Below are 57,671 nucleotides of genomic sequence, written 5' to 3' on the forward strand. Positions count from 1 at the left end.
TTGGTTTACGGATGCAATATGATCTTCAAATTCAGGATGCGAAATATCAACTACGTGCAATAACAAATCCGCTTCGCGAACCTCATCCAGCGTGCTTTTGAAAGAATCGACTAATTGTGTTGGCAATTTTCTGATAAATCCTACCGTATCCGAAAGCAAGAAAGGCAGGTTTTTAATAACTACTTTTCGGACGGTGGTGTCCAGCGTAGCAAAAAGTTTATTCTCTACAAAAACATCACTTTTACCAACGGCATTCATCAAGGTTGATTTCCCCACATTAGTATATCCCACCAAAGCCACACGAACCATAGCGCCACGATTGCCGCGCTGCACACCCATTTGCTTGTCGATGGTTTTTATTTTTTCTTTCAATAACGCGATTCGGTCACGAACAATACGTCTGTCGGTTTCAATCTCCGTTTCTCCAGGTCCACGCATTCCAATTCCCCCTTTTTGGCGTTCAAGGTGCGTCCACATTCCGGAAAGCCTTGGTAATAAATATTGACATTGCGCTAATTCTACTTGCGTTCTGGCGTACGAAGTTTCAGCACGTTGCGCAAAAATATCCAAGATAAGGTGCGTTCTGTCCAGAATTTTACATTCCGTTATGATTTTAGATATATTTTTTTGTTGTGAAGGTGATAATTCATCATCAAATACCAAAGTCGAGATATCATTTTCTTTTACAAAAAGATGAATCTCTTCAATTTTTCCGGTACCAACAAAAGTCTTGGGATTAGGACGTTCCATTTTTTGCGAAAAACGTTTCACCACTTGCCCTCCTGCGGTAAAAGTCAAAAACTCTAATTCGTCAAGATATTCGCGCAGCTTCTCTTCACTTTGGTTTTGAGTTACAATACCAACTATAGCCGTCTTTTCGAAATTTATTACTTCTTTTTCTAACATATTTTTGAATAAGTTACAAATTTAATGATTTGTCAGGGACTTATTGAGTTCTGGGTTTATAAAAAATTAGAAGCTGTAAATAATGATAGTTTTTTGGTCGATCCGAAAATTATACTGCTGAAATGTTTTCCTGCGAATAAAATAAATTCAGCCCTGTATTTCTCCAGATGAAACTGCTATTTAACTCCAGAACGAGAAAAATTTTGCCACAGATTAGCACAGATTAAACGGATTTTTTCTCTTGGCGATAAATAATCTGTGAGTATCTGCCAAATCTGTTTTATCAGCGGGCCATAATGATTATTTCCAAAGAAAAATTTTGCCACAAATTACCATTTGATTTCAAAAAAATCAGTGAAAATTAGGATAATTCGTAGCGACAAAAATTTGCCGAATTTGCAGTTATTTTTAAAATTTTTATTCTTGCCTCGCACACATTAAATGTTAGTTCTATTTTAATAAAGTGCATCATTTGAAAACAGTTTCGGCGCTAATTTTGACTTACTATCAATTAAATTGAACAAAACAGTACATCATTCCAAATTTTATTCCACTGGAAAGAGTGTGAAATAAACAATAAAGAGTTTACTTTTACTTTTTAAGAAATTGCAGCGATAACTACAATTTTGTTACTGTTTTAAATAAAACGATTTCGTAAAAATCAAGCCGAATTATAAAACCAAAAATCAACTAGTAATTTATATTCAATAAAAATGAAGCATTATCTTTTTTCACTACTATTCACTTTAACGTTCTTGAGTAACGTTGCGGCACAACAATTAAAATCACCCAACCAAAAATTCACAATGGATTTTTCATTGTTAAGTGACGGCACGCCAAGTTACACTTTGAGCTACAAAAATAACGTCGTTATAAAACCTAGTAAACTGGGTCTTGAACTAAAAAGCGACAAAAAAACAATGTTGTTTGATTTGACATATAGTACTAATCCCGCTGAAAAAAAATTGCTATTTGATAAAAATTCGTTGTTAAATAATTTCACGATAACAGATACCCAAACAGCTACTTTTGATGAAAACTGGAAACCCGTTTGGGGAGAAGTAGCTTCCATTCGCAATCATTATAACGAATTGGCAGTAACCTTAAATCAAAAAGAAACAGACAGAAAGATTGTGATTCGTTTCCGTTTGTTTGACGATGGTTTAGGATTTCGTTATGAATTTCCTTCGCAAAAAAACCTTACTTATTTTGTAATTAAAGAAGAAAGAACTCAGTTTGCCATGACAGGAGATCATACTGCATTTTGGATTCCGGGTGATTATGACACTCAAGAATACGATTACACCACATCAAAATTATCGGAAATCCGAGGCTTATCAGAAAAAGCAACTACCGCAAATGTTTCTCAAAAGTCTTTTTCTACAACAGGAGTACAGACTTCACTAATGCTAAAAACAGCAGATGGATTGTATATCAATCTACATGAAGCAGCATTAATCAATTATTCGTGCATGCATTTGAATCTAGATGATAAAAATATGGTATTCGAATCTTGGTTAACACCAGATGCCAAAGGAGACAAAGGATACATGCAGGCCCCAAATCATTCGCCTTGGCGTACAATAATTGTTAGTGATGACGCAAGAGAAATTCTGGCTTCAAAAATGACATTGAACTTGAATGACCCAAGCAAAATTGAAGATACATCATGGATAAAACCCGTTAAATATGTAGGTGTTTGGTGGGAAATGATCACCGGAAAAAGTTCTTGGGCGTATACGGATGAATTTCCAACGGTACAACTTGGCGTTTCTGATTTTTCAAAAGCGAAACCAAATGGAAAACACGGTGCCAACAACACTAATGTAAAAAAATACATTGATTTTGCCGCTAAACACGGTTTTGATGCCGTTTTAGTAGAAGGCTGGAATGAAGGTTGGGAAGACTGGTTTGGTCATTCCAAAGATTATGTTTTTGATTTTCTGACTGCGTATCCGGATTTTGACGTCAAAGGATTGCATGAATATGCCAAATCAAAAGGTATTAAAATGATGATGCACCATGAAACTTCAGGATCTGTGCGTAACTATGAGCGCCACATGGATAAAGCGTATCAGTTTATGAAAGACAATGGATACGATGCTGTAAAAAGTGGTTATGTAGGTGATATTATGCCAAGAGGCGAAAACCACTACAGCCAATGGATTGTAAATCACTTTCAATATGCTTTGGAAAAAGCAGCCGAATATAAAATTATGTTGAATGCTCACGAAGCGGTTCGTCCAACGGGAATTTCAAGAACCTATCCCAATTTAATTGGTAACGAAGCAGCAAGAGGAACAGAATACCAAGCTTTTGGTGGTTCTAAACCCAATCACGTGACAGTGTTGCCTTTTACCCGTTTAGTAGGCGGACCGATGGATTATACTCCTGGGATTTTTGAAATGGATTTAAGCAAATTGAATCCGGATAATAATTCCCATGTCAACAGTACGATTGCAAATCAATTGGCATTGTACGTAACGATGTACAGCCCGTTGCAAATGGCAGCCGATACACCGGAAAATTACGATCGCTTTCCTGATGCTTTTCAGTTCATCAAAGATGTAGCCGTAGATTGGTCTGACAGCAAATACCTTGAAGCAGAACCTGGTCAATATGTTACTGTTGCGCGTAAAGCAAAAGTGACGAACAATTGGTTTATTGGTAATGTAAATGGCGATACTTCTCGTACATCAACCATCAAATTTGATTTTTTGGAAAAAGGAAAAAAATATGTTGCCACTATTTATGCTGATGCAAAAGAGGCACATTATAAAACCAATCCACAAGCCTATACGATTCGTAAAATGACGGTGACTAACAAATCAAAACTGGCACAACTCAGTGCGCCCGGTGGAGGTTATGCGATAAGCATCGTTGAAATTAAATAATAATAATAAGCCGTTGGGTGTAATTCAATTTGTTTAATTTTTTAACCACATAGAAATATAGATTTTAAAATTCCGTAATGCGTTTCACTTTTTCCTAGAAAACCATAGCTATGTGAACCCAAGAATTAGGCTATCTTACTCTTTTTTTCTATGTCTCTATGCGGTTCAAATTTTTTATTAAAGATTAATTGAAATTTTCTTTAATTACACCCAACGAGTTCATAATAATAATCCGTGTATTGTAATTCATTCTACCACATAAATTCATAAAACAGAAAAGGCTGCCTAGAAAATCTAGACAGCCTTTTTTAGTTTTATCTTTCTCTTTAACTAATTTACTTTGATCAGTTTAACATTGAAAACAAGAACAGATCCTGCTGGAATAGGTCCACTACCGTTGCTTCCATAACCCAGATGAGAAGGAATTAAAAGAACTCCGTTTCCTCCTTCTTTAAAAAAGGGAATACCTTCTGTCCATCCTTTTATCACTTGGTTCAAACCAAATGAAATGCCTGAAGCATCACTTTGATCAAAAACATTTCCATTAGTAAAATATCCTTTGTAGGCTACTGTTACATTAGATGAAGCTGTTGGTTGAGCGCCAGTTCCCGCTTCATTAACCACATAATACAATCCTGAATCGGTTTTTGTGGCAGTCAATTTATTTTTCGCAATGTAATCCACGATTTCTTTTTCGTTTTGAACCGTGTAATCAACAGGTTTAGATGCTTCGTTATCCGATAAACAAGAAACAAATAATAAAGAAATTAGGGCTAATAAAGTAGATTTCATAATTTAATTTAAATGTTAAAGTTGCAAATATAGTAATTCAAGCAAAGCCTTTTATAAAAATTATTTATCACCAAAAATCTGGACGTCATCTACTTGAAAAGCGCCATCCAAAGCCAGGTTTTTTCCGGAGCCTGTATATTTAAAAGCAATGCTGATTTTACCTTGGAATGCAGATAAATCTACTGCGCCACTTCCTACAAATTGATACCAAGGCGTGGCTTGTTTGGGCAAATTAACCATTAAGGGAATCCAAGTGGCAGTTGCAAAATTCAATCCGTCAAAATTACTGGAAGCATACACTTCCAAGGAATTTAACTGGGAATCAACGTCTAAATGATGCTGAGCGCTTCTAAAAGTAAGGACTTCTTTCGTATGAACATCCATGTCAATTTTTGGCGAAATCAACCAAGCCACATTCGAAACAACTTTAGTTCCGCTAATGGCAAACTCGGCATACCCGTTACCGGAATAAACGGTGCCTTTCCAGAAAAGTGTTCCTTTTTGAACCATATTTGCCCAGCCGGGAAGACTCAAATTCGACTTATCGACAACTTTTTCAAAATCTTGGGAGAAAAAAGGAACAGCTCTGCTTCCGGTCATCACCACATCTTTTTCGGAACGCGGCAATAATTGGTAATCCGTTCCGTATTTTGTCAAAATTCCCCTTACTTTTCCGCTTCCTTCGGGAACAACTTTAGTCGAAAAATCAGAAAAACTACTCGTTCTAAAATAGACTTGATTGCCTAATTTATCTACTAATCCCCAATTTGTCGCACCGCCCACATTATTGGTTTCCTCAAAATAATGACGCCCTATGGCCAAAGCTGAAAACTGAACATCAGACAATTCGACCAACGTATTCAAATTAGAATCATTCAGCAGTTCCGCCATGGTTAACGACCGAACCAAAACCTCCTCCTTTACATTCCTACACGACGCATTCAACACTTTTTTATACTCATTTTGTGAAAGTCGCCCCACGCCACCTTCATTATAGGAATTCACAAAAATACTTCCGATACGCATCCCGCCAAATGAAATATCCGTATATTGATCTTTCAATTTTATATATACTTTATTGCCCAATCTATAGTCAATATACAAGTTGGTAGCATCCACAGGAACGCTAAATCCTATGGCTGGCGTTGTGGCTGTTGCCAAAGTCTGAAAGGAAATCGACTTGAAAAAATTTCCCGATTCATCGCTGGAAACCACATACGCCTCGATGACATCCTCGTATTTGTACTGTGTTACAATGGCATTCGCAACAGCATGAACTTCGTTAACTGTTTTATTTACAACTAAATCCGGCTGGGTGCAAATGAGTTTTGGAGCCACAACCTCATCCGTTACGCAACTGCTGAAAGTGATTGTCAACAGTAAAAATAGAACCGGTTTGCAAAATATTGATTTCATGTGCTTTAATTTATAAATTGATATAAAGATTGACAAAATACGTTCTTCCGTATCCGTAAAAATATTTTGGCCCAAAAGAAGGCGTGCCACTGGAAACATCTTGATTAATTTGTCTGAAATTTGCATTTCGGGCTTGTTCATAACCACCCGTTTTATAGGTAACATCGAGCACATTATTGATGCTGGCAAAAATCCCGACATTCTTTCCGTAAATTCTCCATGATTTTCCACCCACAAGGTTGAGCAACATCGTTGGATCAAATTTTTCTTGTTTTATAAGTACTGCTGCCCGTTCCTCCGTTGCCTCTGGAAAATTGAAACCGCTTGCGGGATTTTTATAAAATATTTCGGTTCTGGAAATAGGAGAAATATCAATATAACTGTTGGTGAGGTAATTTACATTGGCGCTAATCCACCAATATTTTGGATCTCGATATTCAATTCCCACGGAACACGCGCGTTGTGGCATTCCCGCTTGCTTATAATTTTTGAGGGAAGCCGTTCCAAAATCAAAAACCGGACTGGTATTTTCTGGAGTTGCTTCAGCATCGTTTGTCAAAGTCACTCTTGGATTACTGTCATACGTATATTCCCCGAAAGCGGCCGAAAAAGTGGTTTTAAATGTTTGGCTTAATTGATATTCCAAACTGAATTCGGCCCCTACATTTTTCTTATTCAATTGTGTTAATGTCTGACTCACAAAAGCATCGGTATTTAAATAACCGGAGCCATCATCAAAAATTCCTTCGGCATAAAAAAAGGAAATTTGAGTCGCATTTTTAATTAAGGAATAATACGCTGTTAATCTGGCTTTGAGTTTTGGGGAACGATAGATGTAACTGGCGTCCAAACTGCTGATGTTCTCACTTTCAATTCCGTCTACAATCGCATTATTCAATCGGGAATTCGCAAACGTATTTTTCAAAGAGGGTGCTTTGGTTAAATGTGCCGCATTAAAAGTCACCAGCTGTTTGCCGGAGGTTTTGAAATTGAATCCGGCTTTGAAGCCAAAATTTTCAAATGCTATTTTTTCGCTTTTCCCGAAGGAATTGGTTTCATAAATTCCGTTTTTGTACAGACCTTCCCTTTGATAATTGGCGGTAGAAAAATACTGAGCCAGATAAAAATCCGCTTTGTTGTAGGTGAATTTGAATTGGGTAAACGCTTCTACAGTATTGGCAAAATAATTATAGTTGTATCCGTACGTATCCCCAACAACTACTTGACGGTCGGGACTATTCAAATCAGACTGGGATTGATTTCCACTATAAAAAGCATCGATATCTTCAAAATAGGAACCGCCAAGCAAGTCCAACAATTTTTGTGAATTATGCGATTTTAGTTTTTTGAAAGATGCTCCTGCATTCAAAAAAATATTTTCCGACAGTTCCGCACTCAAATTTGTTGTGGCCACCGCTGTCTGATCTTCTACTTGATCTTCATACAAAACATACTTGCTTTTTGTGGGTTCGTAGCCCGTAATTGTTCCATTAGCATCCAAAACTGGATTTTGATTGGCTTGGTACAATGCCGTCCAATCGATTTGCGAATTGGCTAAAAATTCCGCTTTACTTTTTTCTGCATTTTCATAATCCGGAGTAAATGCACCCGAGAATTCTCCATTATCAGGCGCATAAAGAGAGCTGTAATAACTGGGCATATTTCGATAATACGTTGGATCAGGACTATTCGCATTTTGATAATCGATGTTGCTGTTGGCAATTGTTCCAAATTGATACGTCACACTCGAATTCAAATTGGTTTTATCATTGATTTTAAAATAATGATTCAGCATTATCATGGGTTCTTCAATGGTTTTGATGCGGGCATTTCTTTTTTCATTCTCTTGAAAACCCCAATACGAATTGTATTTTACGTTTGTCAATTGGGTAACTTCAGCTGTATTAGGGGAATTTTTGGCTCTGGAATTCGGGGTGTACAGTGCCGTGAGATTCAACGAATGCTTCTCGCCTACTTTTTTTTCGAGACTTATAAAAAAGGAATTCGCATCATAACTGCTGCCTTCAAAATACCCTTCTTGCGCCCAGCGCTTTCCTGCCGAAACTACAAAAGCCCAGCCACGGGAATTCATTCCGGAAGCATGCGTAGCCATGGTGCGCCAACTGTAATTGGTATTGGTCCCAGAAAATGAAATTCGAGAACCTGGTCTGTAAATAGAGGCTCGCGTATTGATTTCCTGTGTCCCTAAAATACCCCCAAACGTATAATCCGAAGGGGCAGTTCCCAGGGTAAATTCCTGATTACGTAGCGCGTCATTCAATCCGCCCCATGCACCCCATTGCGGTCTGCCGTCATAAATTTTATTCATGGAAACGCCATTGATCATCATTGTGGAATGTTCGCTGTCTAATCCCCGAACTCTAAAACGAGCTTGTCCCCAGTTGAAAGCGGCAGCTTGCAAAAAAGCATCTCGGGAGGATTGCAAGAGTCCGGAAGTACTTTCGGAACTGCTGTTGTCATCGCCAAAATCACTTTCAATAAGTGTGATGATACTGTTTTGCTGCTCTATGGATTGGTCTTGTTCTAAAGATATGGTTCCCAAATCCAGCATTTGTCCTTCGGTAATTTCAACGGGATACAAGCCATCTTTGAAACCCTGACTGTGTACCAGAAGCAAAATATTTCCTGTGGGAACGGTATCAAAACTGAAATTACCATCCGTTTTAGTGAGTTGCATTAAAGTCGTGTTTTGAACACTGACAACCACAAAACCTAACGAAATTTGCGTTTTTGAATCGATGATTTTTCCAAAAAAGCCTGTGTTATTTTGTGCCGTAATGCATCCCAGTTGAACCATGAAAAAGAAAGCTATGTAAAAATTATTCATATATTCAAACGATGAGGGTTCTATTTAATAAAAATTATAAATTCCAATAAAAAGTTCAACCGTTACAATGAATTGCAACGGTTGAACTAAAACATAGAAAGCGTCATCCGAAAGGGAATAACTTTGAAAACAATTAAAAATGAATTTTGGAAAAAGAGTATAAAACCTTACTACTATAATGCTGAAAAAAGTGGTATTTAAAATTCAGCCTGTTGTCACGAACGAATTATAATGTTAAATGTACAAAAAAAACACTAACATATTGATTTTCAATAAATAAATTACTCTTTAGGTTAAAAATAAAAAACATACAAAAACATCGCGGTTTTAGTTGAAAATTTTCATTCTTTTCAAACGATCCTAAGCTTATTTATTCAAATATTATCTGTTGTTTTTGCTTCCAATACTAGCGATTTTATCGATTTTAAGGCCTGATAAAAGTTAAAGTGTTTTTTTATTCTTCGGAAAAAGCGTCTAAAAACGCACCAATTGTTAGGTAACTTTTAAAATTTGCCCCGAAACTTCGGGATAAAACTTAAAAGTAGTATTTTTGCACTATGGAAACAAATAGACAGAAAAAAATAGGTGGGGTTATCCAAAAAGATTTGGTTGATATTCTGCAAGGTGAAGTGAGAAAAAATGGAGTAGCTAATTTAATTATCTCGGTATCCAAAGTTACTGTAACTACAGATTTATCAGTGGCGACAGTGCATTTAAGCGTTTTTCCTCAGGACAAAGCGAAAGAAATTTTAGAGGCGGTGAAGTCCAATGCTAAAACTATAAAACATGATTTATCACAACGCGTTCGTTTACAATTAAGAAAAGTTCCTAATTTGGTTTTCTTTATTGACGACTCTTTAGATTACATTGAAAAAATTGACAATGCGTTAGCCAACAGAGATAATCCTATTGAAAACAGGGATCTTTTAGACAAACGCAGATTCCAATAAAGTTTGAATTTCTCCCTCTACATAGCCAAACGATACATCCTCAGCAATAGTAAAAACAATGCTATAAACATCATCAATCGCATTGCCAGCATGGGAATTATTGTTGGTGCAATGGCTTTGTTTGTGGTTTTATCCGTTTTTAGCGGGCTAAAAGTATTTAGTCTTTCGTTTACCAATGACATCGATCCGGATTTAAAAATAAGCAGCACTTTAGGAAAATCCTTTTTGATTTCTCCCAATCAGGAAAGCCAAATCAAAAAAATAGACGGTCTTGCTTGGTATACCAAAATCATCGAAGAGCGTGTTTTATTTACTTTTGACGGAAAACAACAAGTTACGTACTTAAAAGGGGTTGATGCTAATTTTAGCAAAGTAAATGCTATTGAATCCAAACTTTTCAATGGGCAATGGTTTAAACCTGACACCTATCAAGTAGTTGTTGGGTATGGAATTGCTCAGAAATTCTCGATGGGATTATTAGATTTTAATAATCATTTGGAAGTAATGGTGCCTAAAGCTGGAAAAGGCACGATTGAAAATCAAGAACAGGCCTTTAACAAAACGGATATAATTCCGGTTGGTATTTACGCCATTAGCGAAGATTTAGATTCTAAATATGTTTTTGCTGATTTGGGTTTGGCGCAGGAACTATTGGAATACAAAACCAATCAGGTTTCCGGGATTGAAATCAAAGCAAAAACTGGTGCTGATGAAACTGCTATTATAAATCAACTTCAAACTATTTTTAAGAATAAAATCACCGTAAAAAATAGGGCTCAACTTAACGACTCGCTCTACAAAATGTTGAATACCGAGAATATCGTTGTTTATTTAATCTTTACTCTGGTAATTGTTGTGGCACTATTCAACTTGATTGGCGCGTTAATTATGATGATTTTAGACAAAAAAGGGAATCTAAAAACCCTTTTTAATTTGGGAACTGAAATCAAAAATTTGCGAAAAATATTCCTGCTTCAAGGGACTTTATTGAGTGTTTTTGGCGGAATTATTGGGCTAACCTTAGGGATTATAATTGTACTACTTCAAGAACATCTTCAGCTTGTAATGATTACTCCTACACTGGCTTATCCTGTGATTTTCTCTCTCGAAAATGTACTTATTGTTATGGGGACGATTATTACGCTTGGCTTTATTGCATCCTTGATTGCAAGTAGTCGCGTGAGTAAGAAGTTATTGGAGTAAGTTTTTTACCGCTAATTCGCTAATTTTTAAAAAAATTACTCTTTAGATTTAGCAAAGATGTTTAATTAATAAGCTATTATAAATTAGCGAATTGGCGGTAGAAGTTGATTAATATATACTGCTTAAACCAACTCATATCCCGCATACGCTTCTTCGATTTCATTTAAAGCAGCGAACAATTCTTCGGGACGATCTAGTGTAACTAATTTTTGCTTGTGGGTTTTAAAAGAATGAATTCCTTTGAAATAATTGGTGTAATGTGGTCTTGTTTCCACAATTCCTAATCTTTCGCCTTTCCATTCCATGGCCCAAGTAAGGTGATTTCGAACTGCTTCGACTCTATCAATAACGGTAGGTTTTGGCAAATGTTCTCCCGTTTTAAAGTAATGTTTGATTTCGTCAAAAATCCAAGGATAACCAATGGCAGCACGACCAATCATAATGCCATCGATACCATATTCATTTTTATATTGCAATGCTTTTTCCGGAGAATCAATGTCGCCATTACCAAAAATAGGCATCGTGATTCTTGGATTATTTTTAACTCGGGCAATATGCGACCAATCGGAATGGCCTTTGTACATTTGGGCACGAGTTCTGGCGTGTATGCTCAAAGCAGCAACACCAATATCTTGCAAACGCTCTGCTACTTCATCAATATTAATGGAGTTATCGTCCCAACCCAAACGGGTTTTTACGGTTACCGGCAAATGGGTACTATCGATAACGGCTTTAGTCAGGCGAATCATTAAATCTACATCTTTAAGAACGCCGGCTCCGGCACCTTTGCAAACGACTTTTTTGACAGGACAACCAAAATTAATATCGATTAAATCCGGGTTTACGGCAGACACAATTTTAGAGGACATGGCCATCGCTTCTTCGTCTCCACCAAAAATCTGAATCCCAACGGGGCGTTCGTAATCGAAGATGTCTAATTTCATGCGGCTTTTGATGGCGTCCCGAATCAATCCTTCAGACGAAATAAATTCTGAATACATCATATCGGCACCGTGCGCTTTACACAATCTGCGAAAAGGCGGATCACTCACATCTTCCATTGGTGCGAGAAGTAAAGGGAATTCGGGTAATATTATGTTGCCAATCTTGATCATCGTCCTTATTTTTTTGCAAAATTACGACATTTAGCTGAAAGGATAAAAGAAGAAAGGAGAAAGACTTCGTATTAAAGGTGTTGGTTTACGAATTCGGGACTTTGAAACTGTTGAATTTAGCTTATATTTGCAGATTAATAGTCGCTGTTTGGCGATTGCGTGAGGGATTGCAGTGAAAATCCTTTTCCTTTTTTCTTTAAAAAAGGAAAAGATTGTAGCGGAAAGCCCGACCCTTGTGGTCACGCCCTGAAAAAAAATCAGGGTAAACCCAAATAAATTTGATATCAACAGAAAATGAAACACATACGGAATTTTTGTATTATTGCACATATTGACCACGGGAAAAGCACGCTTGCTGACCGATTACTTGGCGCTACACAAACCGTTACCGCTCGTGAGGAAAAAGCGCAATTGCTGGACAACATGGATCTAGAACGTGAACGTGGGATTACGATTAAGAGTCACGCGATTCAGATGGAATATACGTATAAAGGACAAGAATACATCTTGAACTTGATTGACACTCCTGGACACGTGGATTTTTCGTACGAAGTTTCTCGGTCGATTGCCGCTTGTGAAGGCGCACTTTTGATTGTAGATGCAGCACAAAGCATTCAGGCACAAACGATTTCGAATTTATATTTGGCTTTAGAAAATGACTTGGAAATTATTCCGGTTTTGAACAAAGTAGATTTACCAAGCGCGAATCCAGAGGAAGTAAGTGACGATATTATTGATTTACTTGGATGTAAATTAGAGGATATTATTCATGCATCGGGTAAAACTGGTTTTGGTGTCGAAAATATTTTAGCAGCGATCATCGATCGAATTCCTCCTCCAAAAGGAAGTGTTGATGAGCCATTACAAGCCTTGATTTTTGACTCGCATTACAATCCATTTCGAGGAATCGAAGTTATTTTCCGTGTAAAAAATGGTCAAATTAAAAAAGGTCAGAAGATAAAATTCATGGCTACCGGAAACGAATATTTTGCAGACGAGATTGGGACTTTAAAATTAAACCAAGTTCCGAAACAAGTGATTTCAGCCGGTGATGTTGGGTATTTAATTTCTGGAATTAAAGAAGCAAAAGAAGTAAAAGTAGGCGATACATTGACAGATGCGAAAACGCCAACAACGAATATAATTAAAGGATTTGAAGAGGTAAAACCAATGGTTTTTGCGGGGATTTATCCCGTGGATACGGAAGATTATGAGGAGTTGCGAAACTCTATGGAAAAATTGCAGTTGAATGATGCTTCATTAGTATTTTTACCGGAAAGTTCAGCTGCTTTGGGATTTGGTTTCCGTTGTGGATTCTTGGGAATGTTGCACATGGAAATTATCCAAGAGCGTTTGGAGCGTGAATTCAACATGACAGTGATTACTACGGTTCCCAACGTTTCGTATTTGGCTTACACCAAAAAGGATCCAACAACTCCACTTATTGTAAACAATCCTTCGGACTTGCCGGAGCCCTCTCGTTTAGACCACGTGGAAGAGCCTTTTATTAAGGCAACTATCATCACCAAATCCGATTATGTTGGAAATGTAATGAGTTTGTGTATTGAAAAACGTGGGTTGATTACGAATCAGACCTATTTGACTACGGAACGTGTAGAGTTGACTTTTGATATGCCATTGGCAGAAATTGTATTTGATTTTTACGACCGTTTGAAAACCGTTTCTAAAGGATATGCTTCCTTTGATTATACGCCAATTGGGTTGCGAACTTCTAATTTAGTGAAAGTAGACATCTTATTGAACGCAACGATTGTGGATGCATTATCCTCCTTGATGCATGCCGACAACGCGTATCAAATAGGAAAAAAAATGTGTGAAAAACTGAAAGAATTGATTCCGCGCCAACAATTTGATATTCCTGTTCAAGCGGCTATTGGGGTAAAAGTTATTTCTCGCGAAACAATAAAAGCATTGCGTAAAGACGTTACCGCTAAGTGTTATGGTGGAGATATTTCCCGTAAACGTAAATTATTGGAAAAACAGAAAAAAGGTAAAAAACGAATGAGATTGGTTGGAAATGTTGAAATTCCGCAAGAAGCGTTCATGGCTGTTTTGAAGTTGAATGATTAATGACCTGACGTTTTTTCTCGTCATTAATTACCCTGACGATAGTACCGGTTTTTTTAGAGGAGTGAACTAGGTATTTCATCCCAGATTTAAATACGAAATTGGTTGTTTACTTTAGTGTTCAGAAACAAAGAGACAAAAGCGTATATTTGAATAACAAAAAAATATAACAATTATGAATTTTAATTCTAAAAATCCATTTTTAAATACTAAAACTTTTTCTACTGCAGTTTCAAAAAATGATCAAGTACATCAAACCACAATTCTTGATTATAATGACGAGATGACCTTGTCAGGAACCATAAATAAAAGTTTGATTTTATTTTTACTACTTACTGCTTCGGCTATAGTAATATGGTGGTTGACCTTTAATGGGATGAACCCAATGGTCCCGGCAATTGGCGGTGCAGTAGTTGGGCTTATTCTAGTCGTAATTTCAGCGTTTAAACCTCAATATTCCCCCTATTTAGCTCCTGGTTACGCACTTTTTGAGGGCTTATTTATTGGTGGAATTTCAGCAATATTTGAAGCAATGTATCCTGGAATTGTCATTCAGGCCGTAGGAGCTACGTTTGTAACCTTCATGATTTGTCTGGGATTATATAAATATAAAATTGTGAAGGTAACAGAACAATTCAAATCGGTAGTTGTGGCTGCAACATTGGCAATTGCTACGTATTATCTTATATCTTGGGTATTTTCAATGTTCACCAGTTTTGTGCCCGTGCATTATGGCGGCTCATGGATGAGTATTGGAATCAGTGTTTTTGTAATTGTGATTGCTGCTTTAAATCTGTTTTTGGATTTTGACCGCATCGAAAAAGGAGCTGAACAAAAAATGCCAAAATACATGGAATGGTATGGTGCCATGGGGTTAATGATTACCCTTGTTTGGCTGTATATTGAATTTTTAAGATTGCTCTCAAAATTAAACAGTAAAAACTAATCGTGCTAATAGCTGTATAAAAAAGAGTGAACCTTTTAAAGTGTAAAAGAGTCACTCTTTTTTATGCTGCTTTCTCAAAAGCAATGTAATGACTTAAAAGCCCTTTATTGTTGAAAATAGGAAACCCTTTTATGAAACAAACATAAATAGCCCCATTTTTTTTATAATTCAACACTGTTTTTTCAAAAGGTTTCTGCTCTACTATTGCCGTACGAATTTCACTTGAAGTACTCTTGCTCGTTGCTTTCCCTTGAAAAATCTTAGGGCTTTTTCCCAAAACTTCGGATTCTGCATAGCCGTTCATTTTTTTCATGTTGTGTGAAGCAAATATAATATTCAATTTTACATCCGTAACAATTACAACCTCTTCTTTCAGGCTACTATTGAGATCCCAATCATTCTTTGACCATTTATTTTGCAAAGCAATTGAGTTTAGCTTGTTTAAATCCAAAAAAACATTCTTGACTGAACTCAAAAATTCATTATGAAAATCCCAAGAACAAACAGGAACTGTTTTAATGTTTAAAGCACTGTGATACATCGCAATAGCGTCTTCATATTCTTTAAAATTGATCATATTACATAATTTAATAAACCAAATGTAATTTTATTTATAAAGATAAAATTACAAATTTCAGATTTTAACCATTGTTGAACTCCTTCATTCTCCATTAAAAATCAAATTTCAGCTGTACCACAACAAATTTTTTCTCCTCTGTATTCAAATTGCTTAGAGAAATCCCCAGCAAACGAACGGAATTTTTCATGCGCTCCTGATACAAAAGTTCTTTCACAACCTCTAGAATCAGTCCTTTGCCAGATATAAAATAAGGCAAGGTTTTACTGCGGGTTTGTTGGGTAAAATCACTGTATTTAATTTTCAAAGTGATTGTTTTTCCTGCTATAGTTTGTTTTTTTAATCTTCTTTCTAAAGTACTAGCAATATGATCCAGTTGCTCCATCATGAAAATTTCTGAAGAAAGGTTGACGTCAAAAGTATGTTCTGCCGCTACTGATTTTGTGATTCGATTGGATTTAACCTCACTATTATGAATTCCCCTAACTACGTTGTAGTAAAAATGTCCTGATTTTCCAAAATGTCTCTCTAGAAACTCCAATGATTTACTTTTTAATTCTACTCCCGTAAAAATCCCTAATTGGTACATTTTCTCGGTGGTTACTTTTCCAACCCCATGAAATTTGTGAATGGCTAATTCTTCCAAAAATGCAATCACTTCATTTGGATCGACTGTTTTCTGCCCGTCGGGTTTATTATAATCACTTGCGATTTTAGCGACAAATTTATTAACTGAAATCCCTGCCGAAGCTGTCAAACCTACTTCATTAAAAATGCGTTGTCTTATTTCCTGTGCCAATAAAGTGGCGCTAGGATTTCCTTTTTTATTTGTAGTGACATCTAAATACGCCTCATCGAGTGAGAGTGGCTCTACTAGATCCGTATATTCATAAAAAATCTTGTGAATTTTTTTTGATATTTCTTTGTACCGATCAAATCTCGGTGTAACAAAAATAAGTTCTGGGCAGTTTTTTTTAGCCATAACGCCACTTATGGCACTCCTTACGCCAAATTTCCTAGCCTCATAACTTGCTGCAGCGACAACTCCTCGATTCTCTGAACCTCCCACTGCAATGGGTTTTCCCCGCAACAATGGATTGTCCAATTGCTCCACAGAGGCGTAGAAAGCATCCATGTCAACGTGAATAATTTTTCTTACTGGAATGAATCCCTGCATAATGTTCTAATTGAATATTCCCTTCGATTTCTTCCAAAGAACCTAGCATTCTGATTAATTCTTACCGTCTGAACTCAAATAATTGACAACTACTTCTGATTTTTTTTTGTTTTCCGTTGGAAAAAAGAAACTAATGGGTCTGGATTTAAAATGATTCCAGATAGAAGCGGCAATAAATCGCAATTCAAACAAAGAAATAGCCCTGGAGCGGAGCGCCAATCCCAACGAAAGGCTAAAACTGACCGTAAAATTCACTAACCCAATAACTCCAATCCCAAAAATGCCCCAAAACAACATAGTATTGCTTACTTGATAATTTGCTCCATACACTCCTAAGGCTAGATTGCCACTTACAAAAGTGATGTGTCTAATATCCAGATTCAACCCTAAAAACAAGCCAATGGAAGCCGTACTTCCCATAAAAACGCCAAACCAAAAATTAGAAATAATTCCGGCCCCTCTTTTTTCGTACAGCTTGGCTAATTTTAAAGTACGTACTTTCCCTAAGCTTCTTTTCAACATGGGGTGTTCCGTTATCCGGAAAAAAACCTGATTATGTTTATCCCTATTGGCAATACTTCCCGAAATAATTCCAGATAAAAACAGAAAAAATCCTGCTATTGCCGCATGAAAAATAGCTAATGAATGAATGGGACTAATGTCTGTAAGTAACGTTTCCCATTTAGTTGCAGCAATATTATAATGGAATAAGTAATCAATAGCCCAAATTCCAAGCAATGAAACTGGAAAAGCCATAATTACATTCCCCAAAAATGCAATAAACTGGGACCTGAAAACACGTGCAAAAAGAATGGCAAAAGCTTCATATTTCTCCGCCTCCTTCCCTTGTTTTGCAACTCCTTTTTCTAGAGCTTTTATCAAGGCAGCAGCAGTCATCGCTGGCTGTTTTGTAGCTAAAGTAAACCCCAGAAGATAAATAGCAATAAATCCAAAAGCATAATTCATACTATAAAGAAAAGCATGCCCAAAAAAACTAGTGTCAGCGCTAGCAAGCAAAACCTTAATGACACATAATATACCTACAATAAACCCTCCACCTAGGGCGGTACGGAACATTTTAAAATATTCTTTGCGACTTTCTGTGATATAATGTTCCCCTGTTTTAGCCGTGTGCTGGGTAATTTCATAGGAGATTAATTGTGTACTTTCGGCTATAAATTTCCTGACATTGTTCTTGTAGCAATTGAATTTTATCAAACGCAAGGCTAAAACAATCCCATTGTTTTTTTTATCACTCTCTTTTTCAACGATCAGCAACGGAATTAAAAATTTAAGCCGCTCTAATTGCTGTCTGATTTTTAGTAAATTCTGGTTTACCCGAAGTGAAATGCCATATTTAGAACTATTATGAAAAGCTCTGTCCACAAATTCTTCGCATTGCTTATGCAAAACCATCAATTGGGAATAAGATAAATCATCTATAGTGATGAAATGATTTTCAGAACTCCGGACTTGATCTTCTATTTGAAACAATTCCTTTTCAAAAGCTGAAAAAGGACTTTCAAAATCATCAAATTCAGGTACCATTTTAATCACATCCGTTTCCATGGCACGACCGCTGATGCGTTGTGTAATAAGATGCATTGCAACAAGTATTTCTGATAAAACGGAGTGAGGTGCTACACTTTCATAAATAGATTTGAATTTTAAAAGGCTGTATAATTCCTCTAATTGCTCCACTGGAATTTTATTTACCCAAATCCCATCATTGGCTAGATAAAAAACCTGATTGAAAATGTATTCTAAAGTGTCTTTTTGAGGTTGATAAGGCAATATCTTAGCAAAGATTCTTTTTTTGACTTCAAAAAGAAAATCTACATCTTGCAAAATAGCTGCGTCTGTGAGGATTTTATTAAACTTAATGTCTTTGAGAATTTCTTTGAGATAAAGGGAAAGTTGTTTCCGACAAGAATAATTTTCTTTCAAAAAAGTAATAATATCCTGCAAATCCACGGTTGCCAATTTTTTTGTTTGCAAAGGCCGAATCAACCGAATTAACTCCACTAAAGGCTCCAGGTTGTCTTCTGTATCACGCCAAGACTCTGCTTCCCCAAAAAATTCAGTTAGCACTCCCACTGGAGTTGGCTTGTGTTTTCTTTTAAAAAATGGTTTTATCAACTTTGTTTAATTTTTGTAAAAATACGAACAGACTGATCATTTTTCATTAATAAATCCTTGAAATTATTGCTCAAGGACGCACAAAAAGACCTATTCGCAAAATTTCCTTCCTATTATCGGTAATCGACACACAGAATTGGAACATAAAAAACAGCAAACTAGCATAAACTCCGCTTTTGTCAAAGAGATAAAAACGGAACAAAAGCAAAATATTTAATACCTTTGGTTGCTGGTATCAGCCCAGATAGCAATGAAAAATCTTCGATTGAAAAAAACTATTTTTCATTTAAAAAAGAGCAACCCAAGACGCTATTTTTTACAAATTGAAAAAAGATTTATGAGTAAAAATTGAAATGAATATCTGGATACGAGCCAAGTGAACTGACAAAATAAATAACTAAAAATAACAAATTTCGCTTGAAATGATAGAAATAGAAAGAAAATTTTTAGTCAAAGATGATTCCTATAAAGAATCTGCTTTTACTCAAAATCATATTGCGCAGGGCTATTTGAGTTCCGCGCCAGCGCGAACGGTACGGGTACGAATAAAAGGAAAAAAGGGGTTTCTGACGATAAAGGGGATTTCTAATACCTCCGGACTGTCCCGTTTTGAGTGGGAAAAAGAAATTTCCATTAGTGACGCTGAAAAATTACTGCTTTTGTGTGAAAAGGGAGCTATTGATAAAACTCGTTTTGAAATAAAAGTGGGCTCTCATATTTTTGAAGTAGATGAATTTCATGGTGAAAATCAAGGACTGGTTGTGGCAGAAATTGAATTAAACTCTGAAGAAGAATTTTTTGAAAAACCAGCTTGGCTGGACAAGGAAGTCACCGGAGACTCCCGCTATTACAATTCTTATTTGAGCACTTCGCCTTTTAGAAACTGGTAATCTAATTACTCATTACGGCTATAGTTACCTGCAGCCCTCCACTGTTTTTATTAGCTGCAATATCCATAAATGCTCGTTTAGAAAGATCAATCTCTCTAGACTTGACAAATGGGCCTCTATCTGTAATTTCTACAATTACGAACTTCCCGTTTTTTTCATTGGTCACTTTGACTTTGGTACCAAATGGCAGTTTTTTGTGGGCGGCGGTATATTTATTATTGTCAAATTTTGTACCGCTGGTCGTTCTTCTGCCATTGAATTTATCTGCGTAATAGGATGCGTGAGCGGCTTTTTTGTAGATTTTAAATTTTCCTAAAGAAGAGATCAATGAGTCTATTTTTTTTTCTTCCAGCTCCATTGCGGTTCGACTTTTTTTGATGCTGTCTTTTTGTATGGTGGCTTTTTGTCTTTCAGAGATGGAACTTTGGCTACTGGCTAAAGTGATTATTGCCAACAAAAAAAATAATGTTATTGATTTTTTCATTTATGTCTTTTTTAGTTAAATCTATTTTACAAAAACCATACCTAGATAAAAAAAGCTCTATTTCTAGAGCTTTCACGGTTTTTTTTAAAACCATATTTTCCATGGGATTCGGCTTAAAATAAGCACTAATCCTAAACCATAAAAAATAGAAAATGTTTTAAATTTAGATTCGCTTGTAGTTGCTTTTTTGTGTTTTGACCACCCAATAGTAATCAAGACAATTGCTATTATATTGATCAAAGGATGTTCTAAAGCCAACAATCGGCTTTCCGTTGTCAGCCCACCCATTCCAACGGCTTTTATCATATTCAAACCATTGGGAGACACAAAGTATAAAAGTACACCTACTACTAATTGAGTGTGTATTGCTATTAAGCCAAACAGCGCTATCTTTCTGTCTTTGGAAGTAAATTCTTTTTTAGAAAACATCCCTATCAAAGAATTAACCACAGCCACCACTAAAACTAAAAGTGCCAGATAAGCCCAGCCAGAATGAAATTTTTGAATAAAATCGTCCATAAATAATATTTTTGTTTTAACAAATATAAGCAAAAAAGGCATAAAAAAACCACGTTTTTCAACGTGGTTTTAAATATTCAAACACTTAAATTACTCCTACTTACCAAAAATGTATCTAAGTGTAAATTGTGCTTGCCAAACATCAAAAGTTGAAGCATTTTTTTGAAAAGTGTCTTTTATTAAAACTCGAGTTCCGTTAGCTTCTACTTGAGTCGCTAATTGATAAAAAGGAACATTCGTAGTCGTTGTTCTGTAGTTCAAAACATTTGTATTTGTAACTCGTTGTGTAACTCCCCAATCTTTATTAATGAAATTAGTAAAGTTCAGGATATCAGCTCTGAATTGAAAATTATTCTTTTTACCCGCAATTGTAATATAAAAATCTTGAGTTGCTGATAAATCTAATCTATGTAGCATAGGTAAAACTCCTCCATTTCTCTCTGCATACTGCCCTCTTCTAGTAGAAAGGTAATCATCTTGATTGATATAGGATTCGTAAGCTTGTTGTTGTTGCGCTTCAGTGTAGACTGTTGTCACAGTCCCATTTGTTACTGAAAGTGATTGAAAACGAATTTCATTTGCATTTTTAGGGACATAAATCAAGTCATTGTTATTTACTCTGTCACCATTCATATCACCCCCGTAAGAATAGGAAAACGGTCCGGATTGTTCTCCAATGTATCCTAAATTGATTGAAGTTGCCGCCCCTACATTTTTACCGTATTCAATTTTGTATCCTAAAATACCAACTAATCTATGTGGTGTATTATTGTTAGACAATGCTAAAGGTAAGTCGTTATTTCCATTTACAGATCTAGCGCCCGTCCACGAACCAGAAGCAATAGAACCCGGAGATAACAAATCATTAGCACTTGAATACGTGTATGCAAACGATCCCCATAGCCCTTTTTTGTATGGATACTCTAATTTAAAGGTTGAAGAATAAAAATATCCTTTGTCCGTGTTTGTTAAAACAACGGCACTGGAAACATTATCATTAACACGAACACCTGCATCGGTACGAGCATATCTTGGTCTGTTATCCGGACCGCTGAAAGTTCCAACTGGCGCATCAAAATTAGCATTATAATAATGTATCGCATTAATATTTCTTTGAAAAATCCCTTCTACTGTACCTACAAAACCAAAAGGAAGTTTTTGATCAACCGCTATATTAGTTTTCCAAACTTGCGGAAACTTAAATTTTTTATCGGTGAAAGCCAATTCAAAAGTAGTAGGAAGCGTTGGGGTATCCGGAATAAAATAATCATTTGGGTTTGGAGTAAAACCATACCCACCAGAAGCCAATGCAGTGCCACTTACATCAACAAAACCTGTAAGCACTCCATTATTACCAATTGCATTAGATAAATAAACTGAAGGTGCTCTTCCTGTAAAAACACCACTACCTCCACGAAGTTGCGTCGTTGCATCGCCATTTAAGTCTAAGTTGAAACCAACTCTTGGCTCAAACAAATACTGTGTATCAGGCATTTCTCCTGTATTAAATTTTTGGCCTTGTCCAAAAGTTAATGCAGTAACTGCAGGATTCTCAAGAGCTGTATCAGCAAACCAAACAGCTGTGGCACGAAGACCTACTGTTAATTTAAATCTATCGCTCAATTTCATTTCATCTTGCGTGTACAAATCTAATTTGTTTGACTTGAAGATTTGTAATGGCTCTTGAGCACCTGGCAATGCAGAATATCTGAATTGAAGACGTGCAGGAAGTGCCGTTGTTGATGGAATGCCACCTGTGTTTGCAGACTGATTAGCTGCTGCATAAAAGTCAGAAAGTGAATTAAAAGTGTAAACACCATTTGAACCAGAGAAAAACAAGTTGCTTGATTTGAAGTACTCAAAGTTAGCACCAAACAATAAAGAATGTTTTCCTATGGTTTTAGTCAAATTATTTGTAAAATGTAATGTAGAATACGAAAGTTTATTTCCTTGAGTGAACGGATCTAAACCTGCCGAAATAAATGTGTTTGAACCGTTTAAGATATCAATTGTTGGAAACAAACCACCACCTTGTAATGCTCTGTCTTCAATTTGCTTATCGTAACCTGCAATAAAGTTATTGTACCAAGAATTGCTTAATTTACTATTCAATTCTAAGACTACTGATCTCGTATTATCCTGAATTACATATCCGCTGTTTTTAAAAGACATTGCTAACGGACTTGTTCTTCTGTTTCCAAAACCTAATGAATTAGAGTTTGAAGTTAACTCATCAGAATTAGAGTTATGAAAAACATAACGAGCGGTCAATTGATGATTATCATTAATATTCCAGTCCAGTCTGGCTAGGAATTTTTTTGAAATTCTTTCAGCATCATAGTTTTCCCATGGTCCTGTGGTATAATTAAATTTATCTTGCAAAAAAGTAGAAAGTGTTTGCATTTGTGCAAAAGTAGGAGCCGAAACCTGTGCACTTGCTTGTGGCGAACCTGTAGATGTCCAAGTAGTAGCCGGGCTAATGTTCTCTATAGTTTCAACATTCCCAAAGAAAAATAATTTATCTTTAATGATTGGTGCTCCAATTCTGGCACCCCAAATTTTTTCTTCAAATTTTCCAGGCACTACTGTTCTTTCTCCTGCTTTACTTCCTATGAAGTCTTTTTTGTTGCTTCGGAATGAATTGTATATTGATCCTTCCACTTCATTGGTTCCACTTTTGGTAACCGCATTGATTCCAGAACCTAAAAATCCGGATTGACGTACGTCATAAGGAGCGATATTTACTTGTAATTGCTCAATAGCATCTAATGAAATAGCTGTAGAACCGGTTCTTCCTCCGGCTTGTGAGTCACTACCTAAACCAAAACCATTATTAAAAACAGATCCGTCAATAGTAAAATTGTTTAATCTTGAATCCTGACCACCAAAAGTACCGTTACTACCTGCATTAGCATTGTACTTAGTAATTGCATTTATGGAACGTGCACCTGTTACTGGCACGGCAGTGATTTCTCTGTTAGAAAATTGTTGAGATGCTCCAGTTCTTCCTTTATTGAAAGTCCCTTTCGATTTTGTAGAAACAATTACTTCATTCAACGCATTTGATTCTTCTTCTACAACAATATTTACAGTTAAATTATTCCCTAAAGGAGCGTTAATGTCCGTGATTTCTGTTGTTTTGTAGCCTACATAAGTCACTCTTACAGTGTAGGGACCGCCTGGTCTAATACCCTGAACTGCATAGCCTCCATTGGCACTTGTAGTTGAAAAATATTTTGTTCCTGTAGGCGTGTGAACGACCTCAACTGACGCTCCTGGAAGAGTCTCTCCAGCATTCGATTTAACAGTACCAGACATAGCAGAACTAGTGACCTGCGAATGACCTACAACTGATAAAAAAATAATCAAAATAAAAATAATTCTTTTCATTTTTGTTTTTTTGTTTAGTTAAAAAAGTTTGGCAAAAATATAACATTTTTACTTAAATAAGTTAACATACTGTTAAGAATACGGTATTTCAAAACAATTTTTTCGCCCTCAACCATTATTTCTTTTTAGATCGAAAACCAAAGTATTTATTTTTTTTATTAAAGATTATTCTTTTTTTAAAAGACTTAAAATGTGGTTTTTAGTTATAAAAAAAAACCCTCATTCCAAATTGAAATGAGGGTTAGATTATTTTAAGCTAAACTAGTTGAATGTATAACGAACACCAGTTTGCATTTGCCATCTTGACGAGTTAAGACCTACATCATCAACTTGGTTAACATTATTTCCTACAGCAGGGTTGTATCTAAACGTTGGTGTGGTACCATTAGCTAAGAATCCAACTTGCTGAAGCAATTGCACTTGGTCAAAGCTTGTAAAATAACGTTTACCCCAATTTTTATTTATAAGATTGGTAAAGTTGAAAATATCAGCTGTAAATTCTAAGGTATGTTTCTTATTCCCTACGTTGATAGTAAACTCTTGTGCAAATTTCAAATCGACAACATGAGTCGTTTTTAAACGATCTCCGTTACGCTCAGCGTATCCACCTTTTCTACTTCTTAAATACTCATTCCCTTCGATAAAAGCACTAAGCGCATCCCATTGTTGATCAGCGGTTAAGCCATTAGTTGTGCTTACTAAATTAATTTCAGATTTAGCAGCAGGAACATAAATCAATGCTGAACTAGAGAATGTATCTTTTAACAAATTTCCACGGTCATTATACACATAACTTATCGGTGTTCCTTGAGCTCCTTCGTAGAAGAAACCAATTCTTGATTTTGTGAATTTACTCCATTTCAAAGTAACATTTCCGTTCGAAATAACTCTTGCACCTTGATCAAAATCAGATCTTGACAATGTTGGAAAATTAGCTCCATTAACGGTTTCAGTATTATTCCACTGAGAACTGTTTTGAGATGAGGTTGCATCCAATAGAACGGTAGACTTACCATAGGAATATGTACCAGAAATATTACCGTCAATAAATGGTGATCTAAAGTTTTTAGTTAAAGTAAAAGACACATTATAAGCTTTTCCTTCATCTGTATTAGAGGCCAAATAAATTCCTAGATACTTGTTATCAACTCTATTATTTGCATTGTAAGTTGGTCTTGTATCCGCTCCAGTTAAGTTACTTGTAGACGCTTTGATATTCAAATTTTCATAGGTGATAGCACTGATGTTATCATTGTAAGTAACTTCAGAAGTAAACACGAAGCCTAATGGCAATTTTTGATCTACTGCAAAACTTGCTTTAAATACCTGTGGTAATTTAAAATCTTTTGCAAAAATATCAATATTACCGCCCGTACTACCTGAACCTGGTCTTGGGACAGAAGCAGGAAGCGGCGCTATTTGACTATCAACGCTTGGATTAGGATTGAACACTGGCGTTGTCCCTCCGGTAATTTGAATCGCTCCTTGAGTAACTCCATTATTGTTATATGTCCCACCTGGCCATACTAGCGGTAACCTAGAAGTAAATACTCCAAATCCACCTCTAATTTGAGTTAATTTTGCACCATTTACATCATAATTAAAACCCAAACGCGGTGCAAAATGAGCATAATTAGATATCCCTTGACCTACTCTGGCATCTTTCAAGTTTTTACCGGCTGCTTGTAATAACCCAACCGTTCTAACATTAAAATCATTATTTACTAAACCATCTTCCCATACCGGCATATCAACTCTTACTCCGTAAGAAAGTTTGAAATTTTCAGTCAATCTCATGTCATTTTGAATATACAAACCAAATTGTTTTGTACCAAACTCAGCTGCTCCTAGCGACTCATCTCCACTACCACCAATCAAGGAATAGTTCATTAAAAACCTATTTGCTCTTGCATCTGTTAAGAAATCAGATAATTTGGAGTAACGATAAGCTCCAAAATTGTTACCAAAGAATACGTTTTTAGATTGTGAAAATTCGTTGTGAGTTCCAATCGTGATTTTATTTCTTCCAAGATTGATTTCAAAATTATCAGAAATAGTCAATACTTTTTGATCTAAAAGATTTGCAGTTGAAAAAGCTTCTGCACCAAAGAAAATACTACCTGGACCATCTATAATTTGAACGGTAGGAAACGGATCTCCAGATGGGTCTCTGTCATCAGCTACAGTTGTGTAAGCAATAACAAGATTGTTAGAAAATTTATTACTAAATCTTGAGTTTAGTTCTAAAGCTGTTGAATTAGTTGTCGATTTAAATAACTGACTACCATTGATAAAACTAATTGCTGTAGCAGAAGAACGGCTAGGAGAAAAATTCTCTGCATCAACAATACTGTGCTTAAATGATAATTTATGATTATCACTGATGTTCCAGTCTAACTTAGCAATGATTTTATCACTCTTAAGTGTTCTGACATTATTATTGTAAGAACCTGGATCATATCCAAAACCTGCTAATTTTGCAGTTAAGGCATTAATATCAGCTAATTTAGAATCTCCTGCGTAGGTACCAAAATCAAAAGGTTGTGGTGTTTCATTATTTTGTTTTTCATAGTTGATAAAATAAAACAATTTGTCTTTGACAATTGATCCACCTGCACGAACTCCGTACGTTTGCGCAGAAAAATCAGCTAACTTTTGTCTTCCGTCTGCACCTGCCAATGAAGGAGGCGTTTTAGCAGAAATAGACTCGTCTCTATTGAAAAAATAGGCAGATCCTTCAAAATCATTAGTTCCTGATTTCGTAATTGCACTAATTGCTCCACCCGCAAAACCTGAAAGTTTCACATCATAAGGAGCTACACTTACTTGAAATTGCTCAATTGCATCCACAGAAATTGGACTTACACCCGTTTGCCCTCCGTTAGTTCCGTTTGCAGCTAGTCCGAAAACATCATTACTTACAGCTCCATCAATATAAATTGCATTGAATCTATTATTTTGTCCCCCAATAGACAATTGATCATCGCCTCGAATTTGTGCCTGAGGTGTCAATCTTGCAAAATCAGAAATGTTTCTGGATAAGGAAGGTAATGAATTGATTTTATCAGAATTAATTACTGTTTGCGCTCCTGTTCTTTGAGAATTAAACGTATTGTCTCTTGCGCTTCTAACTACTACTTCTTTCAATTGATTTGACTCTTCAGCCAAAGCAATTTTAAAGGTTTTATTTTCTCCTAATTGAAGATAAATTTCGTTTTCTTCATGGTTTCTGAAACCTACATAAGTGATAGTAATTTTGTAAGGTCCCCCTACTCTCATGTTTGAAATACTAAAATTACCAGTCCCATCTGTAGATGCAGTGTAACGGGAACCTGAAGGAGTATGTACTGCAAGAATAGATGCCCCTGGTAAAGTTTGAGAATCGTTATCATAAACATTTCCGCTTACAGAGGAATTTGTATTTCCCTGTGCGTAAAGGTTAGGATTAGCGCAAAATAATAACGCTAATGCAAAAAACAACTTTAAAAATTTTTTCATATTGTCTAGTTTATTAATATTTGGCAAAAATATAACATTTTTGCTTTAATAAGTTAACATAACGTTAAGAATATCGTTTCTTTTAAACAGAATTTTTATCTCAAACCAATAATCTCGCTTTTTTTAATTAAAAAAAAAGAAATTATTCAATTAAAATCATTTTATATTAAATTATCCACACCAAATTACCAATTGCAAATACTAAAAAAAATAACACAAATTTAAAAAAAGTACTCTGCCAGAATTACTTAAATACTAAAAAGCCCTGAATTAGCTAAAATCAAGGCTTTTAGTGTTTTATACCTCCATCAAAAACAGAGCAGTAATCAACCTTAAATGAAAATTGATACGATCATAAAAATCAGTAGCTTATTTGCTCCTATTTATTCTTCAAAAAATGATTCAATAAAAAAGTGGTAGATCCGTCATGTGTTTGAACCGTTTTTGTATTAATTTCTTCCAAGATAGAATTTGCCAATTGTTTTCCTAATTCAACTCCCCACTGGTCAAAACTAAAAATATTCCAGATCACTCCTTGTACAAAAATCTTGTGCTCATACAAGGCTATCAAAGAGCCTAACGTCTCGGGTGTCAGTTTTTGAATTAAAATAGTATTTGTAGGCTTGTTACCTGTAAAAACTTTAAATGGCAAAAGGAATTTTGCTTTATCAGCTGAAATTCCTTGTGTATCAAATTCAGCCTGTACTTGTTCTTCTGATTTCCCATGCATTAATGCTTCTGTTTGTGCAAAAAAGTTAGACATTAGTTTATCATGATGATCATTGTCGCCGTATAGCGGAGTTACAAATCCAATAAAATCTGCAGGTATCAGTTTTGTCCCTTGGTGAATTAACTGAAAAAAAGCATGTTGCGCATTCGTTCCCGGCTCCCCCCAAATGATCGTCCCAGTTTGGTAATTGACTGGTTTCCCGTCCCGACCCACACTTTTACCATTGCTTTCCATTGTTCCTTGTTGCAAGTAGGGGGCTAATTTTTGTAAGTATTGCGTGTACGGAATCAAAGCTTCACTTTCGGCACCAAAAAAATTGTTGTACCAAATACTCAATAACGCTAACGTAACCGGCATGTTTTGGTCAAAATCGGCAGTTTTGAAATGCTCGTCCATCTCATTGGCTCCTTTTAGCATGCCGTCAAAATTATCGTACCCAACGGCTAAACTTATCGTAAGTCCAACGGCACTCCACAAAGAGAATCTCCCTCCAACCCAATCCCACATAGGGAATACGTTGTCTGGGTTTATCCCAAACGCTGTTACTTTTTGAATATTGGTAGAAACGGCAACAAAATGCTTGGCCACATCTTCTTGAGTAGCCGATTTTAAAAACCATTTTCTGATGGTTTCAGAGTTGGTTAATGTTTCTTGAGTTGTAAATGTTTTGGAAACAACCACAAAAAGCGTTGTTTCTGGATTTAGTTTTTTTATGATTTCATTTACATGATCCCCATCCACATTAGAAACAAAATGAACATTTAAATGATTTTTATAAAATTGCAATGCCTCAACAACCATAACAGGCCCTAAATCCGAGCCTCCAATGCCTATATTGACCACATCCGTGAACGGTTTCCCTGTAAAACCTGTTCTTTTGCCGGAAATTACTTCATTGGTAAATAATTTAATTTTACTTTTTACTTCATTAATTTCAGTAAGTACATTACTTCCATCAACATTTATTATTGCTGATTTTTTGGCACGCAATGCGGTGTGAAGTACTGCTCTATTTTCCGTTTGATTAATTATTGCACCATTAAAATAATCAGCAATAGCACTTTTAAGTCCTACTTCATCTGCTAGTTGTAATAACAACTGAAGTGTTTCTTGATTAATAATATTTTTTGAATAATCAATTAAAAAATCATTCCATTTCAAATTGAATTTTTCAGTTCTGGTTGCGTCCAATTGAAATAATTCTCGCATTGAAGCTTTTTGCATTTCGTTGTAATGCATTTGAAGTTTCTTCCATGCCTTTGTTTCTGTTGGGTTTATCGTATTTAAAGCCATTTATTGTGTGTTTTGTAGTATTATTTTAATAGGGTAAAAATAGTGAAATTAGTTTTAATGAAAAATGGTTTTGCATTATATTAAACTATAGTAATATAACAAGATTTTAGTGTTTTTTGGGACTAACACTAAGCAACTCGTCTTTTTTGAAAAAAATTGTGATGATTTTACAAATGTTATTTACAGGTTAGCCACACTATCCAGTTTAAATTTCAAGGGCGTTATTTGTGTCAAAAACCGACTTTTATTAGCGCCATTCATCGGTTCACCACTAGGCAATTTAAGTCTTAATGCATCTACTTGTCTTCCGTTTTTCCAAAATCGATAACAAACATGTGGCCCTGTTGCCAAACCTGTGCTTCCTACTAAACCGATAACCTGTCCCTGACTGACCCGTTGTCCGCGTCTCACGAGTATTTTTGACATGTGCAAATATTGTGTCGAGTAGGTCCCGTTATGTTTAACTTTTACAAAATTCCCGTTTCCGGCAGTAAAACCACTTTGCTCCACAACGCCGCTTGCCGTAGTGGTTATAGGTGTGCCATGAGGCGCCGCATAATCCGTTCCTTTATGTGCTTTCCATCTGTGCTGAACCGGATGAAATCTACTGTTTGAAAATCTTGACGAAATTCTACTGAATTTTATTGGAGACTTAAGAAAGAAATTTTTTAGTGTTTTCCCTTCTTCATTATAATATTGAATTTTATCTGAATTGGGGTTCTGCGCAAAAGGAAAGGCATAAATAATTTTTCCTCCGTATTCAAAAAAAGAAGCTTCCAGTTCTTCGACTCCATCATAAACGGAATCATTTATAAAGCGCTCTGTAAACGTTATCGCAAAACGATCTCCTTTTTTGAGTTTCATGAAATCAATTGAATAGGCGTAAATTTTAGCTATTTTATTCGCTAGAGCCCCTTCAATCTTAGCATTGTCTAAAGTTTCCGACAATGATTCTTTCAAAACTCCACCAATGGTGCGTCGCCTAATTGTAATTGGTTTGGTTTTTTTATAAACAACTACCGCTGTGTCCCGCATATCAATCACGTAATAACTCAGCGCATCGGGTTGATAAATAAAAGCCTGTAAATTATGTTTTTTATCCTTGGACCTCAACAACGTAAAAGGCCTGTTGATTCTAATACTTCTTACATCAAACGAATCTCTCACTTTAGCAATAATATCATATACTTTTCGTTCCCCAATATTCTGATTTTGAATAATAGTTCCAAAAGTATCTCCCCTTTCTATAGTATCATTAACGATATTAAAATCAGCAAGAACAAACCCAAACTCACTCTTTTTAGGAACAAGTTTCACTACTTTTTCCGGCACAACTTCCTTCATTTTATTACATGATACTAAAGAAAAAAGTGCTATTATAATTATAAATATTTGTTTCAAATCTTGTTTTTTTTTATTCAATCTACATTTCTACTCCCCAATTTTCTAATTCGTGGCTACTCCATAATTCCGGGAAGAAAATTCTTCTTTGATATTTTGGATGCATGTATTTTTTCCAGTCACTCCCGCCAGTAGCTTCACCATCCCCTTTACCACTCTGATCTATATATTTTTTTGCTGTATTAAGGTGTTGCATTACCCAAGTAATATTTACCGTATGGTCATAATGACGCATGGCTTGAATTAGTTCTGGATTTTTTTGATCTGATTCCGGTAATTGTTTGAATTTTTGCCAAATATTAATGGTGTTGTATTCCTCCATGTGAGCTAAGAATTCCTTTTTATATTTTTTTTCAAACTCCTCCAGTAAAAATGATTTTTTACCGCTGTGATACTCTTTTCCGGCTGCTTGCCAATACAAATGTTCCAGTGCAAACTCATACGTTGTATTCCGGTCAATGGTATCTCTATAACGGTAATCAATCAGATTTATTAGGTCTGTTGATGAAAATTCTATCAAGCGGTATTGCGCACTTTGAAAGCCGCTGGCCGGAGTTAGTGTATTTCTAAATTTCATGTATTGCTCCACTTCCATTCCATTTCCCATAATATCAAAAGAGGTGGTTAACATGTCAAAATAACGGCTGATTCGCATTAATCGTTCCGTGAAAAATACTGTATTAATGCTTTCACAATAGGAAATTTGCCGCATCTCCCAGAGAATCATTTTAAATATCAATTCATTAACCTGGTGATACATGATAAAAACCATTTCGTCCGGAAGCGTCGTTCTCTGAATTTGAAGATTCAACAGGGCATCTGTCTGAATATAATCCCAATAGGTGATTGGCTTAGACCATAATAATCCTTCGAGCTGTGTTTCTGTTTTTTGATTTATCGCTTCATATTTAAGCTCAATTTCTTTTAAAATAGCTTCTGAATTGTCTTTAGTACTCATTATTTTTTTGTTTTAAAAGGATTTTTCAATCCTCTGTATCCCTCAATATCTGCCTTGATTGACCCTACTGCCAGACTGGCTTTTATCCTCAGCGGTACTTTATTGTCATCGTCCGAAATCCAGACAGTAAGACTTTCTTTCTCCTTGAAAACGCGTCCTGATTGTACCAAAGGTCTAAAAATCATAGCTGAAACAACGCCAAATTTAGTGGTAATATTTTCTCGTCCAATGAACTTTAGCTTGAATTTAGTAGTTTCATCATCAAAAAACATATCGATTGCCACTGATTCTCCAATTTTTAATTTATCGATACTAGGATAGTTTCTTAAATAATAAAAGGCCGATAGAATATCCTGAGTGTTTTTCGGAATGTAAAGTGTTTTTTCGGTTTTATGTTTATAATCTTTTACAACAACTCTGTTTGTAGATTGGTCAAAAAACCCTTCTTGATTTTTAGTATAGCCGCCTTCATCAATTTTTCGAACAAACTGGTACGGATTTCCTGTTTCCTTATCAATGTAGCTTTCGTATAAATCATCTACTTTAAAGAAAAAACGAGACATCCCCGTGGTGTATCCTTTACCAACAACATGAAACGTTTTTTTGTTGTTCAAAATGGCCTCTTTTACTTCCAGCGTGGCATAACCGGCATTGACTATTCCATAGTGTATCCTGAATTTGAACCACTCACCCACTCCGTAAGCATCTTCCTGAGGAGAATCAAAGCTTACTGTTATAATCAACACAAAGAATAAGAATAGTTTTTTCATCACTTAATTTGTCTGTTTATTGACTCTATTAGCAAATTTTGTTCCAAATATATCAAAACAAAAAAACTCAGTCAAATAATGACTGAGTTTTTATGCTATTAACTAACCAAAAAACTATAAACTATGAAATTTATATGAAATCAGGAAGGAAACCACCCCTTCCCTTTTTGCGAGTGCAAAGGTAGTTAACAAATCCACTTTTTTTTGTTAAAAAAAAAGTTTAACACAACATTTACAAAAAAACATGTTGTTTATTAGTTATTTTTTCACAATATGTAAAAATAATGCTTTTTTACAACGTTCCTCGCAATTCCTGTTCTCGCTCAATTGATTCAAATAGCGCTTTAAAGTTCCCCGCTCCAAAACCTTTGGCTCCCATTCTTTGTATAATTTCAAAAAATAAGGTTGGCCTGTCTTGCACCGGTTTTGTGAAAATTTGCAACAAATACCCTTCTTCATCGGCATCTACCATGATGGCTAGTTTCTCGATTTCGTTTAAATCTTCTTTCATCATTTTCATGTGATCTCCCAATCGCTCCGGAATGGCTTCATAATAGGTATGTGGAGGAGCGGACAAAAATTCAATTCCTCTGGCTTTCAATTGCGATACGGTTTTGATAATATCGTCCGTTGCTATTGCGATATGCTGAATTCCAGGACCACCATAAAAATCCAGGTATTCCTCAATTTGCGATTTCTTCTTTCCTTCGGCAGGTTCGTTGATTGGAAATTTGATTCTTCCATTTCCGTTTGACATTACTTTACTCATCAATGCTGAATATTCCGTATTGATTTGTTTGTCATCAAAAGAAAGGAAATTTACAAATCCCATCACGTCTTCATAAAACTTAACCCAAGTATTCATTTCGTTCCAACCCACATTTCCTACCATGTGGTCAATGTATTTTAATCCTGTTGGTTCCGGATTATACTCGGATTTCCATTCCTTATAACCAGGAAGGAAAACACCATTATAGTTTTTGCGCTCTACAAAAATATGTACCGTTTCTCCGTAAGTGTAAATTCCGGAACGTACTACTTCTCCAAATTCGTCTTTCTCTACCGTAGGCTCCATAAAAGAGCGCGCACCACGTTTCATGGTTTCTTCGTACGCACTGGTGGCATCTTCTACCCATAGCGCTGCAACTTTCACGCCGTCTCCATGTTTTCTTAAATGTTCGTGTATTGGAGAATCTTGTGTTAATGGCGTAGTTAATACAATGCGGATTTTATCTTGTTTTAACACATACGACGTTCTGTCTCGCACTCCGGTTTCTAATCCTGCATACGCCAAAGACTGATACCCAAAAGCCGTTTTATAATAATGTGCGGATTGTTTTGCATTTCCTACGTAGAATTCTACATAATCGGTTCCTAATAACGGAAGGAAATCTTGTGCTCCTTCAAATATTTTTTCGAGTCCGTATTCTACTGATTTTACTTCTTTGCTCATTGTGATTTATTTTTTGATTCGGCATCTCTAGTTTTGGAACGCGGTTGACGCGGATAAAACAGATGTACACGGATGTATTAATTTAAAATTATGTTGTTGTTTACTCTAAAGCCCTAGCCCTGATGGAAACGGCATCCTTTTTCTGGCTTCTTTAGCCAGGAAAAGATAAAGCGTACAGCAGGAAATAGCTTCTAATTACTCGACCCAAGATTTGTAATATTGACCGTCGTCCAATCCCATCGCTTCTTCGGTGACCATTAAGGGACGAAAGGTATCAACCATAACCGCTAATTCGTGGGTTTCTGTATGACCAATGCTGCGTTCCATAGCACCTGGCGCCGGTCCGTGAGGAATCCCTTTTGGATGTAGTGTAATGTGACCTTGCTCTATATTGTTGCGACTCATGAAATCCCCATCTACATAATACAAAACCTCATCACTATCTATATTACTGTGATTGTAAGGCGCAGGAATGGATTTTGGATGGTAATCGTACAATCGTGGAACGAACGAACAAACGACAAAAGTTGAAGTTTCAAAAGTCTGATGCACTGGTGGCGGCTGGTGTACCCGACCTGTTATAGGTTCGAAATTATGAATACTAAATCCGTATGGAAAATTATAACCGTCCCAACCTACTACATCAAAGGGATGTGTGGCATAAACGAATTCATGCATCATTCCTTCTTTCTTGATTTTTATTAGAAAATCACCTTTTTCATCGTGCGTTTCTAATTCTGTTGGCAAAATAAAGTCGCGCTCGCAAAATGGAGAATGTTCTAGATGTTGACCTGATTCATTTTTATAGCGTTTTGGCGTGTAAAAAGGAGCAAATGATTCGACGTAAAACAATCTATTTTCCGAAGTTTCAAAATCAATTTGGTAAATCATTCCACGTGGAATAATCAAGTAATCTCCATATTCGAAAGAAATATTTCCCATCATGGTGCGCAATTTTCCTTTCCCTTTATGAATGAAAATCATTTCATCAGCATCGGCATTTTTATAGAAATAACTGCGTAAGGATTGTCTTGGTGCGGCTAATCCTATAATACAATCTTTATTGATCAACATGGCTTTACGGCTGTCCAGAAAATCGTCCTCCGGCTTTAACTCAAAACCTTTTAAAAGTAATGATTTGATGTTTTTTCCAATGGCAATTTTTGGTTCTACTGAATAGGATTTTAAAATTTCCTTCACCTGTGTTGGTCTGTGAACATGATATAACAAGGACGAATTACCGTGAAAACCTTCCGTTCCAAAAAGCTGTTCGTAATACAAACCACCTGTAGGCTTTTCAAATTGAGTATGTCTTTTTTGGGGAAATTTCCCCAATTTATGGTATAAAGGCATGATTTTTTTGCTTAAAAGTTAAAGTTTAAAAGTTTATCGTTTTATCGAAATAAACTTATTTAATTAAATCAAAAAAAATACAATCTATTCCGGATTCCTCTTAATGAGGAATTGCAGATATCCTAACAAACCGTTCCAAATTGTTTTCATAATAACAAATATCGGAATTAAAATTCAAATAAATTACAATTAAAACAAAAACCCAATACTGAACCATGTAAATCCTTTAGGCTGTTCCGGGGACCAGGAATATTTTATTTCTATAGGTCCAATGACTGTTTCTAAACCATATCCTACGGCATAGCCAGAATATTTTGGAATTGAAACCCAATCCACAGTCTCAAAAATCCGATCTCCAATATTAGCAAAATTTGCCGAAAAATTGATGTGGTTTTTTTTATAAAACTCATAATCTATCGTTCCTGTTGATTTTATATAACTATTAGCGGCCACACTTAAATAATCGTATCCATATAAATATTTGAAATTATTAAGCGGATTATATCCATATCCTCCTAAAATAAAATTAAAAAAAGCAACGCTTTCCTGACCAAAAGAAAACCCGGCATCGGTTTGGAATTTTACTGTAGCGTTCTTAAATAAAGTTGCGGCTACACCAAAATCTGCTTTAGCAATAGAAAACGGTTGAAAATCGCCCGTGTAATTGGACGAAAGCAAATAGGTTTGAATATCACCAGTAAAATACCATCCTTTTTTAGGAAAATATTTATTATCAAAAGAATCAAATTTCATGTAGCCAAAAAGACTGAAGTAATTACTGTTGTCAATTATTGGATCTACATTGGCGAGTGTTTCTGATTTTATTTTTAAATATTTGAGTTCGACTCCGCCTCCTATCAGAAATTTTTGAACAAATAAAGACTGGAAATACGCTTGATTTGTCAAGTCCGTAAAATCTACATTAATCGAATTTATATCCGGATTATTAAACGTTGTACTGCTTATTTCTTTGGCTACATTCCTGTTAAATTGGTTGTAATAAGATTTAAAACCAAAACTCAAATTAAATCTATTTTCAATGTAATAATCTAAATTGTATCTAATATTATCTCCTAAAACAATATCCAGGGAGGCTATATCATTTTTAAAAAGTGTTTTTTTACGGGTCAAATTTACCAAAACGCCACTTTTGAATAAATTATCATAATGCAGGCCAAATTTTAAATAGGTTTTTGTTGAATTCTCTTCTAAATTTATGTTCAGGTCTACACCCCCTTTATTAGGTTCCAATGAATATGAGATAGAGCTGAAATTTTTGGTTGCATTGATATTATTAATGCCTTTTAATAAATCATCATAGCACGTTTTTACTCCGGGCTTAAATCTTAGCTTCCCTATGACATACTCTTTCGTATAATTCTTTAATTCATTGCTTTTTATTGCTCTTATTTGAAGGCTGTCTGACAGTAGTTTTAACTTGGGCTTCGTGTAGGGATTGGACGCATCAACAAGTTGTTTGAGTTGCTCATAAATCCCAAATGTTGCCTCTTCCCCTTTTCTTATTATTTCCTTTCCCTTGTCAAATGAGATCACACCATATTGTGTAACGTCTGGTCTAATATAAATATCAGTATCCGTTACATTTTTTTTCATTCGCTCTATAGATTGAAGATTGGTGATTTGAACTAAAATTTTAGTAGCATCCTTGAGTTCTGTTCGGTCTAATAAATCATTTTGAACATCAACTCCTATAATGATATCCGCACCTAATTTTCGCACCTCTTCAATGGGATAATTATTAACAACGCCGCCATCTACCAGGATTTTTCCATCAATTTCCACCGGAGAAAATAAGGAGGGAAATGCGGAACTGGCAATCATGGCCTGTGCCAGATTCCCTTTGTTCAATACCACTTGCTCTCCCGTTTCAATATTAGTTCCAATACATAAAAAAGGAATTGGAAGCTGGTTAAAATCCTTTATGTGTCTTACGTTTCTGGTAATTCTGCTCAATAAATTATAATTGTAGATCCCTTTAGACAAGGCTTCTGGAATTCCTATTTTGAATTTGTCAAACGGTAAAACCAAAGCATACAATTCGTCGTTTCTTTTTTCATAAAAATTCTTGGAAGACCTGGGGATAAAATCATTTATTAATTCATTGAAATCGGTCGCTTGAAAAATAGAATCGATCTGGTTTGCATTGTAACCTGAAGCATACAACCCTCCAATAACTGCACCCATACTGGTTCCGCCTATGTAATCAATCTTGACACCCGCTTCTTCTAACACCTTAAGGACTCCTATATGAGCAAATCCTTTTGCGCCACCACCGCTTAAAACCAATCCTACTTTGGGTCTTTTTTGCTCCTGCGAAAACACCATCAAACTAGTAAAAACAAGAAATATTAGTGCAATTTTCTTCATAAGCAGCAATTTGGCAGTACTAAAACTGGACGCGATTGGGTATTATTTGTCCAAGTTTAGATACTCTAGATTAATCATTGATTTGTTGCCTTGTAAAATTCGGTAATTTTTTTGGCTTTAGACACACCTATAACGTCCGAAATTTCTTTTTCTGTTGCTAATTTCAATCTTTTAACACTTTTGAAGTGTTGGATCAAGGTCAGCATCGTTTTTTCGCCAATACCGGGAATGGATTCTATCGAAGAATTCAGTGCTGCTTTACTCCTTTTATCCCGGTGATGCGTTATCCCAAAACGGTGCGCTTCGTTGCGTAATTGCTGGATTATTTTAAGGGTTTCTGATTTTTTATCTAAATATAACGGAATAGAATCACCCGGATAAAAAAGTTCTTCGAGCCTTTTGGCAATGCCAATTATGGCTATTTTTCCGCGAAGACCCAATTCGTCAAGACTCTTCAGCGCTGATGACAATTGCCCTTTTCCACCGTCAATAATTATTAAATTCGGTAACGGTTCCTTTTCGTCCAGCAATCGTTTGTACCTTCTATAAACCACTTCGGTCATTGAAGCAAAATCATCCGGTCCTTCGACTGTTTTTATATTAAAATGGCGGTAGTCTTTTTTGCTGGGTTTTCCATCTTTAAAAACCACACAAGCCGCTACAGGATTTGTCCCTTGAATATTCGAGTTGTCAAAACATTCAATATGTCTTGGCTCTACAGGCAATCGCAAATCTTTTTGCATTTGTGCCATAATCCTTTTTGTATGACGGTCTGGATCTACAATTTGCAGTTGTTTGAGTTGTTCAATTCGGTAAAACTTAGCGTTGCGAATGGATAAATCCAAAATTTGCTTTTTATCTCCCAATTGCGGAACAGTTACTTTTATATTCTCCCCTAAATCAACGGGAAACGGTACGATTATTTCACGCGACAGCAATTGAAAACGTTCCCGCAGTTCAATAATTGCTAATTCCAGTAATTCTTCATCGGTTTCGTCAAGTTTCTTTTTGATTTCCATCGTGTGTGAACGAATAATCGAACCGTGCGAAATTTGTAGAAAATTTACGTACGCCGCACTTTCATCCGATACAATCGAAAAGACATCAATATTCGTAATTTTTGGATTTACAATCGTGGAACGCGACTGGTAATTCTCCAACACTTCGATTTTCTCTTTTATTTTTTGTGCTTCTTCAAAATGCATGTCGGCGGCCAGATTGGTCATCACCCGCTTGAAATCCTTCATGCTTTCCTTGAAATTCCCTTTCAGGATTTCACGAATCGCGTCCACTTGCTTTTGATAATTTTCTAAAGTTTCTAATCCTTCGCAAGGCCCCATACAATTACCAATATGATACTCAAGACACACCTTGAATTTTCCACTTTCGATATTGCTTTTACTCAAATCATAATTGCAAGTTCTAAGCGGATACAACTCTTTGATCAGTTCTAAAATAGTACTTACGGTCTTGAAACTAGTATACGGCCCAAAATATTCCGACCCGTCTTTGACCATTCTCCGAGTCGCAAATATGCGCGAAAAAGGTTCTTTCTTGATGCACAACCACGGATAACTTTTATCATCCCGCAATAACACATTGTAGCGCGGCTGCAAGGTTTTTATTAGGTTATTTTCTAGTAAAAGGGCATCGGTTTCCGTAGGAACCACAATGTGTCTTATGGTCACGATCTTCTTAACGAGCACATTGGTTTTGGCCGTGTCATGAATTTTATTGAAATACGAAGAAACTCTTTTTTTTAAATTTTTGGCTTTGCCTACATACAAAATTTTCCCTTCCTTGTCGTAATATTGGTATACGCCCGGATTATCAGGTAAGGTTTGGATTTGGAGTTCAAGTGAAGGAAGTAGCATTTTAGATTGATTCTTTTTAATTTAATTTTGCACTTCAAAAATACAAATAACATTTTTCAAAAGCGAAAAATGACGCACTTCTTATTTCTTCCCGAATAATTTTCTAAATTTAGCCTTTAAACTTTCTATGAATCTACGAGAACCTAAAAACATAACGATCTTAAAAGAGCCCATCTTACCGGGAGACAGCAAAACCATCAATATGGAAATTGCAAAACTCCATACCATGACCAAACTGAAAATTCCAATAATTGTGGAACGGTCAAAAATAAACGGGCCTACCGTATTATTCACCGCGGGGCTTCATGGAGATGAAATTAACGGGATCGAAATTGTACGCCAGCTGATTGTACAAAAAATCAATAAACCAAAAACAGGAACCATTATCTGTATTCCCGTGATTAATGTCTTTGGATTTGTGAATCAATCCCGAGAATTTCCAGACAAACGGGACTTAAACCGGGTATTCCCCGGCAGTAAAACGGGCTCACTTGCAAGCCGGTTTGCGTATAATTTACTTAAAGAAATTATTCCACATGTAGATTATGTAATTGATTTTCATTCCGGTGGCGCCAGTCGCTTCAATGCACCACAAATTCGTATTGTTCCTAATAATCCAGAACTGAAAGCCTTGTCGGATATTTTTAGCACCTCTTTTACGATGTTTTCAAAAAACATTCCGGGAACTTTTAGAAATTCATGTAACAAGTTGGGGGTGAAAATGTTGCTGTTTGAAGGCGGGAAATCCATTGACATAAATGAAACGGTCACACAGGAAGGAGTTGAAGGTTCTAAACGAATATTGCATCATCTGGCGATGTTAAATGCAAAGAAAAAAACCATCATTCCTGAAAAAGAAACGATTTATATAGAAAAATCCGTTTGGGTCAGAGCCAAATACTCCGGGATGTTTCACGGTTATACTAAAATTGGCAATTACGTAACAAAAGGACAACTCTTAGGCTCTATTTCTGATCCCTACGGAAAGGTTGAACACAAAGTAAAAGCACCCAATTCAGGTTATATTTTTAATGTAAATGATGCGCCCATCGTATACCAGGGTGATGCCATCTACCATCTTTCTCTTTAAATACGAGTATACAATCCATACTTTTGCATCCGGTTCAAAATAATAAAACATGAATAAAACAGCCTTACGGAAAAAAAACAAAGCCTTACGGAACTTCCTTTCCGAAAATGAAATCGAGGAAAAGAGTTTGGCTGTAGCCAATAAAACACTCACACTTCCTCTTTGGGAGAAAACCTATTTTCATATTTTCCTACCCATAACAGAACAAAAGGAAGTCAATACAGAATTTATTCTTCACATATTATCCGGAAAAGACAAAGAGATTATTGTTTCCAAAGCTGATTTTGCCACCCGAAAGATGACGCATTTTCTTTTGACTGATAATACCCGAATCAAAAAAAATGAATATAACATTCCCGAACCGGTAGATGGTATTGAAGTTCCTTCTACTAAAATCGATGTGATTTTTGTTCCGCTTTTGGCTTTCGACAAAAAAGGACATCGGGTGGGTTACGGCAAAGGATTTTATGACAAATTTTTATCAGAGTGCAAACCGGATGCAATCAAAATTGGACTTTCTTTCTTCGAACCCGAAGAATTGATTACCGATATTTTTGAAGGCGATATACAACTGGATTACTGTGTGACTCCGAATCAAGTTTATAAATTTTAATCCGTACTTTTGTAACTGATACAATCCACTTAACTTATGAGAACATTCAAAAATTCAAGATTTGCCGTAAGCGTTATGGTCATCCTTTTTGCAGTTTCCTTTTCAAGCTGCAGTATTCACACTGGAACCAGCAGATCATCCTATAAAGCTAAAAAACTACCTCCAGGTCAAGCAAAAAAAATATATGGCGGGAAAAGCGCTAAACAATATGCCCCCGGACACAATAAAAATTAATACAAACAAAAAAGACTTGCTCAAATCAGGAACAGGTCTTTTTGTATGTTATAAAAAACGTCGAACCTATTCGTGATGAAAAGCTTTTTTGTTGAAAAAAATCAAGATTCCAACTCCTGTCGAAATAGCCATATCTGCAATATTGAAAATTGCATTGAAAAAAGTAAATTCTTTTCCACCCCAAATTGGCAACCAACTAGGTAAATTTCCGTGCCAAAAAGGAAAATAAAACATATCTACCACTTTTCCGTGAAACCAGGTTCCATACGGTTGATCCGAGAATAAAGTAGCCACTTCTTGCTGACTATCATCAAAAATAATTCCGTAAAAAACAGAATCGATGATGTTCCCAAAAGCACCTGCCAAAATCAATGAGATGGCAACAATTAGATAGTTAGAACTATTTTTTCTTTCTATAGAATCCCATAGCCAGTACCCAATTCCGCCTACAGCAACCAATCTAAAAAGGGTTAAAAATAATTTTCCGTAAACCCCCGGAATTACTGTTCCCCATGCCATTCCCTCATTTTCAATGAAAAGGATTTTGAACCATTTGAATACTTCGACTTCTTCCCCTAAGATAAAATTAGTTTTGATGTAGATTTTAGTGACTTGATCAACAAGCAGTAAAATAAAAATAAGGAGATACGCTTTTCGTAATGACATTTTATAAATTTTAATGGCGCAAAAATAGCAATTTAATCAAAAAAAACGCTCCCAATGGAGCGTTAAATATTGTTTAACTAGTAGTTTATCGTTGCAGGTTCTTTGCTTCAATACTCATTGTAGCGTGAGGGACAATTTTCAATCTTTCTTTCCCGATTAATTTACCGAAGACTTTACACACTCCGTACGTTTTATTTTCGACACGGAAAAGGGCATTTTTCAAATCCCGAATAAACTTTTCCTGACGAATTGCCAGTTGAGAGTTCGCTTCTTTAGACATCGTTTCGCTTCCTTCTTCAAAGGCTTTAAAAGTTGGCGAAGTATCGTCAGTTCCGTTATTTAAATCATTCATGTACGCACTTTTTATCAGATCTAAATCAGCCTGTGCTTTTTTAATTTTCCCAAGGATTATCTCTTTGAATTCTGCTAAATCAGTATCAGAATATCTTGTGATTTCATCTGTCATCTTATATTATTTTGAAATTAATATCATTGTTTTTATTTCATCAAATGTTATTTCCGTACCGTTTGTTATTTCATCTACAAATACCAATTCACTGGTCAGTGTTTCTGATTTTATATAGGCTTCATTTTCTAAAATTGCCTGCTCTAAAAGTCCGTTTCTCTTCAGTTGCACTTTAATTTTATCCGTAACTTCAAATCCGGAATCTTTACGAATATTCTGAATTCTGTTTACTAATTCTCTGGCAATTCCCTCTTGTTTTAATGCTGGTGAAATTGTAATGTCCAGCGCAACCGTTATTCCGTTAGCGTTTGCTACCAACCAGCCTTCAATATCCTGTGAGGTAATTTCGACATCTTCTTGTGTTAAAATTACGGTATTTCCTGCAATAACAATACTTAGGCTTCCATCCTTATCCAATTGACTGATCTGTGCCGCAGAAAACCCTTGTATTTCCCTAGAAATCAACCCCATATCCTTTCCAAAACGGGGTCCAAGTGCCTTAAAATTAGGCTTGATTTGTTTCACCAAAACACCGGATGCATCATCCAAAAGTACGATTTCCTTCACGTTTACCTCTGCTTTTATCAGGTCAGAAACAGCTTCAATTTCGGCTCTTTGATTGTCGTCAAGCACCGGAATCATTACCTTTTGCAACGGCTGACGCACCTTGATCATTTCCTTTTTTCGGAGTGATAAAACCAATGATGAAATGGTTTGTGCTTTCTGCATTTTGCTCTCCAACATTTTATTAACATAGTTTTCAACCGAAATTGGAAACTCGGCCAAATGTACGCTGTCATATTTTTCCGACTGTGTTGCTACAGTTAAGTCTCTGTAAAGTTTGTCCATGAAGAACGGAGCGATTGGTGCACCAAGTTTACTTATGGTTAACAAACACGTATATAAAGTTTGATATGCCGCGATTTTGTCCTGTGCGTATTCTCCTTTCCAGAAACGTCTTCTGCACAAACGAACATACCAGTTACTCAAATTTTCCTGAACAAATTCAGAGATTGCGCGAGCCGCTTTCGTTGGCTCATAATCTGCATAATAGGTATCTACATCTTTTATCAAGGTATTCAATTCAGAGATAATCCATTGGTCAATTTCCGGTCTTTCGCTTAATGGAATCTCTGCTTCTTCATATTTGAAACCATCAATATTGGCATACAAACTAAAGAACGAATACGTGTTGTATAATGTCCCAAAGAATTTTCTACGTACCTCAGCGATTCCTTCTAAATCAAATTTCAAATTGTCCCAAGGATTTGCATTCGAAATCATGTACCAACGCGTCGCATCTGGACCGTATTCTTTTAATGTTTCAAATGGATCTGCGGCATTGCCCAGACGTTTAGACATTTTTTGTCCGTTTTTGTCTAAAACCAATCCGTTAGAAACTACATTTTTATAGGCAACTTTATCAAAAACTAATGTCCCAATGGCATGTAAAGTATAAAACCAACCACGCGTTTGATCCACTCCTTCAGCAATGAAATCAGCAGGAAAATCCTTGTTTGCGTCTATTTTATCTTTGTTTTCAAAAGGGTAATGCCATTGCGCATAAGGCATGGAACCAGAATCGAACCAAACATCAATCAAATCAGCTTCACGTTTCATTGCCTTTCCAGAAGCAGAAACCAAGGTGATTTCGTCGACTACATTTTTATGCAAATCAACTAAATCGTAATTGGATTCAGCCATATTCCCTATTTCAAAACCTTTAAAAGGATTTTCTTTTTGAAAACCTGCAGCGATAGATTTTTCAATTTCGTTGTATAATTCTTCAACAGAACCAATTAAGATCTCCTCTTGTTTATCTTCAGTTCTCCAAATTGGCAATGGAATTCCCCAGAATCTGGATCGCGATAAATTCCAGTCATTGGCATTTTTTATCCAGTTTCCAAAACGTCCTTCTCCAGTCGATTTTGGCTTCCAGTTAATCGTTTCGTTCAGTTCGAACATTCTGTCTCTAACCTCCGTGATTTTTATGAACCAGGAATCCAATGGATAATATAAAATCGGCTTATCGGTTCTCCAGCAATGTGGGTAACTGTGGACGTATTTCTCTACTTTGAAGGCTTTGTTTTCTTCTTTTAATCGAATGGCAATTTCAACATCTACGGAACGTTCCGGTGCCTCGCCATCGTTATAATACTCATTTTTCACATATTTACCGGCATATTCGCCCACATGTGAGGTGAATTTTCCTTGTAAATCTACTAAGGGAACCGGAGTTCCATTTTCATCCAGCACCAACATCGGCGGGATTTCTGGCGTAGCTTCTTTTGCTACTCTTGCATCATCAGCACCAAAAGTAGGTGAGGTATGTACAATTCCTGTTCCATCTTCGGTAGTTACAAAATCTCCTGAAATTACTCTAAAAGCATTTTCAGCATTTTGATACGGAAGCACCAATGGCATTAGTTGTTCGTACCGAATATCAACTAAATCAACTCCTTTGCATTCTGCTAAAACCTGAAACGGAATTTTCTTGTCGCCTTCTTTGAAATTTTCAAAATCAGCAGGTTCTGTACTTTCAAAGAACCCTTTCCCGAATTGTTTTGCAACTAATTTTTTAGCCAAAATCAATGTTGCCGGACGAAACGTATATTGATTGAATGTTTTTACTAAAGCATATTCAATTTTTAGACCTACAGTCAAAGCGGTATTACTTGGCAATGTCCAAGGCGTTGTCGTCCAAGCGAGGAAATAAAAATCCCCACCCCAACCCTCCCCGAAGGGGAGGGAGTTGAGTCCGAATGCTTTGTAAATATCATTCTCTTCTCCCTCTCCTTTGGAGAGGGCTGGGGTGAGGAATTGTGCCACAACAGTCGTATCCGTTACATCACGATAACTTCCTGGTTGGTTGACTTCATGAGATGACAATCCTGTCCCTGCTTTTGGGGAATAAGGCTGAATGGTGTAGCCTTTGTACATCAAATCCTTGTTGTAGATTTGTTTCAAAATCCACCAAACCGTTTCCATATATTTGGATTTATAGGTCACATACGGATCTTCCATATCAACCCAATAGCCCATTTTTTCGGTCAAATCGTTCCATACGTCTGTATAACGCATTACGGTTTTTTTGCACGCTTCGTTGTATTCTTCGATGGAAATGGTTTTTCCAATATCTTCTTTGGTGATTCCCAATTCTTTTTCGGTTCCTAATTCCACCGGCAAGCCATGCGTATCCCAGCCGGCTTTACGCTTTACCTGGAACCCTTTTTGAGTTTTATATCTGCAAAAAATATCTTTAATGGCGCGTGCCATTACGTGGTGAATTCCCGGTAATCCATTTGCCGAAGGCGGCCCTTCAAAAAACACGAATGGGGTGTTTCCTTCACGAGTGGTTACACTTTTCTCGAATATGTTTTCCTTCTTCCAAAAATCAAGTACCTCTGACGCTACAGTTGGTAAGTCAAGTCCTTTGTATTCAGTAAATTTTGTGCTCATTTTATCCTTTTCTAAATCGAGGTGCGAAAGTAAGGAATAGTTCTGAATTATGAGTTATGAGTTACGAGTTTTTGCGTGAGGGATGGAAGAGGAAATCCCTTTATGAAGTTTACGAAATAAAAGATTGGAACGAACAGCCCGACCCGGAGTTTTTACGTAGGGTCACGCCCGAATTTCTAGGTAAAAACTTCTTTTAAAACATCCAGCGATTTTGGTTTTCTTGAAACTTTTATGGCTTTGCAATTTTCTAAAGTGAATTTGTTTTGAAAGAATTTGTATTAAATACAATTTCTTATCAAATTGAGGTATTTAACCCTTATTTGTCATCATCATCCAGTTCGAAAAAATCATTAACTGATTTTCCAAACAACCTTGATAATTTTAGCGCAAGAACTGTTGATGGCACAAAGCGATTGGTTTCAATTGAATTTATAGTTTGCCTTGAAACTCCTATTTTCTCCGCTAATTCCTCTTGAGTTAAATTTAAAATGGCGCGTTCTACTTTTAATCTATTCTTCATTACACACCTTTTTTAAATTACTAAAATTCAACAATATGACAACGAAGAACATTAATAGTTAACTGCTATTTCCTCGTATTTTTTATTGAGTTACGATATTCTAAAAAAAATAGCATGACAAGAATTAGGTATCCTGCTGCTTTTATCCACTTGCTAATATTGTAGTCCGTAAATAATTGTAACGAAATAATAGTTATTGAAATCAAAATCAAAATTAATTTTATATACTTCATATCAATGATTTTAAATAGTTAGCAACCTATGTGTTTTTTAAACTTTTCCTTTTTGTTTTGATTTTGATTCCATAAAGTTAATTAGTTAAAGCTTATTTTCCATAAAGAACAACAAAGTTGATTAAAAGATAAATATACTTTACTTTTTGATGCAAAATTAAATTATGAAGAATTTTTTTGTCCTATGAAAAAACCTCTTTCAAAACGTCCAATGATTTTGGTTTTTTAAAACCATCCAAGTGGAAACTGTAGTAATCGATCAGTATTCTTAAAATGATTTGCCGTTCGATGACATGGAATATTTTTTGATCGGTATCGAATTTCAAATCGATTAGTTTTTTGAACAAATTGCTTTCATGTTCCGTGAGCGAACTGATGGCATTGAAAGGCGTAAAGACACCTTCGTTCATTTCGAAAAAAGGCATGTCCATATCAGAAATATCCGGATAAAAACCCAGATATTTTGTGGTTTCTAATAATAAAATCAAATGAAAATTAGCAATTTCATCGTGATTGTCGAGCCAATGCAAAGCGGTTTCCAGAAAGGTAAACAGATGTTCATTTGCCTCTTCTTCGTGAATGGAATGGTGTAGCATTTCGGAAATGAACATTACAATCGTGCTTTTATAGATATCCGAATGTATCGAATGAAAAGGAGTCCCGATTTTTATTTCCTTGAAATTTTCTAAAGTACCTTTGTTTTTATGAACGGCTTCAATTTCGAGTATCGTCAAAGGTTGAAAATAAGCGATTTTTTGATTTGATTTTCGACTCGAAAAAGCATCTCGAACGAAGTACGATTTCAAGCCATGTGACAGCGTAAAGCATTTCACAATTAAGCTTTTTTCTTGAAATTTTAAAGATGAAAGAACAATGGCTTTGGTTTTTACGAGCACAATTTTAATTTAAAGATTGAAAAATTTAAAGATTGAAAAATTCATTCTTCTAAATTACCTGATTATCATTACTTTTTTAACTTTAGTTTCCACTCCGTCTTGTGCCGAAATAAAAATCATATACACCCCGGAAGCCACTTTATATTTCCCAAAGGCGGTGGTATCCCATTCTATTGTTCCACCCTCGGAAGTGGTTTCATAAACCAGATTTCCTCCAATATCAGTGATTTTAATGTTGGCTTTATCCAGTAATCCGGCAATTTTAACGGTTCCTTGGTATTCCGGTCGTACCGGATTTGGATACACATACGCGTTACTTAAATCATCATTAGCAGCAGTTGCAATTCCTTTGAAAGAAATCAGCCCTTTTGCAGTAGCAATAAAAACTTCGCCCGTAGCGCTATTGATCTCAATGTCATTGATCACATTGCTGGGCAACGGCGAGTTGCTTATTGTAAAATGATATTTGGTTTCCTGACCGTTTGGCGAGACTAAAAACAAACCGGAATCAGCCGTTCCTATCCATTTATTATTGGCACCATCAACAGCAATATCCGTAATAAACTGTTCGTATAACAATTCTTGGGCCAGATTATCGTCTGTAATAATTATGGGATTAGTTGTCATCTGGTCATCCGATTGAAAACTACTTACATTTGACAAAATTCGCAACCCTTTTGTAGTACCGATCCAGAGCTGGTTTCTGGTATCTATTGCAATAGTTCGAACATCCGAAACTGGTAAATTACCCAAATCAGCGCCTGTTGTTATTTTTTTAAATTTAGTGTTACTTTCGTTAAAACCAATCACACCATCACCATTCGTAGAAAGCCATTTGGTTCCATTTCTATCTATTGCAATTGTTCCAAAATTGTTGTCATTTGGCGAGTCCAAAATAGCATCCATCGCATAACTTTGCCATTGACCCGAAGGCCTCAAGACTTTCAATCCATTTTTTATTCGGCTGTTGGTAACCCAAAGATTTCCTGTTTTGTCAAATGCGGTTCCATTGATCCTAATGTCTTTATAATTAGGCCCTGCAAAGGTTAATGACTCTAAGCCGCTATTGGTTTGATTGTACAAAATTTTTGGTACGTCATTTTCTATTTTCAACAGTCCTGAGAAAAAAGAACTGGCATATACTTCGTTTTCATTGCTTGGATTAACTATTATTCTGGTCATTGATTGCGCTCCTAAAACTGCTTCATACGGAATATTTAACCACCCTGTAGCGCTAAATTTACTAATCCCATAACTGTCTAACGGATACGGATTATAATCGGACGTATAATCTCCGTAAACCCCCCAAAGCGAGCTGGGCGCCACCTGAAGCGAAAATATATTGTTTCTTGACGGACCAATGGGTGTTATGTTTTCAAAAGTTACCCCCAAAGAAAGCGTAGTTGTAGTCAATCCATTTTCTTTTGTTCCAATAAAAACAGTGTCGCCTATTATAGTAGCACACGTAAAACTAATATTGGGTTCCGGCAGTTGATTGGTGTTTATTTGATGTACCAATGCCATTTGGCTGTTATAAATATAAATCCTGCTTAAAGTTGTAACTACTAAATAACCATCCGATGTTCTCATATCCAATGCAGGTTGAGAAAGCCGGACAGATCCCGCAAACGAATCCGTAACCAAATTAAATTTATGAATGTATCCCGAAGCGTCCACAGCATACAGATTTGAACCTACTGTTGTTATGCCAGACCAGATTCCAGAGGCTATTGTGGTCCATTGGTTAAAATCGACTAAATTCTTATTAGAAACAGCAGCTCTTTTTATTCCATTATTTGTGGCAGCATAAATAAAACCATTGTACAATGCGGTTTGGCTCACACTGATTTCGGCACCGGCATTCCCAATAAAATAAGTATCCCCAAATTGCATGGTGGCCAAATTAAATTGGACAATACCAAAATCACACGAGAGATAAGCTATCCCTTCAAATTCCATGAAATGATTGATTTTCTTTATATCCGAAGGAAGTTGTTTGTTGATAATATCGACTACATTGAGCATGCTTCCATCAACTTCATTAATCACGATTAGCAGTCCGTTTTCATATCCTACAATTGTTTTATTGGAGGCTGTACTATGAAATACCGACGAGATGGTTTGTCCGGAGAGTCCATCTACTGTATTGGTGGTTTTGATTATATTACTGGTTGTGTTTTTAGAAAACAACGCATTTTCAGAAGCAGCAAAAACGGCTGTTGCAGATACGGAGACATCTTTTATTTCATTATAGGAGAAATAACCCTGCCACGACAAATCGTTTTGAGCAAAACCCATTTGCACAAAAAGTAGCAGCAAAAAAAATAAAACGCTCTTGTTCATTATCTGTATGACTATTGAATTACAAATATAGAACAAACGAAAGTCTTAGCATTTTGTTACACACAAAAAATGCCTTCTGTCCAGAATAAAGACAAAAGGCATTTTATACAATAATTAAAGCTGATTTACACGACCCCTTGTGCCAGCATAGCATCTGCTACTTTTACAAATCCAGCAATGTTTGCTCCTTTTACATAGTTCACATATCCTTCTTCGTCCGTACCATATCTTTTACATTGATTGTGGATTCCTACCATAATCTCTTTTAGTCTGCTATCTACTTCTTCACTGGTCCAGTTTAAACGAATAGAATTTTGTGTCATCTCTAATCCAGAGGCTGCAACACCACCTGCATTTGCCGCTTTACCTGGTGCAAAAAGGACTTTTGCGTTTAAGAATTCTTTGATAGCTTCTAACGTACATGGCATGTTTGCTGCTTCGGTTACACAAATAACTCCATTTGCAATTAAGTTTTTTGCATCTTCCTCGTTCAACTCATTTTGAGTTGCGCAAGGAATGGCAATATCTGTTTTTACTTCCCACACACTTTTACCTCTGTGGAAAGCGGCATTTGGATATTTTTCTAAATACGATTCGCATCTGTTATCGCCTCTTGCCCTCATCTCTAGCATAAAGTCAATTTTTTCTCCGAAAATACCTTCCTCATCATAAATATACCCATCTGGACCTGAAATAGTAACTAATTTTCCGCCAAGGTCATTTACTTTCAAAGCGACTCCCCAAGCCACATTCCCAAATCCAGAAATGGAAACTGTTTTTCCATTGATAGTTTGGCCTATGGTTTTAAGCATTTGTTCCGCAAAATAAACCACTCCATACCCTGTTGCTTCCGGTCTGATCAAAGAACCTCCGTAAGCCAGTCCTTTACCGGTTAACACTCCAGTAAATTCGTTTTTTATTCTTTTGTATTGACCAAATAGATACCCAATTTCCCTGGCTCCAACACCAATATCTCCTGCAGGAACGTCTAATTGTGGCCCGATGTGTCTGCACAATTCCGTCATGAAAGACTGACAGAAACGCATCACTTCCCCATCTGATTTTCCTTGTGGATCAAAATCCGATCCTCCTTTTCCTCCGCCCATTGGCAAAGTGGTCAGACTATTTTTGAATACTTGTTCAAATGCTAAAAACTTAAGCACTGATAAATTTACCGTATGGTGGAAGCGTATTCCCCCTTTGTATGGTCCGATTGCTGAATTCATTTGAATTCTAAAACCTCTGTTAACCTGTATTTCACCACTATCGTCAACCCACGGAACACGAAATATAATCGACCGTTCTGGTTCAGCTATTCTGAGAAGCAAATTTTTTCCGTCGTATTTTTTCTGTTCTGCAATAAATGGGATTACAGTTTCAGCGAATTCCCTAACAGCTTGAATAAATTCAGGTTCATTTGGATTTTTGGCTTCAACTTGAGCCATAAATTCATTTACTTTTAGTAACATAGATTATAAATAATTGATTAAGAAAACGATTTCGTTAAACTATACAAAGATACATTTTATAAAAATATTCAGACTTAGTTTTTCCACTTTATCAATAGAATTATTTTTTTATTACCCATTTGCAATCAATTGTGTATAAGATATACCATTTAATCTAAAATCACTATGACTTTCGTAAGTAAAATAAGAATTTGTAAACTTATTTATAATTTTATTTTTATTAGTGAATGATGTTTTTATATATTTGTCAGGATTAGAAAATTTATCCCCCTAATGATCAAACAAATAACCCTGCTTACCCTTTTTTTTTTGGGTTTTTACCTCATTCTAATGCACAATTCGGTGGTTTTTCGCATGAAATAGGAGTGGTTGTTGGGCCTGTTGCTTTTCAATCTGATTATGGGGAACGAAATGACCTTTCAACAAACTCAGGAAATACAGGTATAGGAATAGGGATTATTCATTATTTGAATTTTTCTTATAAAGCCGACTGTAATTGTTATACCCCGGAAACGTATTTTAACAACCACTTCAAATTAAGAAGTGAGCTATCGTATAATAAAACCCACTTAAAACACTTTGGCGAATGGGTCGCTCCAGAGAAACCCTCACTGGAAGCAGATCAATTGCGCACAATGACAGGAAGCACTGCTGTTACTAACATTGGAATGCAACTGGAATATTTTCCCTGGAGTATTCGTGATTTCAGTTCCCGAACAGGAAGCTTAGGGCCTTTTATAAGCCTGGGAGGTCAGTTTAGTTATTACAATGCAAAAGCTTCGTCCTCACTAGGCCCTTTAGGAACTCCGTTAACTACATTTCCTAAATATCTAACCCCAACTGATGGTCGTCCGTATGGGTTTTCTTCTGAAAGCGGATCTGTCTGGTCCGTGGTATCCAGCGTGGGAACCCGCTATAAATTATCTCCATTATCGGATTTAATGGTCGACTTAAGAATGCAGTATTATTTTTCCAACTGGGTAGATGGTTTAAATCCTAATCCGGAAATTTATAAAGAAAACAAAGCAAACGACTGGCTGGTCTGGTTTAATGTAGGGTATATTTATTATTTGTAATAATAATGGTAATACTTTCACACAACAAACCCCCAACTCTAAATTAGAATTGGGGGTTTGTTTTTATTTTGAAAAAATCTTACGCTAAGGCTTGTTTCAAATCTTCCAGTAAATCTTCGATATCTTCGATTCCTACGCTTAACCGGACTAAATCATCTGTGATACCAACTGCTGCCCGTTTGTCTTCCGGAATTGATGCGTGAGTCATCAAAGCCGGATGATTTGCTAATGACTCTACACCTCCAAGGGATTCTGCAAGGGTAAATACGTTAATTTTTTCTAGAAAAGCAATAGCATCTTCTTTTTTACCAGAAACAAAGGTAAACGAGACCATTCCTCCATAACCGCTCATTTGCTTTTTTGCAATTGCATGAAACGGATGGCTTGGCAATCCTGGATAATACACCGTCTTTACTTTTATATGATTGTCTAAAAAATTCGCTACTTTCTCTCCATTCTGACAATGTCTTTCGACACGCAAATGCAACGTTTTTATTCCTCTAAGCACTAAAAAACTATCCATTGGCCCTAATGTAGCTCCAGTTGCAAATTGTTGAAAATGCAATTGTTCCCCAAGCGCCTCCTCTTTTACAATTAAAGCTCCCGCAATTACATCAGAATGACCGCCAAGATATTTCGTCGCCGAATGCATGACAATATCAGCACCTAAGTCTAATGGTTTTTGTAAATAAGGCGTTGCAAAAGTATTGTCAACTGCAAAAAGTATTTTCTTTTCTTTGGTGATTTTAGCAATTTCCTGAATATCTACTAATTTCATCAAAGGATTTGTTGGCGTTTCTACCCAAACTAATTTTGTGTTTTCAGTTATCAATGACTTGAATTTCTCTATGTCATTCATATCCACAAAATGAAATTTTATTCCGGAATCTTTGTAAATACGGGTAAACATGCGATAGGTTCCTCCATATAAATCATCCATTGCTATAATTTCATCCCCTGCTTTGAAAGAACGCAAAACACAATCTGTAGCCGCTAACCCTGAAGAAAAAGCCAATGCTCGGGTTCCGTTTTCTATACTTGCTAATGCATTTTCCAGTGCGGTTCTGGTAGGATTTGCAGCTCTGCTATATTCATAATCCGGATTTATGGGTTGTCCGGGACTTGTTTGTGCAAATGTAGATGTTTGATATACCGGTGGCATAACGGCGCCTGTGCTTGGGTCATGGTGTTGTCCACCGTGAATCACTTTAGTATTAAATTTCATATCTTCTAATTTTAAAATGCTCGATTGTTTTACAAATTTACCGTTTAATTCATTCTTACCAAGCCTCAAGTAGGTCCCTTTGTGTTTAATTATCTGTTAAAAGATGAAATACATTGTCTTATTTTCACTTATCCTTTTTTCTATCACACGGTGCTCTAATGAATTAGTTTTTGAATACCAGAATTTTGTAACGACAACTACATTACCCTGCAAAAAGCCATGTCCTACAATAAGCTTAAAAATCCCAATTGCTAAAGAAGTCCCAATTGTAGCAGACAGCATTAATAAAAAAGTATTTTCTGTACTGAAGAAAATTATTTATTTTGGCGAAAAGCCACACACTGCATCAAATCACAAGGAACTAACGACTGCTTTTATTGGTTCCTACGAAAAACTCCAAAACGATTTTCCGAATGATACCTTTGGATGGGAAGCTCAGGTTGAAGAAAGCATAAAATACAAATCTGAAAATATTTTAAATTATAAAAGCATGTCTGACCACCAGTCTTTCGGTTTAATTTACTCCAACAGAGGTCTTTTGGAGATCTGATTCTAAAAACACGAAGACAACTTGTTTTACAAATCAAAAATCCAATTAGTCTATAGCTTTAATTCGGGATACCATCAGTGCTATCAAAAATCCAAAAATACCTATAAATGCGAATGAAAATCGCAGACTGGACAACTCAGCGATGTACCCTATAATAGGCGGACCCATCAAAAATCCAAGAAAGCTTACGCTGGAAACTGTGGTTAGGGCTACGCTGGGAGAAACGTTTGGTGTTTTCCCGGCAACACTATATACAGTAGGCACAATAGTAGAAACGCCTAGTCCTACAAACATAAAAGCGAGGGTTGCGGGAATAATAAAAGGAAAAAGTACTGCTGTAAAAAGTCCTGCCGAAATCATGATACCACTTATTTGTAAGACTCTTTTTCTTCCAAATTTACGGATCAGTCCATCCCCTAAAAAACGCCCACCTGCCATCATAATCATAAAAGAAGTGTATCCTAAAATCACTAATGGTCCGGGTGCTTTGATAACATCTTTGAAATAAACGCCGCTCCAGTCAAACATAACACCTTCACTGGCCATGCAACAAAAGCCAATGACACCAAGCCAAATTAAACCGCTATCTGGTTTTGAAAACATTTTTTTCTTCTCGACTTGGATCGTTTCTTTGGCTTTGACCAAAAAATTATAATTAAATGCCATCATCAATAGTACTATTCCGGCAACAATCAAAAAATGAACATACGGAGTCAACTCAAATGCCAGCATACCCAATCCTACTAAAGCACCTGTAAATCCGGCAAAACTCCACATCCCATGAAAAGAGGACATAATTGTTTTTTTGAAAAGTACTTCTGTGTAAACACCCTGTGTATTCACGGCTATGTTAGACAAGTTTCCAAAAATTCCAAACACGAATAATCCCAATGACAATTGCCAAGCCGCAACAGCCAAGCCCAAGTTTGTCAAGCTAAAAACATAAAAAAGCAAGGAAAAAATCAAGATCCGATGACTGCCAAAACGAGTGACCAATTTACCGGAAAAAGGCATCACCACCAGTTGTCCTAGTGGCAAAGCAAATAAAATACTCCCTAAATCCCCTTCGCTTAGGTGCAATGCTGTTTTAATATCCGGAATTCGGCTGGCCCAAGTAGCAAAACACAAACCCATACCAAAATAGAACATAGAAACTGCCCAACGAATTCTTTTCAGATACGAAATCTTAGCATCTTTATATGTTTTCTTGAATTTAGCTTTCGTTTTTGACCTTCCTAAAAAGTTTAAATCTATCAAAGTGATTTGTTTTAGAATTTTATTGTGCCAAAATTACAAAAAGCAACGATTGGTTGTGTCAAAGCCACACATTTGATGCGAGCTACAACGTTATTGTTCATAAAAAGTAATTCCCGCGAATTCACTAATTTTCACAAAAGTTTAAAAAAATTAGCGAATTCGCGGTACATTTTATAGGTCAATTACTTTTTTCTGCGCACTGCTTTGGATTGCCGCTTCAATAATTCGCATAACCTGAACACCCTCTTGTGCCGTAACCGGTTCTATAGATTCATTTGTAATCGAATGATATACGCCGTCAAAAAAGTCATAATAATTCCCTTGAAGCGTGGGTGTGATTTCCTGAACCGTTTTGCCTTTTATTTCCGTGTGTAACAATCCTCTTTTTTCAATTGATTCCGTTCCCCAAACATCCAGATTGGGTTTCATTCCTAATTTTAATTCGTCTTCCTGCACATCGCCACGCGGTTTCAGGAATGACCCTTTTTTTCCATGAATAATATAAGCGGGAATCGCTTCCCGGACAAAAAAACCCGCTTTTAATCGGACACGAAAGTTAGAATAATACAGTAAAATATCGATATAATCATCAACCAAAGAATGTTCCCGTGTGATGCGGATGTCAGCAAAAACAGACTGTGGCAATCCAAACAAGCACAAGGCCTGATCGATTAAATGTGGCCCTAAATCCTTGAGAATTCCAGCACCGGAATTGGCGGTTTCTTTGTGTTGTTTTGGACTCAAAAGCGGATTGTACCGATCAAAATGGATTTCGGCTTCTATAAGATCTCCCAAAACTTTCTCTGAAATGATTTTCTGGACGGTCTTGAAATCACTGTCCCATCGTCTGTTTTGAAAAACGGCCAGTTTCAATCCATTTTCTTTAGCGATAGCAGCTAATTCCTGCGCTTGGGCAACCGTTGTGGTAAATGCTTTCTCGACAATGGCGTGTTTCCCGGCCAACAGCACTTTTTTAGCATATTCGTAATGTGTCTCTACAGGGGTATTGACTACCACCAGATCAAGATCATCCTCTAATAGCTCTTCCATCGTGGCATAACTTTTCACCGAAGGACAATCTTGATGAATCAATTTTTTACTTCGTTCCCAAGAACCAAGCAGCTCAAATCCGGGATGAAATTCTAAAAAAGGAGCATGAAATACTTTTCCGGACATTCCGTAGGAAAGCAAAGCTGTTTTTATTTTTTGCATGGTAGTAATTTTCAAATTATTGGCGTATTATTTTTAAACATGTAAGTCCTATACGTTTTTAAAATTTAGAGGAGTACTATAAATTCTTCTCAACTCATTATCTTTTCAAAATAAAGATTCTTGTTTTTTTAAGCATTTAATGAATTTAAGTTCATAGAAGAATTAAAATGCCTTTACACAGTGTCACTTTATACTTTTTAAAAGTAAAACGTATTTGACTTATATGTTTCAAAATTTTACTTTTTTGCTCTTTCGTATTGTTTTGGCCATTCGATCTCCGCCTTTAAGTCATGGGCAAATGTCAATCCTA

42 protein-coding genes (2 of these 42 cut by a window edge) are annotated in these 57,671 nt (G+C 36.1%); 11 read left to right on the forward strand and 31 right to left on the reverse strand.

All coding sequences use genetic code 11. The features are described from left to right. Positions 1 to 906: the 5' portion of a GTPase HflX gene (gene hflX, locus EKM01_RS12640; RefSeq protein WP_126456307.1), read on the reverse strand. It extends 345 nt beyond the left edge of the window; only the first 906 of its 1,251 coding nucleotides appear in the window; it begins with the start codon at positions 904 to 906; its stop codon lies off the left edge, out of view. Positions 907 to 1,619: 713 nt separating this feature from the next. Between hflX and EKM01_RS12645 the strand changes: the two genes are divergently transcribed. Continuing rightward, positions 1,620 to 3,800, forward strand: a complete 2,181-nt coding sequence (locus EKM01_RS12645; protein ID WP_126739772.1) for a glycoside hydrolase family 97 protein — start codon at positions 1,620 to 1,622, stop codon at positions 3,798 to 3,800. 330 nt (positions 3,801 to 4,130) lie between these two features. On the opposite strand, the gene EKM01_RS12650 is transcribed toward EKM01_RS12645, so the two are convergent. From EKM01_RS12650 to EKM01_RS12660, 3 genes are read right to left on the reverse strand one after another with little or no spacing between them, the layout of a single operon-like run. Beyond that, positions 4,131 to 4,592, reverse strand: a complete 462-nt coding sequence (locus EKM01_RS12650) for an FKBP-type peptidyl-prolyl cis-trans isomerase (RefSeq protein ID WP_126561437.1) — start codon at positions 4,590 to 4,592, stop codon at positions 4,131 to 4,133. A gap of 60 nt (positions 4,593 to 4,652) precedes the next feature. After that, entirely contained in the window at positions 4,653 to 6,008 is a 1,356-nt protein-coding gene (locus EKM01_RS12655) for a DUF5689 domain-containing protein (RefSeq protein ID WP_126561436.1), read from the reverse strand. A gap of 10 nt (positions 6,009 to 6,018) precedes the next feature. Continuing rightward, positions 6,019 to 8,856 (reverse strand): carboxypeptidase-like regulatory domain-containing protein, encoded by a 2,838-nt coding sequence (locus tag EKM01_RS12660; protein ID WP_126563590.1) that lies wholly within the window; start codon positions 8,854 to 8,856, stop codon positions 6,019 to 6,021. A 557-nt stretch (positions 8,857 to 9,413) separates the two neighbouring features. On the opposite strand from EKM01_RS12660, the gene rbfA reads away from it, so the two are divergent. Together rbfA and EKM01_RS12670 are read left to right on the forward strand one after the other, a co-directional pair. Continuing rightward, positions 9,414 to 9,806, forward strand: coding sequence for a 30S ribosome-binding factor RbfA (gene rbfA, locus EKM01_RS12665; protein WP_126452046.1), 393 nt, complete (start codon positions 9,414 to 9,416; stop codon positions 9,804 to 9,806). Between the two features lie 3 nt (positions 9,807 to 9,809). Continuing rightward, positions 9,810 to 11,009: an FtsX-like permease family protein gene (locus EKM01_RS12670; RefSeq protein ID WP_126554014.1), complete on the forward strand. Its 1,200-nt coding sequence runs from the start codon at positions 9,810 to 9,812 to the stop codon at positions 11,007 to 11,009. Between the two features lie 122 nt (positions 11,010 to 11,131). Here the strand turns inward: EKM01_RS12670 and dusB are convergent, their stop codons facing one another. After that, complete coding sequence (dusB, locus tag EKM01_RS12675; RefSeq protein WP_126561434.1) at positions 11,132 to 12,124, reverse strand: tRNA dihydrouridine synthase DusB; 993 nt, start codon at positions 12,122 to 12,124, stop codon at positions 11,132 to 11,134. Positions 12,125 to 12,418: 294 nt separating this feature from the next. Here dusB and lepA point away from each other — a divergent pair, with 294 nt between their 5' ends. Further along, positions 12,419 to 14,215, forward strand: coding sequence for a translation elongation factor 4 (gene lepA / locus EKM01_RS12680; protein ID WP_126452060.1), 1,797 nt, complete (start codon positions 12,419 to 12,421; stop codon positions 14,213 to 14,215). Between the two features lie 172 nt (positions 14,216 to 14,387). Next, on the forward strand, positions 14,388 to 15,158 hold the full coding sequence (locus EKM01_RS12685) for a Bax inhibitor-1/YccA family protein (RefSeq protein ID WP_126457621.1): 771 nt from the start codon (positions 14,388 to 14,390) through the stop codon (positions 15,156 to 15,158). A gap of 61 nt (positions 15,159 to 15,219) precedes the next feature. On the opposite strand, the gene EKM01_RS12690 is transcribed toward EKM01_RS12685, so the two are convergent. The 3 genes from EKM01_RS12690 to EKM01_RS12700 form a co-directional block, all read right to left on the reverse strand. Next, positions 15,220 to 15,735 carry a PAS domain-containing protein gene (locus EKM01_RS12690; RefSeq protein ID WP_126768586.1) on the reverse strand — a complete coding sequence of 172 codons (516 nt, stop codon included), beginning with the start codon at positions 15,733 to 15,735 and terminating at the stop codon, positions 15,220 to 15,222. Positions 15,736 to 15,829: 94 nt separating this feature from the next. Continuing rightward, complete coding sequence (gene dinB, locus EKM01_RS12695) at positions 15,830 to 16,912, reverse strand: DNA polymerase IV (RefSeq protein WP_126768587.1); 1,083 nt, start codon at positions 16,910 to 16,912, stop codon at positions 15,830 to 15,832. Positions 16,913 to 16,966: 54 nt separating this feature from the next. Continuing rightward, on the reverse strand, positions 16,967 to 19,051 hold the full coding sequence (locus tag EKM01_RS12700; protein ID WP_233589328.1) for a site-specific recombinase: 2,085 nt from the start codon (positions 19,049 to 19,051) through the stop codon (positions 16,967 to 16,969). 422 nt (positions 19,052 to 19,473) lie between these two features. Between EKM01_RS12700 and EKM01_RS12705 the strand changes: the two genes are divergently transcribed. Then, positions 19,474 to 19,941 carry a CYTH domain-containing protein gene (locus tag EKM01_RS12705; RefSeq protein WP_126457624.1) on the forward strand — a complete coding sequence of 156 codons (468 nt, stop codon included), beginning with the start codon at positions 19,474 to 19,476 and terminating at the stop codon, positions 19,939 to 19,941. A gap of 1 nt (position 19,942) precedes the next feature. Here EKM01_RS12705 and EKM01_RS12710 read toward each other — a convergent pair whose 3' ends face one another. The 12 genes from EKM01_RS12710 to uvrC form a co-directional block, all read right to left on the reverse strand. Continuing rightward, positions 19,943 to 20,425, reverse strand: coding sequence for a septal ring lytic transglycosylase RlpA family protein (locus EKM01_RS12710; RefSeq protein ID WP_126563586.1), 483 nt, complete (start codon positions 20,423 to 20,425; stop codon positions 19,943 to 19,945). Between the two features lie 84 nt (positions 20,426 to 20,509). After that, positions 20,510 to 20,944, reverse strand: a complete 435-nt coding sequence (locus EKM01_RS12715; RefSeq protein WP_126554024.1) for a hypothetical protein — start codon at positions 20,942 to 20,944, stop codon at positions 20,510 to 20,512. Positions 20,945 to 21,040: 96 nt separating this feature from the next. Beyond that, on the reverse strand, positions 21,041 to 24,334 hold the full coding sequence (locus EKM01_RS12720) for a TonB-dependent receptor (RefSeq protein WP_126739767.1): 3,294 nt from the start codon (positions 24,332 to 24,334) through the stop codon (positions 21,041 to 21,043). A 261-nt stretch (positions 24,335 to 24,595) separates the two neighbouring features. After that, positions 24,596 to 27,832, reverse strand: coding sequence for a carboxypeptidase regulatory-like domain-containing protein (locus EKM01_RS12725; RefSeq protein ID WP_126563585.1), 3,237 nt, complete (start codon positions 27,830 to 27,832; stop codon positions 24,596 to 24,598). Between the two features lie 379 nt (positions 27,833 to 28,211). Next, the gene (gene pgi / locus EKM01_RS12730; protein ID WP_126768588.1) at positions 28,212 to 29,855 is read right to left on the reverse strand and encodes a glucose-6-phosphate isomerase; all 1,644 of its coding nucleotides are present in this window, start codon (positions 29,853 to 29,855) and stop codon (positions 28,212 to 28,214) included. 180 nt (positions 29,856 to 30,035) lie between these two features. Then, the gene (locus EKM01_RS12735; RefSeq protein ID WP_126768589.1) at positions 30,036 to 31,256 is read right to left on the reverse strand and encodes a peptidoglycan DD-metalloendopeptidase family protein; all 1,221 of its coding nucleotides are present in this window, start codon (positions 31,254 to 31,256) and stop codon (positions 30,036 to 30,038) included. A gap of 22 nt (positions 31,257 to 31,278) precedes the next feature. Beyond that, positions 31,279 to 32,214: a tryptophan 2,3-dioxygenase family protein gene (locus tag EKM01_RS12740; protein ID WP_126554032.1), complete on the reverse strand. Its 936-nt coding sequence runs from the start codon at positions 32,212 to 32,214 to the stop codon at positions 31,279 to 31,281. Beyond that, on the reverse strand, positions 32,214 to 32,984 hold the full coding sequence (locus EKM01_RS12745) for a DUF3108 domain-containing protein (protein WP_126457632.1): 771 nt from the start codon (positions 32,982 to 32,984) through the stop codon (positions 32,214 to 32,216). Before EKM01_RS12745 ends, EKM01_RS12740 begins: the two co-directional genes overlap by 1 nt. Positions 32,985 to 33,276: 292 nt before the next feature. Further along, entirely contained in the window at positions 33,277 to 34,437 is a 1,161-nt protein-coding gene (gene hppD / locus EKM01_RS12750; RefSeq protein WP_126457633.1) for a 4-hydroxyphenylpyruvate dioxygenase, read from the reverse strand. A gap of 195 nt (positions 34,438 to 34,632) precedes the next feature. Then, entirely contained in the window at positions 34,633 to 35,790 is a 1,158-nt protein-coding gene (locus EKM01_RS12755) for a homogentisate 1,2-dioxygenase (protein ID WP_126768590.1), read from the reverse strand. A 189-nt stretch (positions 35,791 to 35,979) separates the two neighbouring features. Beyond that, positions 35,980 to 38,178 (reverse strand): patatin-like phospholipase family protein, encoded by a 2,199-nt coding sequence (locus EKM01_RS12760; protein WP_126768591.1) that lies wholly within the window; start codon positions 38,176 to 38,178, stop codon positions 35,980 to 35,982. A 74-nt stretch (positions 38,179 to 38,252) separates the two neighbouring features. After that, the gene (gene uvrC, locus EKM01_RS12765; protein WP_126563583.1) at positions 38,253 to 40,052 is read right to left on the reverse strand and encodes an excinuclease ABC subunit UvrC; all 1,800 of its coding nucleotides are present in this window, start codon (positions 40,050 to 40,052) and stop codon (positions 38,253 to 38,255) included. A gap of 127 nt (positions 40,053 to 40,179) precedes the next feature. Between uvrC and EKM01_RS12770 the strand changes: the two genes are divergently transcribed. Genes EKM01_RS12770 through EKM01_RS12780 form a run of 3 tightly spaced genes read left to right on the forward strand, consistent with a single transcriptional unit; the run spans position 40,180 to position 41,989 of the window. Next, the gene (locus tag EKM01_RS12770) at positions 40,180 to 41,142 is read left to right on the forward strand and encodes a succinylglutamate desuccinylase/aspartoacylase family protein (RefSeq protein ID WP_233589329.1); all 963 of its coding nucleotides are present in this window, start codon (positions 40,180 to 40,182) and stop codon (positions 41,140 to 41,142) included. Positions 41,143 to 41,191: 49 nt separating this feature from the next. Continuing rightward, positions 41,192 to 41,755 (forward strand): 5-formyltetrahydrofolate cyclo-ligase, encoded by a 564-nt coding sequence (locus EKM01_RS12775; RefSeq protein WP_126768592.1) that lies wholly within the window; start codon positions 41,192 to 41,194, stop codon positions 41,753 to 41,755. Between the two features lie 36 nt (positions 41,756 to 41,791). After that, positions 41,792 to 41,989, forward strand: coding sequence for a hypothetical protein (locus tag EKM01_RS12780; RefSeq protein WP_126457638.1), 198 nt, complete (start codon positions 41,792 to 41,794; stop codon positions 41,987 to 41,989). Positions 41,990 to 42,055: 66 nt separating this feature from the next. On the opposite strand, the gene EKM01_RS12785 is transcribed toward EKM01_RS12780, so the two are convergent. The 7 genes from EKM01_RS12785 to gdhA all read right to left on the reverse strand — a co-directional run bounded on the left by EKM01_RS12785 (position 42,056) and on the right by gdhA (position 52,041). Beyond that, positions 42,056 to 42,655 carry a lipoprotein signal peptidase gene (locus EKM01_RS12785; RefSeq protein WP_126457639.1) on the reverse strand — a complete coding sequence of 200 codons (600 nt, stop codon included), beginning with the start codon at positions 42,653 to 42,655 and terminating at the stop codon, positions 42,056 to 42,058. Positions 42,656 to 42,740: 85 nt separating this feature from the next. Then, positions 42,741 to 43,121, reverse strand: coding sequence for a TraR/DksA family transcriptional regulator (locus EKM01_RS12790; RefSeq protein WP_126457640.1), 381 nt, complete (start codon positions 43,119 to 43,121; stop codon positions 42,741 to 42,743). 6 nt (positions 43,122 to 43,127) lie between these two features. Beyond that, positions 43,128 to 46,580, reverse strand: a complete 3,453-nt coding sequence (gene ileS, locus EKM01_RS12795; protein ID WP_126768593.1) for an isoleucine--tRNA ligase — start codon at positions 46,578 to 46,580, stop codon at positions 43,128 to 43,130. Between the two features lie 316 nt (positions 46,581 to 46,896). After that, the gene (locus EKM01_RS12800; protein WP_126457642.1) at positions 46,897 to 47,100 is read right to left on the reverse strand and encodes a helix-turn-helix transcriptional regulator; all 204 of its coding nucleotides are present in this window, start codon (positions 47,098 to 47,100) and stop codon (positions 46,897 to 46,899) included. A gap of 415 nt (positions 47,101 to 47,515) precedes the next feature. Then, positions 47,516 to 48,229 carry a DNA repair protein RecO gene (recO, locus tag EKM01_RS12805; protein WP_126561421.1) on the reverse strand — a complete coding sequence of 238 codons (714 nt, stop codon included), beginning with the start codon at positions 48,227 to 48,229 and terminating at the stop codon, positions 47,516 to 47,518. A gap of 54 nt (positions 48,230 to 48,283) precedes the next feature. Then, a complete protein-coding gene (locus tag EKM01_RS12810) occupies positions 48,284 to 50,572 on the reverse strand; it encodes a T9SS type A sorting domain-containing protein (protein WP_126563580.1) in 2,289 nt (762 codons plus the stop codon). Between the two features lie 125 nt (positions 50,573 to 50,697). Then, the gene (gene gdhA, locus EKM01_RS12815) at positions 50,698 to 52,041 is read right to left on the reverse strand and encodes an NADP-specific glutamate dehydrogenase (protein ID WP_126457645.1); all 1,344 of its coding nucleotides are present in this window, start codon (positions 52,039 to 52,041) and stop codon (positions 50,698 to 50,700) included. 365 nt (positions 52,042 to 52,406) lie between these two features. On the opposite strand from gdhA, the gene EKM01_RS12820 reads away from it, so the two are divergent. After that, positions 52,407 to 53,117 carry a glutamate dehydrogenase gene (locus tag EKM01_RS12820; protein WP_233589330.1) on the forward strand — a complete coding sequence of 237 codons (711 nt, stop codon included), beginning with the start codon at positions 52,407 to 52,409 and terminating at the stop codon, positions 53,115 to 53,117. 79 nt (positions 53,118 to 53,196) lie between these two features. Here the strand turns inward: EKM01_RS12820 and EKM01_RS12825 are convergent, their stop codons facing one another. After that, positions 53,197 to 54,342: a cystathionine gamma-synthase gene (locus EKM01_RS12825; RefSeq protein ID WP_126576702.1), complete on the reverse strand. Its 1,146-nt coding sequence runs from the start codon at positions 54,340 to 54,342 to the stop codon at positions 53,197 to 53,199. A 103-nt stretch (positions 54,343 to 54,445) separates the two neighbouring features. Between EKM01_RS12825 and EKM01_RS12830 the strand changes: the two genes are divergently transcribed. Then, positions 54,446 to 54,892, forward strand: coding sequence for a hypothetical protein (locus EKM01_RS12830; protein ID WP_126768595.1), 447 nt, complete (start codon positions 54,446 to 54,448; stop codon positions 54,890 to 54,892). Positions 54,893 to 54,937: 45 nt separating this feature from the next. Here the strand turns inward: EKM01_RS12830 and EKM01_RS12835 are convergent, their stop codons facing one another. From EKM01_RS12835 to EKM01_RS12845, 3 genes are all read right to left on the reverse strand, one after another. Then, positions 54,938 to 56,149 (reverse strand): MFS transporter, encoded by a 1,212-nt coding sequence (locus EKM01_RS12835; protein WP_126452111.1) that lies wholly within the window; start codon positions 56,147 to 56,149, stop codon positions 54,938 to 54,940. 171 nt (positions 56,150 to 56,320) lie between these two features. Further along, positions 56,321 to 57,361 (reverse strand): Gfo/Idh/MocA family oxidoreductase, encoded by a 1,041-nt coding sequence (locus tag EKM01_RS12840; RefSeq protein WP_126768596.1) that lies wholly within the window; start codon positions 57,359 to 57,361, stop codon positions 56,321 to 56,323. 236 nt (positions 57,362 to 57,597) lie between these two features. Next, on the reverse strand, positions 57,598 to 57,671 hold the 3' portion of the coding sequence (locus EKM01_RS12845; protein ID WP_126768597.1) for an NADH:flavin oxidoreductase/NADH oxidase. It continues 994 nt past the right edge of the window; the window shows 74 of its 1,068 coding nt (coding positions 995-1,068); its start codon lies beyond the right edge, outside the window — the gene reads right to left on this strand; it ends in the stop codon at positions 57,598 to 57,600.

The sequence above is a fragment of the Flavobacterium sp. RSP46 genome (assembly GCF_003984825.1).
Classification (GTDB): Bacteria; Bacteroidota; Bacteroidia; order Flavobacteriales; family Flavobacteriaceae; genus Flavobacterium.

Coding starts and splice junctions, on each gene's coding strand:
- EKM01_RS12655 (WP_126561436.1), bottom strand. CDS start 6,008: ATGAAATCAATATTTTGCAAACCGGTTCTATTTTTACTGTTGACAATC.
- EKM01_RS12650 (WP_126561437.1), bottom strand. CDS start 4,592: ATGAAATCTACTTTATTAGCCCTAATTTCTTTATTATTTGTTTCTTGT.
- EKM01_RS12825 (WP_126576702.1), bottom strand. CDS start 54,342: ATGAAATTTAATACTAAAGTGATTCACGGTGGACAACACCATGACCCA.
- ileS (WP_126768593.1), bottom strand. CDS start 46,580: ATGAGCACAAAATTTACTGAATACAAAGGACTTGACTTACCAACTGTA.
- dusB (WP_126561434.1), bottom strand. CDS start 12,124: ATGATCAAGATTGGCAACATAATATTACCCGAATTCCCTTTACTTCTC.
- EKM01_RS12715 (WP_126554024.1), bottom strand. CDS start 20,944: ATGGACGATTTTATTCAAAAATTTCATTCTGGCTGGGCTTATCTGGCA.
- EKM01_RS12770 (WP_233589329.1), top strand. CDS start 40,180: ATGAATCTACGAGAACCTAAAAACATAACGATCTTAAAAGAGCCCATC.
- EKM01_RS12685 (WP_126457621.1), top strand. CDS start 14,388: ATGAATTTTAATTCTAAAAATCCATTTTTAAATACTAAAACTTTTTCT.
- EKM01_RS12775 (WP_126768592.1), top strand. CDS start 41,192: ATGAATAAAACAGCCTTACGGAAAAAAAACAAAGCCTTACGGAACTTC.
- EKM01_RS12660 (WP_126563590.1), bottom strand. CDS start 8,856: ATGAATAATTTTTACATAGCTTTCTTTTTCATGGTTCAACTGGGATGC.
- EKM01_RS12785 (WP_126457639.1), bottom strand. CDS start 42,655: ATGTCATTACGAAAAGCGTATCTCCTTATTTTTATTTTACTGCTTGTT.
- EKM01_RS12780 (WP_126457638.1), top strand. CDS start 41,792: ATGAGAACATTCAAAAATTCAAGATTTGCCGTAAGCGTTATGGTCATC.
- EKM01_RS12690 (WP_126768586.1), bottom strand. CDS start 15,735: ATGATCAATTTTAAAGAATATGAAGACGCTATTGCGATGTATCACAGT.
- EKM01_RS12760 (WP_126768591.1), bottom strand. CDS start 38,178: ATGAAGAAAATTGCACTAATATTTCTTGTTTTTACTAGTTTGATGGTG.
- EKM01_RS12705 (WP_126457624.1), top strand. CDS start 19,474: ATGATAGAAATAGAAAGAAAATTTTTAGTCAAAGATGATTCCTATAAA.
- uvrC (WP_126563583.1), bottom strand. CDS start 40,052: ATGCTACTTCCTTCACTTGAACTCCAAATCCAAACCTTACCTGATAAT.
- EKM01_RS12740 (WP_126554032.1), bottom strand. CDS start 32,214: ATGAGTACTAAAGACAATTCAGAAGCTATTTTAAAAGAAATTGAGCTT.
- hppD (WP_126457633.1), bottom strand. CDS start 34,437: ATGAGCAAAGAAGTAAAATCAGTAGAATACGGACTCGAAAAAATATTT.
- EKM01_RS12755 (WP_126768590.1), bottom strand. CDS start 35,790: ATGCCTTTATACCATAAATTGGGGAAATTTCCCCAAAAAAGACATACT.
- dinB (WP_126768587.1), bottom strand. CDS start 16,912: ATGCAGGGATTCATTCCAGTAAGAAAAATTATTCACGTTGACATGGAT.
- pgi (WP_126768588.1), bottom strand. CDS start 29,855: ATGGCTTTAAATACGATAAACCCAACAGAAACAAAGGCATGGAAGAAA.
- EKM01_RS12790 (WP_126457640.1), bottom strand. CDS start 43,121: ATGACAGATGAAATCACAAGATATTCTGATACTGATTTAGCAGAATTC.
- gdhA (WP_126457645.1), bottom strand. CDS start 52,041: ATGTTACTAAAAGTAAATGAATTTATGGCTCAAGTTGAAGCCAAAAAT.
- EKM01_RS12830 (WP_126768595.1), top strand. CDS start 54,446: ATGAAATACATTGTCTTATTTTCACTTATCCTTTTTTCTATCACACGG.
- EKM01_RS12800 (WP_126457642.1), bottom strand. CDS start 47,100: ATGAAGAATAGATTAAAAGTAGAACGCGCCATTTTAAATTTAACTCAA.
- EKM01_RS12745 (WP_126457632.1), bottom strand. CDS start 32,984: ATGAAAAAACTATTCTTATTCTTTGTGTTGATTATAACAGTAAGCTTT.
- rbfA (WP_126452046.1), top strand. CDS start 9,414: ATGGAAACAAATAGACAGAAAAAAATAGGTGGGGTTATCCAAAAAGAT.
- EKM01_RS12725 (WP_126563585.1), bottom strand. CDS start 27,832: ATGAAAAAATTTTTAAAGTTGTTTTTTGCATTAGCGTTATTATTTTGC.
- EKM01_RS12645 (WP_126739772.1), top strand. CDS start 1,620: ATGAAGCATTATCTTTTTTCACTACTATTCACTTTAACGTTCTTGAGT.
- EKM01_RS12720 (WP_126739767.1), bottom strand. CDS start 24,334: ATGAAAAGAATTATTTTTATTTTGATTATTTTTTTATCAGTTGTAGGT.
- EKM01_RS12810 (WP_126563580.1), bottom strand. CDS start 50,572: ATGAACAAGAGCGTTTTATTTTTTTTGCTGCTACTTTTTGTGCAAATG.
- EKM01_RS12710 (WP_126563586.1), bottom strand. CDS start 20,425: ATGAAAAAATCAATAACATTATTTTTTTTGTTGGCAATAATCACTTTA.
- EKM01_RS12840 (WP_126768596.1), bottom strand. CDS start 57,361: ATGCAAAAAATAAAAACAGCTTTGCTTTCCTACGGAATGTCCGGAAAA.
- lepA (WP_126452060.1), top strand. CDS start 12,419: ATGAAACACATACGGAATTTTTGTATTATTGCACATATTGACCACGGG.